The organism is Luteimonas terrae, assembly GCF_004358165.1.
GTDB classification, from domain to species: domain Bacteria; phylum Pseudomonadota; class Gammaproteobacteria; order Xanthomonadales; family Xanthomonadaceae; genus Luteimonas; species Luteimonas terrae.
In genome coordinates this window covers 1-54,070 of the sequence record NZ_SMTG01000010.1, presented here as the reverse complement: position 1 = coordinate 54,070, position 54,070 = coordinate 1, and the positions used below count along the sequence as shown (strand labels likewise).

The 54,070-nt window shown below is 69.8% G+C and carries 50 protein-coding genes, 3 tRNA genes, 2 rRNA genes and 1 pseudogene; 21 read left to right on the top strand and 35 right to left on the bottom strand.

What is annotated here, in order from left to right:
* The 6 genes from E2F49_RS16845 to birA form a co-directional block, all read right to left on the bottom strand.
* On the bottom strand, positions 1–89 hold an 89-nt coding region (locus E2F49_RS16845), incomplete at its 3' end, for an entericidin A/B family lipoprotein (protein ID WP_425481410.1).
* 228 nt (positions 90–317) lie between these two features.
* Positions 318–1,241, bottom strand: a complete 924-nt coding sequence (rocF, locus tag E2F49_RS16145) for an arginase (protein ID WP_133394838.1) — start codon at positions 1,239–1,241, stop codon at positions 318–320.
* 112 nt (positions 1,242–1,353) lie between these two features.
* Positions 1,354–1,429, bottom strand: a tRNA-Thr gene (locus E2F49_RS16140).
* A 31-nt stretch (positions 1,430–1,460) separates the two neighbouring features.
* Entirely contained in the window at positions 1,461–2,195 is a 735-nt protein-coding gene (locus E2F49_RS16135) for an SPOR domain-containing protein (RefSeq protein ID WP_133394837.1), read from the bottom strand.
* 9 nt (positions 2,196–2,204) lie between these two features.
* Positions 2,205–2,957: a type III pantothenate kinase gene (locus E2F49_RS16130; protein ID WP_133394836.1), complete on the bottom strand. Its 753-nt coding sequence runs from the start codon at positions 2,955–2,957 to the stop codon at positions 2,205–2,207.
* Positions 2,954–3,982 carry a bifunctional biotin--[acetyl-CoA-carboxylase] ligase/biotin operon repressor BirA gene (gene birA, locus E2F49_RS16125; RefSeq protein WP_133394835.1) on the bottom strand — a complete coding sequence of 343 codons (1,029 nt, stop codon included), beginning with the start codon at positions 3,980–3,982 and terminating at the stop codon, positions 2,954–2,956. Before birA ends, E2F49_RS16130 begins: the two co-directional genes overlap by 4 nt.
* A 120-nt stretch (positions 3,983–4,102) precedes the next feature.
* On the opposite strand from birA, the gene E2F49_RS16120 reads away from it, so the two are divergent.
* Together E2F49_RS16120 and E2F49_RS16115 are read left to right on the top strand one after the other, a co-directional pair.
* Positions 4,103–4,378 (top strand): hypothetical protein, encoded by a 276-nt coding sequence (locus tag E2F49_RS16120; RefSeq protein WP_133394834.1) that lies wholly within the window; start codon positions 4,103–4,105, stop codon positions 4,376–4,378.
* A gap of 16 nt (positions 4,379–4,394) precedes the next feature.
* Complete coding sequence (locus E2F49_RS16115) at positions 4,395–5,162, top strand: M90 family metallopeptidase (RefSeq protein WP_425481409.1); 768 nt, start codon at positions 4,395–4,397, stop codon at positions 5,160–5,162.
* A 529-nt stretch (positions 5,163–5,691) separates the two neighbouring features.
* Here the strand turns inward: E2F49_RS16115 and E2F49_RS16110 are convergent.
* From E2F49_RS16110 to dusA, 4 genes are all read right to left on the bottom strand, one after another.
* Positions 5,692–7,113, bottom strand: a complete 1,422-nt coding sequence (locus E2F49_RS16110) for an ATP-binding protein (protein WP_133394833.1) — start codon at positions 7,111–7,113, stop codon at positions 5,692–5,694.
* Between the two features lie 89 nt (positions 7,114–7,202).
* A complete protein-coding gene (locus E2F49_RS16105; RefSeq protein WP_055246303.1) occupies positions 7,203–7,889 on the bottom strand; it encodes a response regulator transcription factor in 687 nt (228 codons plus the stop codon).
* Between the two features lie 56 nt (positions 7,890–7,945).
* Positions 7,946–8,269 carry a hypothetical protein gene (locus tag E2F49_RS16100; protein WP_243713636.1) on the bottom strand — a complete coding sequence of 108 codons (324 nt, stop codon included), beginning with the start codon at positions 8,267–8,269 and terminating at the stop codon, positions 7,946–7,948.
* Between the two features lie 191 nt (positions 8,270–8,460).
* Complete coding sequence (dusA, locus tag E2F49_RS16095; protein WP_133394832.1) at positions 8,461–9,489, bottom strand: tRNA dihydrouridine(20/20a) synthase DusA; 1,029 nt, start codon at positions 9,487–9,489, stop codon at positions 8,461–8,463.
* A 165-nt stretch (positions 9,490–9,654) separates the two neighbouring features.
* Between dusA and E2F49_RS16090 the strand changes: the two genes are divergently transcribed.
* Positions 9,655–10,059 (top strand): hypothetical protein, encoded by a 405-nt coding sequence (locus tag E2F49_RS16090; protein WP_133394831.1) that lies wholly within the window; start codon positions 9,655–9,657, stop codon positions 10,057–10,059.
* Positions 10,060–10,068: 9 nt separating this feature from the next.
* Here the strand turns inward: E2F49_RS16090 and E2F49_RS16085 are convergent, their stop codons facing one another.
* Both E2F49_RS16085 and E2F49_RS16080 read right to left on the bottom strand, forming a co-directional pair.
* Positions 10,069–10,503 carry a hypothetical protein gene (locus E2F49_RS16085; protein ID WP_425481408.1) on the bottom strand — a complete coding sequence of 145 codons (435 nt, stop codon included), beginning with the start codon at positions 10,501–10,503 and terminating at the stop codon, positions 10,069–10,071.
* Complete coding sequence (locus E2F49_RS16080; RefSeq protein ID WP_243713635.1) at positions 10,500–11,471, bottom strand: hypothetical protein; 972 nt, start codon at positions 11,469–11,471, stop codon at positions 10,500–10,502. Before E2F49_RS16080 ends, E2F49_RS16085 begins: the two co-directional genes overlap by 4 nt.
* Before the next feature lie 283 nt (positions 11,472–11,754).
* On the opposite strand from E2F49_RS16080, the gene prmA reads away from it, so the two are divergent.
* The 5 genes from prmA to E2F49_RS16055 all read left to right on the top strand — a co-directional run bounded on the left by prmA (position 11,755) and on the right by E2F49_RS16055 (position 16,688).
* Positions 11,755–12,675 (top strand): 50S ribosomal protein L11 methyltransferase, encoded by a 921-nt coding sequence (gene prmA / locus E2F49_RS16075; protein ID WP_133394830.1) that lies wholly within the window; start codon positions 11,755–11,757, stop codon positions 12,673–12,675.
* 42 nt (positions 12,676–12,717) lie between these two features.
* A complete protein-coding gene (locus E2F49_RS16070; protein ID WP_133394829.1) occupies positions 12,718–13,632 on the top strand; it encodes a DUF3426 domain-containing protein in 915 nt (304 codons plus the stop codon).
* Positions 13,633–13,758: 126 nt separating this feature from the next.
* Entirely contained in the window at positions 13,759–14,028 is a 270-nt protein-coding gene (fis, locus tag E2F49_RS16065; protein ID WP_055246298.1) for a DNA-binding transcriptional regulator Fis, read from the top strand.
* 71 nt (positions 14,029–14,099) lie between these two features.
* Positions 14,100–15,701 (top strand): bifunctional phosphoribosylaminoimidazolecarboxamide formyltransferase/IMP cyclohydrolase, encoded by a 1,602-nt coding sequence (gene purH / locus E2F49_RS16060; RefSeq protein WP_133394828.1) that lies wholly within the window; start codon positions 14,100–14,102, stop codon positions 15,699–15,701.
* A gap of 90 nt (positions 15,702–15,791) precedes the next feature.
* Complete coding sequence (locus E2F49_RS16055) at positions 15,792–16,688, top strand: hypothetical protein (protein WP_133394827.1); 897 nt, start codon at positions 15,792–15,794, stop codon at positions 16,686–16,688.
* Positions 16,689–16,731: 43 nt separating this feature from the next.
* Here E2F49_RS16055 and E2F49_RS16050 read toward each other — a convergent pair whose 3' ends face one another.
* Positions 16,732–18,204, bottom strand: coding sequence for an alanine/glycine:cation symporter family protein (locus E2F49_RS16050; RefSeq protein WP_208004934.1), 1,473 nt, complete (start codon positions 18,202–18,204; stop codon positions 16,732–16,734).
* Positions 18,205–18,346: 142 nt separating this feature from the next.
* Between E2F49_RS16050 and purD the strand changes: the two genes are divergently transcribed.
* The 5 genes from purD (at position 18,347) to E2F49_RS16025 (ending at position 23,120) form a co-directional block, all read left to right on the top strand.
* Positions 18,347–19,645 carry a phosphoribosylamine--glycine ligase gene (gene purD / locus E2F49_RS16045; RefSeq protein ID WP_133394826.1) on the top strand — a complete coding sequence of 433 codons (1,299 nt, stop codon included), beginning with the start codon at positions 18,347–18,349 and terminating at the stop codon, positions 19,643–19,645.
* A gap of 55 nt (positions 19,646–19,700) precedes the next feature.
* Entirely contained in the window at positions 19,701–20,171 is a 471-nt protein-coding gene (locus E2F49_RS16040; RefSeq protein ID WP_055246293.1) for an acyl-CoA thioesterase, read from the top strand.
* Positions 20,172–20,229: 58 nt separating this feature from the next.
* Positions 20,230–22,179 (top strand): MFS transporter, encoded by a 1,950-nt coding sequence (locus tag E2F49_RS16035; protein ID WP_133394825.1) that lies wholly within the window; start codon positions 20,230–20,232, stop codon positions 22,177–22,179.
* Between the two features lie 111 nt (positions 22,180–22,290).
* The gene (locus E2F49_RS16030; protein WP_133394824.1) at positions 22,291–22,683 is read left to right on the top strand and encodes a CD225/dispanin family protein; all 393 of its coding nucleotides are present in this window, start codon (positions 22,291–22,293) and stop codon (positions 22,681–22,683) included.
* On the top strand, positions 22,683–23,120 hold the full coding sequence (locus tag E2F49_RS16025) for a DUF2752 domain-containing protein (protein WP_133394823.1): 438 nt from the start codon (positions 22,683–22,685) through the stop codon (positions 23,118–23,120). Before E2F49_RS16030 ends, E2F49_RS16025 begins: the two co-directional genes overlap by 1 nt.
* Before the next feature lie 13 nt (positions 23,121–23,133).
* Here the strand turns inward: E2F49_RS16025 and nudC are convergent, their stop codons facing one another.
* The 3 genes from nudC to E2F49_RS16010 all read right to left on the bottom strand — a co-directional run bounded on the left by nudC (position 23,134) and on the right by E2F49_RS16010 (position 25,201).
* Positions 23,134–24,006 carry an NAD(+) diphosphatase gene (gene nudC, locus E2F49_RS16020; RefSeq protein WP_133394822.1) on the bottom strand — a complete coding sequence of 291 codons (873 nt, stop codon included), beginning with the start codon at positions 24,004–24,006 and terminating at the stop codon, positions 23,134–23,136.
* Positions 24,007–24,071: 65 nt separating this feature from the next.
* Entirely contained in the window at positions 24,072–24,446 is a 375-nt protein-coding gene (gene erpA / locus E2F49_RS16015) for an iron-sulfur cluster insertion protein ErpA (protein ID WP_055246289.1), read from the bottom strand.
* 32 nt (positions 24,447–24,478) lie between these two features.
* Positions 24,479–25,201 (bottom strand): DUF6776 family protein, encoded by a 723-nt coding sequence (locus E2F49_RS16010; RefSeq protein ID WP_243713634.1) that lies wholly within the window; start codon positions 25,199–25,201, stop codon positions 24,479–24,481.
* Between the two features lie 100 nt (positions 25,202–25,301).
* On the opposite strand from E2F49_RS16010, the pseudogene E2F49_RS16005 reads away from it, so the two are divergent.
* The 3 genes and pseudogenes from E2F49_RS16005 to E2F49_RS15995 form a co-directional block, all read left to right on the top strand.
* Positions 25,302–25,856 (top strand): annotated as a pseudogene (locus E2F49_RS16005) (DUF4126 domain-containing protein); the annotation flags it as partial.
* A 122-nt stretch (positions 25,857–25,978) separates the two neighbouring features.
* Positions 25,979–27,793, top strand: a complete 1,815-nt coding sequence (locus tag E2F49_RS16000) for an EAL domain-containing protein (protein WP_133394820.1) — start codon at positions 25,979–25,981, stop codon at positions 27,791–27,793.
* 10 nt (positions 27,794–27,803) lie between these two features.
* Positions 27,804–30,302 carry a hybrid sensor histidine kinase/response regulator gene (locus E2F49_RS15995; RefSeq protein WP_133394819.1) on the top strand — a complete coding sequence of 833 codons (2,499 nt, stop codon included), beginning with the start codon at positions 27,804–27,806 and terminating at the stop codon, positions 30,300–30,302.
* A gap of 154 nt (positions 30,303–30,456) precedes the next feature.
* On the opposite strand, the gene bfr is transcribed toward E2F49_RS15995, so the two are convergent.
* The 4 genes from bfr to E2F49_RS15975 all read right to left on the bottom strand — a co-directional run bounded on the left by bfr (position 30,457) and on the right by E2F49_RS15975 (position 32,141).
* On the bottom strand, positions 30,457–30,930 hold the full coding sequence (gene bfr, locus E2F49_RS15990) for a bacterioferritin (protein WP_133394818.1): 474 nt from the start codon (positions 30,928–30,930) through the stop codon (positions 30,457–30,459).
* Between the two features lie 118 nt (positions 30,931–31,048).
* Positions 31,049–31,264 carry a (2Fe-2S)-binding protein gene (locus E2F49_RS15985; RefSeq protein ID WP_055246284.1) on the bottom strand — a complete coding sequence of 72 codons (216 nt, stop codon included), beginning with the start codon at positions 31,262–31,264 and terminating at the stop codon, positions 31,049–31,051.
* A gap of 74 nt (positions 31,265–31,338) precedes the next feature.
* The gene (locus E2F49_RS15980; RefSeq protein WP_133394817.1) at positions 31,339–31,932 is read right to left on the bottom strand and encodes an RNA pyrophosphohydrolase; all 594 of its coding nucleotides are present in this window, start codon (positions 31,930–31,932) and stop codon (positions 31,339–31,341) included.
* A gap of 132 nt (positions 31,933–32,064) precedes the next feature.
* Positions 32,065–32,141: transfer RNA gene (locus E2F49_RS15975), tRNA-Met, on the bottom strand.
* A gap of 103 nt (positions 32,142–32,244) precedes the next feature.
* Between E2F49_RS15975 and E2F49_RS15970 the strand changes: the two genes are divergently transcribed.
* Entirely contained in the window at positions 32,245–33,510 is a 1,266-nt protein-coding gene (locus tag E2F49_RS15970; protein WP_208004933.1) for a serine hydrolase domain-containing protein, read from the top strand.
* Between the two features lie 63 nt (positions 33,511–33,573).
* On the opposite strand, the gene E2F49_RS15965 is transcribed toward E2F49_RS15970, so the two are convergent.
* The 5 genes from E2F49_RS15965 to E2F49_RS15945 form a co-directional block, all read right to left on the bottom strand.
* Complete coding sequence (locus E2F49_RS15965; protein ID WP_165971274.1) at positions 33,574–35,736, bottom strand: S9 family peptidase; 2,163 nt, start codon at positions 35,734–35,736, stop codon at positions 33,574–33,576.
* A 109-nt stretch (positions 35,737–35,845) separates the two neighbouring features.
* Entirely contained in the window at positions 35,846–37,954 is a 2,109-nt protein-coding gene (locus E2F49_RS15960; RefSeq protein ID WP_133394816.1) for a prolyl oligopeptidase family serine peptidase, read from the bottom strand.
* Positions 37,955–38,084: 130 nt separating this feature from the next.
* Positions 38,085–38,447 carry a hypothetical protein gene (locus tag E2F49_RS15955; RefSeq protein ID WP_133394815.1) on the bottom strand — a complete coding sequence of 121 codons (363 nt, stop codon included), beginning with the start codon at positions 38,445–38,447 and terminating at the stop codon, positions 38,085–38,087.
* Between the two features lie 358 nt (positions 38,448–38,805).
* Positions 38,806–39,627, bottom strand: a complete 822-nt coding sequence (locus tag E2F49_RS15950) for a patatin-like phospholipase family protein (RefSeq protein WP_133394814.1) — start codon at positions 39,625–39,627, stop codon at positions 38,806–38,808.
* Positions 39,628–39,709: 82 nt separating this feature from the next.
* Positions 39,710–40,678: a helix-turn-helix transcriptional regulator gene (locus tag E2F49_RS15945; RefSeq protein WP_133394813.1), complete on the bottom strand. Its 969-nt coding sequence runs from the start codon at positions 40,676–40,678 to the stop codon at positions 39,710–39,712.
* 139 nt (positions 40,679–40,817) lie between these two features.
* Between E2F49_RS15945 and E2F49_RS15940 the strand changes: the two genes are divergently transcribed.
* Positions 40,818–41,399 carry a hypothetical protein gene (locus E2F49_RS15940; RefSeq protein ID WP_133394812.1) on the top strand — a complete coding sequence of 194 codons (582 nt, stop codon included), beginning with the start codon at positions 40,818–40,820 and terminating at the stop codon, positions 41,397–41,399.
* Between the two features lie 9 nt (positions 41,400–41,408).
* Here the strand turns inward: E2F49_RS15940 and E2F49_RS15935 are convergent, their stop codons facing one another.
* On the bottom strand, positions 41,409–42,779 hold the full coding sequence (locus E2F49_RS15935; protein ID WP_133394811.1) for an FAD/NAD(P)-binding protein: 1,371 nt from the start codon (positions 42,777–42,779) through the stop codon (positions 41,409–41,411).
* A 152-nt stretch (positions 42,780–42,931) separates the two neighbouring features.
* Here E2F49_RS15935 and E2F49_RS15930 point away from each other — a divergent pair, with 152 nt between their 5' ends.
* The 3 genes from E2F49_RS15930 to E2F49_RS15920 all read left to right on the top strand — a co-directional run bounded on the left by E2F49_RS15930 (position 42,932) and on the right by E2F49_RS15920 (position 46,340).
* Entirely contained in the window at positions 42,932–44,686 is a 1,755-nt protein-coding gene (locus E2F49_RS15930) for an SLC13 family permease (RefSeq protein ID WP_165971272.1), read from the top strand.
* 59 nt (positions 44,687–44,745) lie between these two features.
* A complete protein-coding gene (locus E2F49_RS15925; protein ID WP_133394809.1) occupies positions 44,746–45,555 on the top strand; it encodes a hypothetical protein in 810 nt (269 codons plus the stop codon).
* An 80-nt stretch (positions 45,556–45,635) separates the two neighbouring features.
* The gene (locus tag E2F49_RS15920) at positions 45,636–46,340 is read left to right on the top strand and encodes a DUF481 domain-containing protein (protein WP_133394808.1); all 705 of its coding nucleotides are present in this window, start codon (positions 45,636–45,638) and stop codon (positions 46,338–46,340) included.
* A 56-nt stretch (positions 46,341–46,396) separates the two neighbouring features.
* Here E2F49_RS15920 and hemC read toward each other — a convergent pair whose 3' ends face one another.
* The 9 genes from hemC to E2F49_RS15875 form a co-directional block, all read right to left on the bottom strand.
* Complete coding sequence (gene hemC, locus E2F49_RS15915; protein WP_133394807.1) at positions 46,397–47,308, bottom strand: hydroxymethylbilane synthase; 912 nt, start codon at positions 47,306–47,308, stop codon at positions 46,397–46,399.
* 44 nt (positions 47,309–47,352) lie between these two features.
* Positions 47,353–48,081, bottom strand: a complete 729-nt coding sequence (locus E2F49_RS15910; RefSeq protein ID WP_133394806.1) for a LytR/AlgR family response regulator transcription factor — start codon at positions 48,079–48,081, stop codon at positions 47,353–47,355.
* Positions 48,078–49,151 carry a sensor histidine kinase gene (locus tag E2F49_RS15905; RefSeq protein WP_133394805.1) on the bottom strand — a complete coding sequence of 358 codons (1,074 nt, stop codon included), beginning with the start codon at positions 49,149–49,151 and terminating at the stop codon, positions 48,078–48,080. The genes E2F49_RS15910 and E2F49_RS15905 overlap by 4 nt, the downstream gene beginning before the upstream one ends.
* A gap of 2 nt (positions 49,152–49,153) precedes the next feature.
* Entirely contained in the window at positions 49,154–49,840 is a 687-nt protein-coding gene (locus E2F49_RS15900) for an alpha/beta hydrolase (protein ID WP_133394804.1), read from the bottom strand.
* Between the two features lie 52 nt (positions 49,841–49,892).
* A complete protein-coding gene (gene mdoH, locus E2F49_RS15895) occupies positions 49,893–51,782 on the bottom strand; it encodes a glucans biosynthesis glucosyltransferase MdoH (RefSeq protein ID WP_133394803.1) in 1,890 nt (629 codons plus the stop codon).
* Positions 51,779–53,263, bottom strand: coding sequence for an OpgD/OpgG family glucan biosynthesis protein (locus E2F49_RS15890; RefSeq protein WP_133394802.1), 1,485 nt, complete (start codon positions 53,261–53,263; stop codon positions 51,779–51,781). Before E2F49_RS15890 ends, mdoH begins: the two co-directional genes overlap by 4 nt.
* Positions 53,264–53,430: 167 nt before the next feature.
* Positions 53,431–53,506, bottom strand: a tRNA-Ile gene (locus tag E2F49_RS15885).
* Between the two features lie 186 nt (positions 53,507–53,692).
* A 5S ribosomal RNA gene (rrf, locus tag E2F49_RS15880) occupies positions 53,693–53,806 on the bottom strand.
* A gap of 165 nt (positions 53,807–53,971) precedes the next feature.
* Positions 53,972–54,070, bottom strand: a 23S ribosomal RNA gene (locus E2F49_RS15875); the annotation flags it as partial.

Sequence of the window (54,070 nt, the reverse complement as noted above, 5' to 3'; positions counted from 1 at the left end):
CAGGGACGCGTGGTCGTGCCGCCGGTGCGGTTGGCGCTGTCTTCGACCTTCTCGCCGACCTTCTGCACGTCCTGACCCGCACCCTTCATGGTGTTGCAGGCGGACAGGGTGCCGACGGTGAACATGGCGAGCAGCAGCAGTGCGGTCATACGCTTCATGGGATTCTCCGGGTCGTTGCGAACGGCTGCGACATCGCAACCATGGCGCGGATATTAGGAACCGCCGACGTGAAGCCGGCGTGGACCCGAAACCCCATCCGGTGACGCGTTCAACGATGCGCGTGCGGCGTGAAGACGTCGCCCGCTCATGCGCATCGATCAGTCGCGCATGAGCGTCGACTTGCCGAACAGGCTCTCGACCAGATCGACCGCCAGCTCGGCGGTCGTGTTGCCCTGGTCGAGCGCCGTGTTGACCTCGACGATGTCCAGCGAGCCCAGACAGCCGGTGTCGGCGATCATCTCCATGATCAGCTGGGCCTCGCGGTAGTTGATGCCGCCGGGCACCGGCGTGCCCGTGCCCGGCGCGATGGTCGGGTCGAGCACGTCGACATCGAAGCTCACGTGCAGGTGGGTGTCGGCATCGAGTCCTTCCAGCGCTTCTTCCACGACGCGGCGCATGCCGACCTCGTCGATGTAGCGCATGTCGTAGATGTCGAGGCCATGCTCCTTGACCATGCGCTTCTCGTCCGGATCGACCGAACGGATGCCGATCTGCCGGAACTGCGCGACCTGCATCGACGGCGACTCGCCACCCAGGCGCGTCAGCACGTCGGGGCCGATGCCGCACAGACACGCGACCGGCATGCCGTGCACGTTGCCGGACGGCGTGATCTGCGAGGTGTTGAAGTCGGTATGCGCGTCCAGCCACAGCACGCGCAGCTTGCGGCCGTTCGCGCGGCAGTGGTTCGCCACGGCGGCGATCGAGCCGATCGCCAGGCAGTGATCGCCGCCGAGCATGATGGGCATGCGCCCGCGCGCGAGTTCGGCGGACGACGCGTCGAGGACCGCGCGATTCCATGCGACCACTTCGTCGAGGTGCCGGTAACCCGCTTCCGGGCCGGTCCACGGATTCTTCGGCCCCTTGAGGTCGCCCAGATCGGCGACGTCGACGCCGCGTGCGATCAGCGCTTCGACCAGACCGGCGACGCGCAGGCCTTCTGGACCCATCGAGGCACCGCGACGACCGGCCCCCACATCGGTGGGCACGCCGAAGATCGAGACCGGGGGATACGTCTGCTGCATGCGAGCTCCTGTGCGAGGACCGGGCCGGCGCGCGGGGCGCGACGGAGGCATCGATGCCGGAGCGGCCGTGGGGAGGCGCCAGGGGCGCGGGCGCGGGACGGCATCGCGAAACTGGTGCCGGCACCCGGATTCGAACTGGGGACCTACCGCTTACAAGGCGGTTGCTCTACCAACTGAGCTATGCCGGCATGGCATGCGGCGCGAGGCCGCGGCGGGATTCTAACCTGCAACCCATTGCGCGTTGCAGTCGCGCGTCTCCACGCGCGTCGCGCCAGCCCGTACGCGCAGCGATTCGGCGGTGACGCCCTCGGCGGCCATCGCGTCGATCCAGTAGCGCGTCAGCGTGCTGCCGAGCGGCGCGGCCTCGGCCGCGAAGCCCGCGGCGCGCAGGGCCTCGGCACGGTTGCGCGCCGGCGCTTCGCTGCCGAAACGACCGAGCGCGATGCCGTTGGCGTCCGCGCCGTCGGCGATCACGTAGTAGTCGTTGAAGCCGGCGTCGAGCAGACGCGCAACGGTGGCATCGGCGGTCGCGCGGTCCGGCAGTGGCGCCATCCACACCCGCCAGCCGCGTGGCGTCTCGCCGACCTCGCGCGTGGCGATGCGTGCGACCGAAGACACCAGCTGTGCCAGCGCCGCATCGCGGCTGGCCGCGTCGGGGAATGGACCGAGGGCGACGCACCGCGCATCGCCTGCGGGCGGCGCAGGGGTCTCGGTCGCAAGGGGCGCCTCGGCGTCCGCTGCAGCCTCGGGCGCTTCAAGCGCGACGACTTGCGTCGCGACGGCGTCGACTGCACGCGCCGGCGCCGGCGCGGACGGCTCGCCGACCAGCTGCAGCGTCGATGGTCCGGGGTCGGCGAACGCGGCGGGGTCGCCCGGATCGCCACGCAGGGCCCACCACACGGCGACGCCGAAGTTGAGGATCACCAGCAGGACGACGAGTGCGCGCAGCAGCATGGCGCGAGTCTAGCCTTCCGGCGCGGCGAGGCCGGCACTGGCGCGCTGCCAGCGCGCGAGCCCGTGCAGCACGAGATCGGCGCGCCAATGCGCCTCGGGCAGATGCGCGCGCAGCGCATCGGCGCCCCCGCCATGCACCAGCAGCCGCGGCCTCGCGCCGAGCTGCGCAACCGCTTCGCGCAGACTGCGTTCGATCAGGCCCACTGCGGCGCCTTCGCAGCCCGAGGCCAGTGCATCCTCGGTGTCGTCGGCGAACTCCGCGTAGACGCCGCCGGTCGGCGCGAGCTGGGCGACGCGACGGTGCAGGGCCTCGCGCATCAGCGTCGGCGACGGGGCGATGCGCCCGCCGCGGTGCCGGCCGTGTGCATCGACCAGATCGACCGTCAGCGCGGTGCCGACGCCGACCACCAGCGCGGCGCCGCCCTCGGCGTGCGCGGACAGCAATGCGAGGAACCGGTCGACGCCGAAGCGCGCCGGCTCGGCGTAGGCGATCGTCAGGCCGTCGAGCGTGGGCAGCGTCTGCGCCAGCTGGACCTGCGCGCCGCGCGCGGCCAGCGCGTCGAGCAGGATCATCCGCAGCGCCGGCGCCGCGACGCTCGCGACGATCGCGGTGTCGATGCGCGCCGGCAACCGTTCCAGCCAGTCGGGGTCGAAGCCGCCTTCTACGTGCGAGGTGCCCTGCACCGCGCCGACGCGGCCGTCGCCGTTGAGCGGCGCGAATTTCAGCCGGGTATTGCCGAGGTCGAACAGCCAGGTACTCATGGCGTGGGCGCCCGACGCACGCTGACTTCGCCGGCATGGAATGCGCGCACGGCACCGTCCACGATCACGCGCAACGCGCCGTCGTCCGCGATGCCGGCCGCGGTGCCGTGCAGCGTCTCGTTGCCGTTGTGCAGCGCGACCGGTGCGCCGTCCAGCGCGTCGATCGCGGCGAAGCGCGCGCGGAACGGCGCCAGGCCTTCGCGATCGAACAGGTCCAGCGCCGGCAGCCACGCCGCGAGCAGGGCCGCGGCGACGGCGTCGCGCGTCGGCGGCGTGCCGGCGCAGCATTGCGACAGGTCGGTCCAGGGCTGGTCGATCGTCGCCGCCTGCGCGTCGGGCATGCGCACGTTGACGCCGATGCCGAGCACCGCGCGCACCGGCCCCGCATGCTCGCCCCCGCCTTCGACGAGGATGCCGCCGAGCTTGCGCAGGCCCGCCGCGTCGACGACGACCAGATCGTTGGGCCATTTCAGGCGTACCGCCTCGATGCCCAACCCGCGGATCGCTTCGACCGCGGCGACGCCGGCCACCAGGCTCAGCCCGCCCAGCCGCGCGAGCCCGCCCTCGAAGCCGCGCTGCAGCGACAGGTACAGATGCGCGGCCAGCGGCGACTGCCAGCTGCGTCCACGCCGGCCGCGTCCGCCGGTCTGGCGTTCGGCCAGCAGGACTTCGGCGTTCGCGCCGGGCATCGGGCGGCGCATCAGTTCGGCGTTGGTCGAATCGAGGGTCCAGGCGATGTCCAGCGCCGCCATCCGCGTGCGTGCGGCCACCGGCAGGGCATCGAGAATCGCGTCGGCATCGAGCAGTGACAGCGGCTGCGCCAGCACATATCCGGTGCCGGGTCGCGCGACGATCGGCACGCCGGCCTCGCGCAGCCCTTCGATGCGCTTCCAGACCGCGGCCCGGGTCAGGCCGGCCTCGCGCGCCAGCGCATCCCCGGACACGGGACCGGCGATCAGGCGCTGCAGCAGCGCGCGTTCGGGCGCGGCATCGGCCACGGGCGAGGAAGCTCTGGACACGGACATCGCCCGATTATCGGCGAGCGCGGCACCGGGTGTCGCCCGCTGCTGCGACGCAGCGTCGCGCGGGCGGCACCTGCGCTATGATCGACGGGCTGTGCGTCCGCTTCCCGCCGGGGTCCTCCGATGTCCGCACGTCTGATCGTCTGCTTGCTGCTGCTGGGCGCCTGCCTGCCGGCCGTCGCCCGTACCGCGACCGCCGAGGCCGGCACGGACGCACCGTGCCCGCCCGCCGCCAGCACGCCGCAGTCCGAAACGCTGCTCGACACCCCGGCCGTGCGCCGCGCCCCCGCTGCGGGCAGCGCGTCGAAGACCCGCGCGGCCGCAACCGGCGGCGGCGAGGTCGACAGCCCGGTGCGTGGCCCGCGCTGGCACAGCTTCCTGCCGGGCATGTTCCGCTGACGGATTCCACCGGCACGTGCGAGCGCTGATCCGCCGCCTGTTCGCAGGCGCGCCCCCTCCGATTTCCGATACCGACTGGTCCGCGATCGCAGACCGGTTGCCGTGGGTGCGTCGGCTGGATGCCGACCGCCGCGATCGCCTGCGCGCGTTGGCCGCGCTGTTCCTGCACCGCAAGTCGATCACGCCCGTCGCCGGCCTGCAGCTCGACGCGCGTGCGCGCCTGACGCTCGCCGCGCTGTGCTGCCTGCCGCTGCTCGAGTTCGGCGAAGAAGGCCTGCACGGCTGGTCGCAGCTGATCGTCTATCCCGACGCGTTCCGCGTGAACCGCAGCCACGTCGACGCCGCCGGCGTGATGCACGAGTGGGACGACGAACTGATCGGCGAGGCCTGGGAAAGCGGCCCGCTGGTGCTGTCCTGGGCCGATGTCGAAGCCGACATCGCCGAACCCGATGCCGGCTTCTGCGTCGCGGTGCACGAGATGGCGCACAAGATCGATGCCCTCGACGGCGTGCTCGACGGCACCCCGCCCCTGCCACGCGACTGGCAGCGCGCCTGGGCCCGGGATTTCCAGCGCAGCTTCGATGCCTTCGTCGCACGCGTGGATGGCGGCGAAGACCTGCCGATCGATCCTTACGCCGCCGAGGCCCCCGAGGAATTCTTCGCCGTCTGCAGCGAGTACCACTTCAGTGCGCCCGCGCTGCTGCGTGAAGTCCTGCCCGACGTTGCTGCGCACTTGGTGCGCCTCTATGGCACATCGCCGATGGACGCCGCATCGCAGGTGTGATCGTCCGACGGCGGGTACGGACCTCTTTCCTGCTTTCGCACAATCAGGTCAAAGGCACGCGTCCTGGGCCGCTGCTTCTGTTGCTGCCGCTTCGGCTTCAGCCTTTGACCTTGATCTGCGAGCCGTAAAGCGAGCCGAGCACTGGAGCCTGACGCGGTCGTAGAGCAGCCCATGTCTGAGCGCAGCGAGTTTGGGCTGCGTGCCGCGGCAGGCGAAGCGCGCAGGGAACCGCCGCAGCTCTACCGCGGCGGATCGCGTCCGGCGAAGGGACCTTTTGGTTTCTTTTGGGTCCCGCCAAAAGAAACTCGCACGCGCAGCGGGCGAAAGCCCTGCACTGGCCGTTCGCTTCGGCATTTTTCCCGCAACACGCACACGGGTTACAGCAACCGAAGAGTCGCGCTCGCGCCTGATCCAAAGGTCCAGCCGCGGAAGCACTGTCGGAATCGCGCGCAAGCGCGCTCCCACATCAAGGCGCGCCAGCGAGCGCGTCGTGCATGCGCCCACAGACGAACGCCGCCGCAACCGCCGATCAGAACCCCGGCGGCAAGCGCACCGAGAAACAGGCGCCACCCAGCTCCTCGGACCGGCCCACATTGAGCTCGCCGCGATAGCTGTGCACCAGGTCCTGCACGATCGACAGACCGATGCCATGCCCCTGCACGCGCTCGTCGCCGCGCACGCCACGCTGCAGCACCGCCGCCACGCGATCGGGCGGAATGCCCGGGCCGTCGTCCTCGACCACCAGCACAAGTCCAGGCCTGCGGTTCGGCGCCGTCTCGCCCGGACGTACGGTCAGCAGCACGCGCGACTTCGCCCACTTGAATGCATTTTCGAGCAGGTTGCCGAGCAGCTCCTGCAGGTCGCCCGGCTCGCCGTGGAAGCGCGCGCTCGGCTCGATCTCGAATTCGCAGACCGCGCCCTTGGCCGCATAGATCTTTTCCAGGCCGCGCACGATCTGTTCGGCATGCGGTTCGATCTCGATCGCCGCCGAGAACAGCTGGTGACCGCTCGAAGCGGCGCGCGCGAGCTGGTAGGTCACCAGATCGTTCATACGCTGCAGCTGGGTTTCGACTTCCTCGCGCAGCTCGGCATCGCCGCTGCCGGCGTCGAGCCGCGAGCGCAGCACCGCGAGCGGCGTCTTCAGGCTGTGGGCGAGATCGGACATCGTGTTGCGCTGACGCACGAGATGCTCGCGCTCGCTTTCGATCAGCGCGTTGATGCTTTCGGTCAGCGGCTGCAGCTCGCGCGGATGCTGCATGCCCATGCGCTCGGACTGGCCGCGCTGCACGCGCACCAGCTCGTGTTCGACACGGCGCAGCGGCCACAGGCTCCAGCGCACGATCAGGCCCTGCAGCAGCAACAGGATCAGGCCCGCCACGCCCAGGTTGACCCACAGCGCGGCGCGGAACACGCGCACCTGGCGCGGGATGATGCCCGCGTCTTCCATCACGTAGATCGTGTAGGCGAACTCGTTGTCGCTGCGCCCGTCGGGCGCCCAGACCAGCCCCAGCCCGTAGCGGTACACCTCGCCGGGCGTGCCGTTGCTCTGCACCATCGGCAGCGGCCCTTCGAACTTCTCCTCGCGCGCGGACAGCATGGCCGCGTCCGGCAACTGCGGGCCAGACGCCGAGCGCGAGGTCCACGAATCGCCGGACGGCAACACGACCTCGGCGTAAAGCCCGCTGCCGGGCCGCTGGAAACGCTCGTCGGGCGGCGATTCGGAGGGATACAGCTCGCCACCGCGCAGGAACTCGATGTCGCCCGCGTAGGAGTAGACGTAGTTGCGCAGACGTTCGCGCTGGCCTTCGCTGGCGACGTCGATGAAGGCGCGATCCAACGCGTAGCCGGCCAGCGCAAGAAACGCGAGCAGGCCGAGACTTGCCGCCAGCAACTGGCGTGCTCGCAGCGAACGCGGTCGCAACCGCGCGGAGATGCGGTTATCGCCCGCCATCGTTCAGACCGGTGCAACCGTCCGCCGGCGCACCCGCGCGGCGGACGCACGCGGCGCCAGTGCGGAAATCCGCGCCTGGCGTCGCCGGATCATCCTTCGCCGTTGCGCGGAATCGCGAAGCGATAGCCACGACCACGGACGGTTTCGATCGGCTTGAGCGTGCCTTCCGGATCGAGCTTCTTGCGCAGGCGGCCGATGAAGACTTCCAGCACGTTCGAATCGCGATCGAAATCCTGCTGGTAGATGTGCTCGGTGAGATCCGCTTTCGACACCAGTTCGCCGGCGTGCATCATCAGATACTCGAGCACCTTGTATTCGTAACTGGTCAGATCGACGTTCTTGCCGTCGACGCTGACGGTCTGCGCGGCCAGATCGAGCGTGACCGTGCCGCACTCGAGCGTCGGCTTGCTCCAGCCGGCGGCGCGACGCACCAGCGCGTTGATGCGCGCCAGCAGTTCCTCGACGTGGAAGGGCTTGACCAGGTAGTCGTCGGCGCCCTGCTTGAGGCCGTCGACCTTGTCCTGCCAGCTCGAACGCGCGGTCAGGATCAGTACCGGAAACTGCTTGCCTTCCTCGCGCAGGGCCTTGATCAGCTCCATGCCCGACATCTTCGGCAGACCCAGATCGATGATGCCGACGTCGAACGGCACCTCGCGTCCCATGTACAGGCCTTCCTCGCCGTCCTGTGCGGCGTCGACGGCGAAGCCTTCGCGCTTCAGGCGCGCGGCGAGGGTCTCACGCAGGGGAGCTTCGTCTTCGACGAGCAGGATTCGCATGGGTCAACTCCGGACTGACGGCCGGACCGGCCGTGAATGGGGGCGAGGATGCAGGATCAATCGTCGTCGCCGCGTGCACGGGCGGCACGGTTCGGATCGTCGACGTAGATCCGCACGCGGCCGCTCTCGTCCATGACCTTCACGCGGTTGAGGTCGCGCCCGTCCGAATGCATCGGCTCGATGTTGAGCACGCGACCGCGGGTGGTGCGTTCGATCCGGCGGACCGATTCGGTCATCGAGTCACGGACCCGCTGGCGACCCGACATCTCCGGCCGGGTCATCGACGCACGCATCTCCGGCCCGCGCTGGGCCGGGCCCTTCGGCGGCGGCTCCTGTGCCACGACCGCACTCGTCGCGACGCACAGCAGCGTCACGATCACGGTTCGGGGCAGTCGGCGGGACGACGGGACAGGCACGGCCGCTCCTTGGAGACGGGTCGATGATCGGGCTTGAGATGGTCGGGCGAAGGCGGTGAATCCGTCCTTAACTTTTCGTTGACAAGGCTGTCTGCGTTCAGCTTCGGACGGCCGCCGATCATGGCCCGATCGGCACGGCGCCGCAAACCTTCCGGTCAGGCGGCGCTGCGCGCACCTGCGTGTTCGGTCGCCGACAAGGCCTGCTCGACCAGCTGCCAGTCCGCGCCCGGGCGATGGGCGCCCTCGCTGAGCACCTGCCGGAACAGGCGTCCGCCGGGCTGGCCGTGGAACAGCCCCAGCACGTGGCGGACGATGTGCTTGAGCGCAACGCCATCGGCCATCCGCGCTTCGACATAGGGACGCAGCGCGCGCAGCAGGTCCGCGCGCGGCTGCAGCGGCCCGCCCGACAGCGCCGCATCCAGCGCGTGCAGCACGTAGGGGTCGTGATACGCCGCGCGGCCGAGCATCACGCCGTCGACGTGGTCAAGCTGCGCCAGCGCCGCCTCCCGCGTCGCGATGCCGCCGTTGATCACCACCGGCAGACCGGGACGCTCGCGCTTGAGCCGGTACGCCCAGTCGTAGCGCAGCGGCGGAATGTCGCGGTTCTCCTTCGGCGAGAGCCCCTGCAACCAGGCATTGCGCGCGTGCACGACGACCATCGCGGCACCGGCTGCGACGACGCCATCGACGAAGTCCGCAAACACGTCGTAATCGGCATCGTCGTCGACGCCGAGCCGGCATTTCACCGTCACCGGCACGTCGCTGGCGGCTGACATCGCAGCCACGCACTCGGCGACCAGCGCCGGCTCGCGCATCAGGCAGGCACCGAACCGCCCGGCCTGCACGCGGTCGGACGGGCAGCCGCAGTTGAGATTGACCTCGTCGAAGCCGTGGTCGGCGGCGATGTGCGTGGCCTGGGCCAGTGCGGCCGGTTCGCTGCCGCCCAGCTGCAGGGCCAATGGCGCCTGCTCGGGCGTCAACGCCAGCAGCCGCGTGCGATCGCCGTGGATGACCGCCTTGGCGTGCACCATTTCGGTGTACAGCCGCGCGCCCGGCGCCAGCAGCCTGTGGAACTGCCGGCAGTGCACGTCGGTCCAGTCCATCATCGGCGCGACCGACAGGCGCAACGATGCCGCGTACGTATCGGCACGCGTGCCGCTGGACGGATTGGAAGCGCCGGTCATCGTGTCTGCAGGTCTAGAAGGCGCGAAGCGCGTGGGGGCGGACGCGTGGGTCCGCGATCGCGCGGCCCGCGCGAGGGGCGTCAGGATACACGCCCGCTGCGGCCTTCATGCCGCGACGGGCGGCGGCCGGTCATCCTGCGGCGCCCTGCCGCGAGGCTCCGATCGATGGTGTTCCTGCAACTGGCCCTGCTGCTGACGCTGGCGTGGTCGACCGGCGCGGTGCAGCTGTCGCCGCGCATCCGCGCCGTGCATGGCATCTCGATGTGGCTGGCCGTGGGCTGGGCGCTGGCCGTGGTGGCCTGTCTGGGCTACGGCGCCTGGGGCCTGCTGCGCGAGGGCGGCTGGACGTCGCTGTCGACCGGCCAGGCGCTGCACGCGCTGCTCGGTGAAGGCAGCCTGGCGATGCGGCGCTCGACGTGGCAGGGCCTCAACCGCGCGGCCGGTGCGTATCTGACGCTCGATCTGGCATGGACGCTGCTGGCGCTGAGCCTGCTGCAGTTCCACGGCCATGTGTTCTGGGCCGGCGTGGCCGAACGCCGACGGCGCGCACGCGTGCGGCGCGCCGGTTGAACGAAGCGCTCAGTCCGCGGCGGACTGCGTCTGTGGCGGCGCGACCGAAACCGGCACGACCTGCAGTTCGGCCTGTGCGCGGTCGAGCACGGGCGCGGCTTCGATCTGGCTGCCGTCCACCGGCACCGCGCCGTGCGGACTGGACTGGCTGACGATCCGCACCAGTTCGGTGGACCCGTCGGGCCACACGACCCGGAACGTGCTGCCGGGCGGCAGCGCGAGGAACGGCGTGGCGCTCTGCGCGCGGTAGAGCGCGGCGATCTGCGCGGCGCCGAGCTGGCGCTGCTCGACCGGCGCCGCAGTCGTGGTGCGCGCGACATCCGACAGGCGCCGGTAGTTTTCGCCGACCGCATCGACGACGACACCGGCGACGGCCACCGAGTAGCCGACGAACAGCGCGGCCCAGAGCCAGAAGCGGAGCTTGCGGGGGAGCATGCGTTTCATGGTGTCACCATTCCGAGCAGTTGCCGGGATGCGGGGGCATCCTCGACCAGGGCGTTCTTCATCCGATCGATCTCTTCCGCGCCCTGCCGCGGCACCGCCGCGTCGCGCACGAACGAGGAAAAGTCCTGCCGCGCATCACGCGCGCAGACGCCACCATTGGCGCAGTACTGGGTCATCAGCGCGCCGTCGGCGCTGCAGTCCAGGCCCAGGTCGCAGGCGGCCAGTTGCCAGGCGAATTCGCTGGCCTGTGTGCCGGAGACGGTATCGGCCAGGGCGACGTCGCCGCTGGCGGCCACGCCCATCGCCGGCGCCAGCGCGACGAAGGCCTCCGGGTCGCGCGAGGCCTGCACGCGACCGACCAGATCGCGGCGGTAATCCATGTCGTCGTGCAGCGGCGCGCCCATCGCCAGCAGCGCAGCCTCGGCGGCAAGGCTGCCGGCCTCGGCGGCGTCCTGACGCTGCTCGACCAGTTGCACGAAGGTCGCCGCGTCGTCGGGCACGAACCGGCCGCAGCGCGTGCCGATGCGGTCGCGCGCCGCGCCCAGCGCGCGTGCCGCGTCCAGTTGCAGGCCCCGGATCAGCGCACTGTCTCGGTCGAAACCGGCCGGATCACGCGCGAACCCCGCGCAGTACTCGTCGACCCGGCTCAGCAGCCAGCGCGCGTCGGCATCGCCGGCGGTCGCCAGCGGTTGCAGGCGCTGGCGGAACGCGAACAGATCGGGCGCCTGTTCGAACTCGCGCGGCAGCGGACGCGTCGTCTGCGGCCAGGCCGATGCCGATTCGCGGCGGATCGGGTCCGCCGTGTCCGGCAGGCCCGCACGGAACGGCAGCGACCGCGTGTCCGCGTCGTCGAAGCGGACCGGATCGAAACCGGCGTCCGCCACACCGGGCGCAGCCGGGCGCCACATCGCCAGAGCGGCGACGAGGACTCCCAGCAGCGCGATGGTGGCGAACACTCGAAGCGTCACGGCGGATCCTGCGACATCCGGCCACCCCCGCGGCGGCCGTCCCGGCGTCGCGATGGCGACCGCGCGGGGTTCGGAGGCGGATTCTAGCGGACCGGCGCGGCGACAATGCCGGCCAGAGGCGTGCGATCCGGGACTGTGGCGGCCGACGCGTCGCCGGCGCGATGGCGCGCACATCCCGGGCCCCGACGGGCGGGGCGCGCCACGGATACGGTCTGCGCGACTCTTTACGCGCCCCCGCCGGGGCACCAAGATGCCCGGCCCCCTGCCCCACCCCGGATTCCCGATGCCCTTCCTCGAACTGAGCCTGCGCTGCACCGAAGCCGAGCAGCCGCGCTACGCCCATGCCCTGGAAGACGTCGGCGCGCTGGCGGTGACGATGCTCGACGCCGATGCCGATACCTCGGACGAGCAGCAGATCCTCGAGCCGGGCGTGGGCGAGACGCCGCTGTGGCATTCCATCGTGCTGACCGCGCTGTTCGAGGCCGACACCGATGCGCTGGCGGTGCTGGCTGCGCTCGAATCCTTCGACGCGGGTCTGGACTGGACCCGCGCCGGTTTCCGCAGCGTCGAGGACCAGGACTGGGAACGCGCGTGGATGGACCAGTACGCGCCGCTGCAGTTCGGCGCGCGCACCTGGATCGTGCCGTGGAACGCCGAACTGCCGGAAGGCGCAGGCGACGATGCGGTGGTGATCCGGCTCGACCCGGGCCTGGCCTTCGGCTCGGGCACGCATCCGACCACCTCGCTGTGCCTGCAGTGGCTGGACACGCTGGCGGCCGAGGGTGCGCTGGCCGGGACCGAGGTGCTCGACTACGGCTGCGGCAGCGGCATCCTCGCGCTGGCCGCGCTCAAGCTCGGCGCCGCGCGTGCGATCGGTGTCGACAATGATCCGCAGGCACTGGTCGCCTCGCACGACAATGCCGAGCGCAACGGCGTGGGCGACGCGCTCGAGGTGTTCCTGCCGGCCGAAGCGCCGCAGGCCACCTATCCGATCGTCGTCGCCAACATCCTCGCCACCGCGCTCGACGCGCTGGCCGAGACGCTGGCCGACCGTGTCGCGGTCGGCGGGCGCATCGCGCTGTCGGGCATTCTCGACGGGCAGGAGGAGGAACTGCTGCGTCGCTATCGCCCGTGGTTCGAGCAGCTGGCGGTCGCGCGCGAAGGCGACTGGGTGCGCATCGACGGCGTGCGCAAGGCCGGCTAACCGTCCGCATTCCGCGTCGCGGCCGCATGCTTCAATAGCCGCATGTTCATCAACTGCAAGCACTGCGGTTCACTGGTCGCAACCGACCCCGCGACCGACCAGCCGCCGGAGCGCTGCCCGCGCTGCCGCGGCGTGCTGCGCAGTGCCTCGCAACCGCAGGTGTCCGTTGCGTCCCTGTTGAAGGCGCCGGTCGCGGAAGACGCGCCAGTCGTCGCCGAAGCGAAGCCCGGGGCGCCGCTCGACTCCGATGCGCCGGCGACGCCACGCCCTGCGTCGACGCCTCCATCCGAGGCAGTCGTCGAACCACCGGCTCCGCGGCCGGGCGACGCAGTCGCTGCGCCGGCCGCACCCGCGACTGCGGAAGACACCATCGTCGACGAGGTGCGGCCCCCGGTGCCCGCGGCCGCTGCGGCACAGAAGCCGGCCGCGCTCCGGACATCGCCGAGCTTCGCGCGCCGCGGCGCCGCCGTCCCGCGCGACGCGCGCGCGCGACGCCAGCAGCGGCGCCTGTCCGTCGCCGTGGTCGTGCTTACGGCAGTGCTCGGCCTGCAGATCCTGCTTGCCGACCGGGCACGGCTGGCAGCCGACCCCGCATGGCGACCGACGCTCGTCCGCCTGTGCGGTGCACTGCGCTGCAGCCTGCCGGCGTGGCGCGAGCCGACCGCATTGACCGTGCTCGCGCGCGACGTGCGCCCCGACCGCACACGGCCCGGCCAGCTGTCGGCCAGCGCGACCTTCCGCAACGACGCGCGCTGGGCGCAGGCCTGGCCACGACTGCGGCTCACGCTGTCGGACATCGACGGCCGCGCGGTCGGCAGTCGCGTGTTCACCGTCGAAGAATATCTGGGCGGACCGCCGCCGGCGCCGACGCTCGCCGCCGGCCACAGTGCCGACGTGCGGATGCAGCTCGTCGAAGCGGACACGCGCGCGGTGTCTTTCGCTTTCGATTTCCTCTGAGTCGCGCACGCCCTCTCGCGCTGGCGAGGGCCTGTGGCCCGCGATAGACTGGCCGGCCGCTCCGTCGTCCGGACTGCGCACTGCGTGCCGGCGGCGACGTCGACGCTGCCATTCCCGAGAGCCGCCTTGAACGCAGATCGCACCGACAGCAGTTCGCGCGAAGCGCCGCGCACGCCCCTGCGCGAGCACGTCGCGACCTCGATCCAGCGTTACCTCGGTGATCTCAACGGCAACGACACCGACAACCTCTACGAGGTCGCGCTGCGCGAACTCGAGATTCCGTTGTTCGTCGAAGTGCTGAACTTCTGCGAAGGCAACCAGAGCCGTGCTGCGGCGATGCTGGGCATCCACCGTGCGACGCTGCGCAAGAAGTTGCGCGAGTACGGCCTGACCTGAGCCGCAGCCCCGGCGGCGTCGGTCACGCCGTCGCTATAATCGCGGGCTTCCCCGCTCCGCAGTCGACTCCCATGACCGTCTCCGTTCCGTCCGGCGCGCCCGTCGCGATCCGCCGTGCCCTGCTGTCGGTGTCCGACAAGACCGGCCTGCTCGAACTGGCCCGCGCACTCGCCGCGCGCAACGTCGAACTGCTGTCGACCGGCGGCACCGCCAAGGCGCTGCGCGAGGCCGGCCTCACCGTGCGCGATGTCAGCGACGTGACCGGATTTCCGGAGATCATGGACGGACGGGTCAAGACCCTGCATCCGAAGGTCCATGGTGGCCTGCTCGGGCGCCGCGGTACCGACGACGCGGTGATGGCCGAACACGGCATCGACGCGATCGACCTGCTGGTGCTCAACCTCTATCCCTTCGAGCGCGTCGCCTATGCGCCCGACGCGAAGTTCGACGACATCGTCGAGAACATCGACATCGGCGGCCCGGCGATGCTGCGTGCGGCGGCGAAGAATTTCGCGCACGTCGCGGTCGCGACCGATCCAGCGCAGTACGACGCGCTGCTGGCCGAACTCGACGCCCACGACGGCGCACTGTCGGCGCAGACGCGCTTCGCGCTGTCGGTCGCCGCGTTCAACCGCGTGGCCCAGTACGACGCGCGCATCAGCGACGTGCTGTCGGCGATCGCCGAGCCGTCGGATGCCGGCGCGGCCGCACGCGCGCCCTTCCCGGCGCAGACCAACGGCAACTTCGTCAAGATCATGGACCTGCGCTACGGCGAGAACCCGCACCAGCAGGCCGCGTTCTATCGCGACCTGTTTCCGGTGGCCGGCACGCTGGCCACGTTCACCCAGCTGCAGGGCAAGGAACTCTCGTACAACAACATCGCCGACAGCGATGCGGCCTGGGAATGCGTGCGCCAGTTCGACGCCCCGGCCTGCGTGATCGTCAAGCACGCCAACCCCTGCGGCGTGGCCGTCGGCGCGGCCTGTGGCGATGCCTACGAACTCGCCTACGCCACCGATCCGACCTCGGCCTTCGGCGGCATCATCGCCTTCAACCGCAAGCTCGACGCGGCGACCGCGAAGGTCATCCTCGACCGCCAGTTCGTCGAGGTGCTCATCGCACCCGACTACGACGACGCGGCGCTCGAGTACGCGACGAAGAAGGCCAATGTGCGCGTACTGCGCATCCCGCATGGCGAGGGTCGCAACAACATCGACGTCAAGCGCGTCGGCTCGGGACTGCTGATGCAGACCGCCGACATCCGCGAAGTCACCGCCGACGAGCTGAAGGTCGTGACGAAGCTCGCGCCGACCGACGCGCAGCTGCGCGACCTGCTGTTCGCCTGGCAGGTGGCGAAGTTCGTGAAGTCGAACGCGATCGTCTATGCGAAGGACCAGCGCACGATCGGCGTCGGCGCCGGCCAGATGAGCCGCGTGTATTCGGCGCGCATCGCAGGCATCAAGGCCGGTGATGCGGGCCTGGTCGTGCCAGGTTCGGTGATGGCGTCCGACGCGTTCTTCCCGTTCCGCGATGGCATCGACGCCGCGGCCGAAGCCGGCATCCAGGCCGTCATCCAGCCGGGCGGCTCGATGCGCGACCACGAGACCATCGCCGCGGCCGACGAGCATGGCATCGCGATGGTGTTCACCGGCGTGCGTCACTTCCGACACTGATCGCAAGGTCTCCGCGCGCCACGTGCGCGTGAACGGATCGCGCGACGGCCGCTGCTAGAGTCCGGCGCATCTTCTCCGCAGGATGCGCCGATGCCGTCGTCTTCGCCGAAACCCGTGCGGTGCTTGCTCGTCGCAGCGCTGTCGTGCGTGCTGGCGGCCTGCGGCGAGACGCCTGCGCCGCCTGCAGCCGCCGCGATGCCGGCGTCCACACCGGAGGTGCTCGCCACGCGCGATGCACTGCCGGCGCGCGACGCGGCGCAGACGCCGGTCGGCCTCGATGGCGGCGCGGTCCGCGACTATCTCGTCAGCCAGTACGGCGAGCTGGCCCAGCTGCAGGGCGACTGGCCCGGCACGCCGGTCGCCGACGGTCTCGGCAACGCGCCGGCCTCGCGCGAGATCTGCGCGCGCGAGGCGATCGGCAGCGCCGATGCGCCGGCCGAACTCGTGGCGGTCTGCGGCGTGCCCGACGGCGCCGGGCACGTGACCACGGCGCTGACGGATTTCTTCCAGCTGCGCATCGTCGACGGCGCGGTCGTCGCCGATGCGCGCCAGCACATGGACAGCTTCGGCAGCATCGGTGACGTTGCCGATGTCGAGGTGCGGCGCTTCGGCCCGCGCCTGTACGGTTTCGTCGTCGAGGACGGCTTCACCGGCCAGGGCATCACCGTCGGTAATGCCTCGATCGTGCTGCCCGACGCAGGCGCGTTCCATCAGGCCGGCAGCCTGCGCACCAGCCTCGACAATCTCGGTGCGATGGAAGGCTGCGCGGAACGCGACGACTGCGCACCCGACGCCGGCTACGACCTCGCGTTCGAACTGACCGTCGACATGCGCGATGCGACCGCGGCGGTGTGGCCGCTGCGCGTGCACGAGCGCGGCGAGGCCTGCGGCCGGCGTGTGGATCGCAGCCACGCCGTGCCTTTCGACGGCGCCGCCGGCGCCTGGCGCGTGCCGCCGGCGTTGCAGCGCGATTCGGGCTGCGACTGACGGAAAGCGCAGGCGCGGCACGGGGCCGCGCGTCCGGCTTCGATCAGGGGTTGCCCGGGATCGGCGGCCTGGTCGGGGTCTTCGTCCAGATGCTGCGATCGATCGAGTCGCCCAGTTCCGGAAAATCCGCCGCATCCAGTCGCGGCGAGGGATCGCCGGCGCGCAGTTTGCGGTCGTAGTCGCGCGTGAGCTTGATCGCGACGCCGGACAGCAGCATCACCGCAGCCAGGTTGACCACCGCCATCAGGCCCATCGCCGCATCGGCGGTCTCCCAGACGATGTCGAGCTTCGCGAAGGCGCCCCACGCGACCATGCCCAGGCATCCGATGCGCAGCAGCAGCAGACCGGTCGCGCCGCCGCGCAGGAACAGCACCGCGCTCTCGGCGTACGCGTAGTTGCCCAGAATCGACGTGAGCGCGAACAGCGTCAGTGCGACCGCGATGAACACCGGCCCCCAACTGCCGAAGTGCACCGCCATCGCCTGTTGCGTGAGCACGGCGCCCTCGCTCCCCACCGGCAGCACGCCCGAGAGCAGGATCATCAGCGCGGTGGCGGTGCAGACCAGCAAGGTGTCGACGAATACGCCGAAGGCCTGGATCAGGCCCTGACTGGCCGGGTGATGCGGCACCGGCGTGGCCGAGGCAGCGATGTTCGGCGCGCTGCCCATGCCGGCCTCGTTGGAGAACAGGCCGCGTTTGACGCCATTGAGCAATGCGACCGCGAGTCCGCCCAGCACGCCGCCAGCCGCCTGGTCGAGACCGAACGCGCTGCGCACGATCAGCGCGAGCATCGCAGGCACCTCGCCCAGATGCGTCAGCACCACCCAGCCCGCCAGCGCCAGATAGCCCAGAGCCATCACCGGCACGACCACCTCCGACATCCGTGCCACGCGGCGCAGCCCGCCGAAGATCACCGGCGCGGCGACCAGCACCAGCGCGCCGGCCGTCCATGCCGGCCCGATGCCCCAGGCTTCCGACACGGCGCCGGAAATCGAATTGGCCTGGACCGCGCTGAACACCAGGCCGAAGGCCAGCACCAGGCATACCGAGAAGATCGCGCCGAGCCACGGCGCGCGCAGGCCGCGCGCCATGTAGAACGCGGGGCCGCCGCGGTAATGGCCTTCCGCGTCGCGCTGCTTGTAGAGCTGCGCCAGCGCGCTCTCGACGTACGCGGTCGCCATGCCGAAGAACGCGACGAGCCACATCCAGAAGATCGCGCCGGGGCCACCGACGCCGAGCGCGATCGCCACGCCCACCAGATTACCCGTGCCCACGCGCGAGGCCAGCGACGTGCACAAGGACTGCAACGGCGAGATCCCCGCGCGATCGTCGTCGGTGCCGCGCCGCAGGTTGCGCAACATCTGTGGGAACCGTCGCAGCTGCACGAAGCCCAGGCGCAGACTGAACCAGATGCCGACCAGCGGCAGCACGCCCACCAGGACGTAGTTCCACAGTACGCCGTTGACGGCGCCGACGACGGGCGACAGGGCGTTCTCGATCAGCTGGACCACATCCATCAGCGGCCGGTACTCCGGTATGCGAAGCGACCGAGCCTAGCATCGCGCCCTGCGCGGCCCGGTGCACAGCCGGACGCCGAGCGCGCGGCCACAGCGCGCAGCTGGCTTAAACTGGCGGCTTTCCGGTTCCAGGCAGTCGCGCATGAAAAAGGTCCTCGTCATCGGTTCGGGCGGTCGCGAGCACGCGCTGGCGTGGAAGCTCGCGCAGTCGTCGCAGGTCGGCGAGGTGCTGGTCGCGCCGGGCAATGCGGGCACGGCGAAGGAAGCCGGTTGCCGCAACGTCGACGTGGCGGCGACCGACATCGATGCGCTGCTGGCGCTCGCGCAGTCCGAAGGAGTGGCCGTAACCGTCGTCGGCCCCGAGGCGCCGCTGGTCGCCGGTGTCGTCGATCGCTTCCGCGCGGCCGGCCTGCGCATCTTCGGCCCCACCGCGGCCGCCGCGCAGCTCGAGGGCAGCAAGGCCTTCGCCAAGGACTTCCTCGCCCGGCACGCGATTCCGACCGCGGGCTATTCGGTGTTCACCGATGCCGATACCGCGATCGAATACGTGCGCCAGCACGGCGCGCCGATCGTCATCAAGGCCGACGGCCTGGCCGCCGGCAAGGGCGTGATCGTGGCGATGTCGCTGGACGAGGCCGAAGCCGCGATCACTGACATGCTCTCGGGCAACGCCTTCGGCGCGGCCGGTGCGCGCGTGGTGATCGAGGAATTCCTCGACGGCGAGGAAGCCAGCTTCATCTCGATCGTCGACGGGACGACCGCGCTGCCGATGGCGACCAGCCAGGACCACAAGCGCGTCGGCGACGGCGACACCGGCCCCAACACCGGCGGCATGGGTGCGTACTCGCCGGCGCCGGTCGTGACGCCGGAAGTCCATGCGCGCGTGATGCGCGAGGTCGTCGAGCCCACCGTGCGCGGCATGATCGAAGACGGTGTGCCGTTCACCGGCTTCCTCTACGCCGGTCTGATGATCGATGCGAGCGGCGCGCCGAAGGTCATCGAGTTCAACGTGCGCTTCGGCGATCCGGAGACCCAGCCGGTGATGTTGCGCCTGCAATCGGATCTGCTGGATCTGGTCGAAGCCGCAATCGACGGCCGCCTCGACGGCGTCGAGGCAAAGTGGGACCCGCGACCATCGCTGGGCGTGGTGATGGCCGCCGAGCATTACCCGGACACGCCGCGCACCGGCGACGTCATCAATACCTGGGACACGCCACCGCTGGCCGACACCAAGGTCTTCCACGCCGGCACCAAGCTCGACGCGCACGGCCAGGCCGTGACGGCCGGCGGTCGCGTGCTGTGCGTGGCCGCGCTGGGCGAGACCGTCGCCGATGCGCAGGCGCGTGCCTACGGCGAGATCGCCGGCATTTCCTGGCCGGGCGAGTTCCACCGCCACGACATCGGCTGGCGCGCGATCGCGCGCGAGCGCGGCGACGCCTGATCTGTTCGAATGCGACGAGGGCACGACCGTGATTCCAGGCAACGCGCAGCTGAGCATGACCGTGCTGATGACGCCGGACATGGCGAACTTCTCCGGCAACGTGCATGGCGGCACGTTGCTCAAGTATCTCGACGAAGTGGCCTACGCATGCGCCAGCCGCTATGCGGGCCGCTACGTCGTGACGCTGTCGGTGGATCAGGTGACGTTCCGCGAGCCGATTCACGTCGGCGAGCTGGTGACGTTTCTCGCGTCGGTGAACTACACCGGCCGCACGTCGATGGAAGTCGGCATCAAGGTGATCACCGAGGACATCCGCAACCGCGCGGTGCGCCATACCAACAGCTGCTTCTTCACGATGGTGGCGATGGACGAGAACGGCCGCAGCACGCCGGTGCCGCCGCGCGATCCGCAGACGCCCGAGGAACACCGCCGCTTCGAGCAGGGCCGCCAGCGTCGCGAGATCCGCCAGGAGCTCGAGGCGCGCTATCGCGCGGTGCGCGAAGCCTTCCCCGATACGCCGGGCTGAGCGCCGCGCGCAACGCCATGCGGCTTTGCTAGGCTCCGCGCATCGTCGAGGAGCCCGCATGTCCGGCCAGTCCCAGTTCGCGCTGCTCCGCCAGCGCCGCTTCCTGCCCTACTTCACGGTCCAGGCGCTGGGCGCCTTCAACGACAACGTCTACCGGCAGTCGATCATCGCGCTGCTGTTCTTTCTCGGCGTCAGCGGCAGCGAGCGCACGCTCTACACCAATCTCGCGCCGGCGCTCTTCATCCTGCCCTACTTCCTGTTCTCGGCGATCGCCGGGCAGATCGCGGAGAAGGTCGAGAAGCAGAAGCTCATCGTCATCACCACGACGATGGAGATCGTGATCATGTCGGTCGCGGCGGCAGGCTTCCTGCTCGAGAGCATGCCGGTGCTGCTGGTCGCGCTGTTCCTCACGGGCACGCAGTCCACGCTGTTCGGCCCGGTGAAGTATTCGATCCTGCCGTCGGTGCTGCGACCCGAGGAGCTCACCGGCGGCAACGGCCTGGTCGAGATGGGCACATCGATCTCGATCCTCGTCGGCATGATCTACGGCGGCCTGGTGTTCAAGCTCGCCGGCAGCTACGGGCCGGAGGCCGCGGCCGTGTCGGTCGTCGTGCTGGCGGTGGCCGGCAATCTCGTCGCGCGGCTGATTCCCAAGGTCGATGCCGGTGCGCCGGAGCTCAAGGTGAACTGGAATCCGATTCCCGAATCGCGCGCGATCATGCGTCTGGCCAAGCGCCAGCTCGCGGTGCGCAACGCGATTCTCGGCGTGTCGTGGTTCTGGTTCGTCGGCACGGTGCTGACCGCGCAGCTGCCGACCTACGCCGAGCTGCATCTGGGCGGCGTGGCCAACGACACCGCACTCTACATTTTCGCGCTGGCGCTGTTCTCGATCGGCGTCGGCGTCGGCTCGCTGCTGTGCGAGAAGCTGTCGGGGCGTTCGGTCGAAATCGGCCTGGTGCCGGTCGGCGCGATCGGCATCACCGCATTCCTGCTGGATCTGTACTTCGCGCGTCCCGGCGCGCCGCCGGCGACCGGGCTGACGATCGCGCAGTTCCTCGGCGACTGGGCCGGCTGGCGCATCGTCATCGACCTGACCGGCATCGGCATGTGTACCGGCTTCTTTGTCGTGCCGCTGTTCGCCTTGATCCAGAGCCGCACGCCGAAGTCGGAACTCTCGCGCGTGATCGCCGGCCTCAATATCCAGAACTCGCTCTTCATCGTCAGCGCCGCGGTGCTCGGCGTGCTGCTGCAGATGGACGGGTTCACCGTCGCCGGTGTCCGGGTGCCCCTGCCGGGGCTGAGCATCCCGCAGGTGTTCCTCGCGCTCGCGATCGCCAACGGCCTGGTCGCGCTGTGGATCTTCACCATCGTGCCCGAGTTCCTGATGCGCTTTGCCAGCATGCTGTTGGTGCGCGTGCTCTACCGGCTGCGCCCGCGCGACGTGGAATCGGCGGTGCCGGCCGACGGCGCGGCGCTGATCGTCTGCAACCACGTCAGCTACATGGATGCGTTGATCCTGTCGGCGGCGATCCCGCGCCCGGTGCGCTTCGTCATGTACTACCGCATCTTCAACGTACCCGGCCTGTCGTGGATCTTCCGGCACGCGAAGGCGATTCCGATCGCCGGTGCGAAGGAGGACCCCGACCTGATGCAGCGCGCGTTCGACGCGATCGACGCCGCGCTGGCAGAAGGCGAACTGGTCGGCATCTTTCCCGAGGGCAAGCTGACGCGCGACGGCGAAATCTCCGCCTTCAAGTCGGGCGTCGAGCGCATCCTCGAACGCGCCGCCGAACGGGGCCAGCGCGTGCCGGTGGTGCCGATGGCCTTGCGCGGCATGTGGTCGAGCATGTGGAGCCACCGCGACTCGCGCCTTGGCCGCATGCGCGTGCCCAGGCGCGCGCGCGCGCGGATCGACGTCGTCGCGGGTCCGCGCATCGAGGATGGCGCATCGATCGACGCCGGCGCCCTGGAGGCGCAGGTGCGCGTGCTGCGTGGCGATGCCGCCTGATCCGCGTCCTGACGTCGCAATGCACAAGTGTGGCGCTACAGTACGGCGTCCCCGTCGCCTGACGGCGGTCATCGACAGTTCCCAACCGTTGCAGCACAAGGAGTTTTCTCGATGAGTTCGATTCCGCCGCCACCCGGCTCCTACGGCACCCCGGAACCACCGCCGTACGGCGCACCGCCGCCGGGCGCCCCGCTCGCACCGGGCACCGTGCCCAACCATCTCGCCTGGTCGATCGTCGCCACGGTGCTGTCGCTGTGCCTGTGCTGCATCATCGGCACCATCCCGGGCATCGTCGCGATCGTGTTCGCCGCCAAGGTCAACACCTTGCTGGGCCAGGGCGATCTGGCAGGTGCGCAGCGCGCATCGAGCACCGCCAAGACCTGGTGCTGGGTCACGACCGGTCTGTGCATCGTCGGCCTGCTGTGGACGATCTACTCGTTCACCCTCGGCGGCGGCATGGCGCAGTACCAGATGATGATGGACCAGATCCAGTCGGGCGTCTGATGTCCACTGCCGGCAGCCACGTGCCGCGTCGCCTGCGTGCCTTGACCATCGCACTCGCGGGCGGTGGCGTGACGCTGGCGGCCACCGGCGCGTGGTTGCTGCGCAGTTTCGATCCCAACGCACCCGGCAGTCCGTTTCCGCCTTGCATGTTCTACAGCGCCACCGGCTGGCATTGCCCGGCCTGCGGCCTGACCCGCTGCCTGCACGCGCTGGTCCATGGCGACCTGCCGCGTGCGGTCTCGATGAATCCCCTGCTGTTCGTGCTGCTGGCGCTGGTGCCGCTGTTCGCGGGCTGGCATCTGGGCTGGCGGCCGCCGTGGCTGCAGCGGCTTGCGCGCGTGGCGTCCGACTGGAGGCCCTGGGTCGCGCTGGTACTGATGTACTGGGTCGCGCGCAATCTGCCCTGGATGCCTTTCACCTTGCTCGCGCCGGGCTGATTCCCCCGGGCCTTTACGCCTGCGCGGCGTGCCAGGCCGAGATGAGCCAGCGCGAGATTGACGATTTCGGCGACAGCTTCAACCACGGATGCGCATCACGCAGCGCCAGGCCGATGTCCTGCGCCTCGAACCAGCGCGCGTCTTCCAGTTCGTCGTTGACCTGTGGCGCATCGGGCTGCGCCTGCGCGGTGAAGCCGAGCATCAGCGATGCCGGAAACGGCCAGGGCTGCGAGGCGAGATAGCGGCAGCCGGTGACACGGATCGCGCTCTCTTCGAAGACTTCGCGCATCACGGTCTGCTCCAGCGTCTCGCCCGGCTCGACGAATCCGGCCAGCGTGGAATAACGCCCTTCCGGCCATGCGGCCTGGCGACCGAGCAGCAGGCGCGCGCCGTCGGTCACGGCGACGATCACCGCAGGATCGGTGCGCGGATAGTGTTCGATGCCGCAGCCGGTGCACCGCCCCAGCCAGCCCGCGCGCGCGTATTCGAGCGGCGCGCCACAGGCGCCGCAGAAGCGATGCCGGTCGCGCCAGTGCAGCACCGCGCGCGCCTGCGCGAATGCGGTGGCTTCGCGCACCGGCCACTGCGCGGCGGCGCTGCGCAGATCGATGGTCGCGGGGATGTCGAGCGTCGTCGGTGCGTCGTTCGCCGGCAATGCGAACCAGCCCTGGTCCGCGTGCAGTCCGAGGAACACCGCCGATGCCGGACGCATGCCGACCGCAGTGCCGTCGAGCGCCGGGGGCATGCCCTGCGCATCGACACCGGCATCGCCCCTGGCATCGAGCACCAGCACGCGCGCCTCCGGCCACAGGCGGGCCAGGGCGTCGGAATCGGTACGCAGGTGTTCCGCGCGATCGAGCGGAGCGTCGACGAAGCTGAAGTCCATCACCCGATTATGGCGCCACGTCGTGTCGCGGCAAGGACAGCGCGCGATCCCGCGCGCAGATGTCGTCAGACGTTGAAGCTGCTGCCGCAACCGCAGGTCGACTTCGCGTTCGGATTGCGGATCGTGAACTGCGCGCCGTGCAGGCTCTCGACGTAATCGACCGAGGCGCCCATCAGGTACTGCAGGCTCAGCGGATCGACCACCAGGGTCACGTCGTCGGTGACCACGGCCAGATCGTCCTCGGCCCGCTGCTCGTCGAACTCGAAGCCGTACTGGAAGCCCGAGCAGCCGCCGCCCTGGATGTAGACGCGCAGGTTCAGCGCCGGATTGCCCTCGCCTTCGATCAGCTCGCGCACCTTCGCCGCAGCGGCCGGGGTGAAGTCCAGCGGCCGGTCCAGCGACTGGTAACCGGGACTCTCAAGGGTGAAAAGCTCGCTCATGTCGCACAGGATGGGGCTGGGCCCCGGCCGCTTCAAGCATCCGGCGCGGAACGCGGCGTCACGTCGGCCCAGCTGAATGGCCGTTCCACGGCGCTGCCGCGCTCGGGCTCCAGCCGCACGGTCACGCGCAGCGGCTGGAAGCCGGCCGGCAGCACGATGTCGCCCTCGATCTGCTGGAAATACTTGAACGAATACGCCACGCCGGCTGCATCGTCGCTCTGGCGCAGCGTCGTCCAGTCCAGGGTTTCGAGACGGCCGTCGCGCGTGCCTTCGATCGACAGGCGCATCGTGCCGACGCTCGCGGCGTCGCGGCTGAGGCTCTGGGTCAGCGTGGCGGTGTAGTGCCAGCCCTGGTCGGTGCGCGGCTGCACGCGCAGTTCGTGCACGGTCAGACCACGCCGCTGCGCGGTGGAGCCGACGAAGCGTTCGTAGAAGGCGACGTCGGCGCGCAGCGCGGCGATTTCCTCGTCGCGTTCGGCCAGCGTGCCCTGCAGTTCGCGGTTGGCGTCGCGGCTGATCTGGTCGGAGCGAGTCAGCGTGGACACCTGCTGGCGCAGGCCGTCGAGCTCGGACTGCTGGTCAGCGAGCTGGCGCTGCGGATTGCCGGACGTCGGCGCGAAGGCCTGCCAGGCGCCCCAGAGTCCGAACAGCAGGGCCAGCGCCACGATGCCGGCCAGAAGCAGCGGGCCGCGGCGCAGCGGCGTCTTCGGCGTCGCCGGTGTCGGCGTTTCGGGAGGGGGAGCGGCTGCGGTCATCGCGACGGTATAGCCAGCGCCACGAAGCCGCGTCAAGAAAAGCGCGGCCCTATACTCGCCGGCGTTGTGCACCCGTTGTCGTTCGCAAGGAGCCTCGACGATGTCCGAAGCCCATCTGTTCGCGGTGGGCGTGCTGCTCGCCTGGCTGGCCGGCGTGCGCGCCTACCTCACCGTGTTCGGCGTCGGTATCGCCGGTGCATTCGGTTGGCTGGACCTGCCGCCCGCGCTGGACGCGGCGACGTCGCCCTGGGTGCTCGGGGTCTCGGGCGCGTTGGCCCTGGTGGAGTTCTTCGCCGACAAGATTCCCGGGGTCGATTCGGGCTGGGACCTGCTGCAGACCCTGGCGCGCGTGCCGGCGGGCGCGTTCCTGGCCGCGGCCACGCTGTCGCCCGACGGCGATCTGGGCGCCGGCATGCTCGCCGCCGGCGCCGGCGTCGCACTGACCAGTCATGCGCTCAAGGCCGGCAGCCGGCTGCTGCTCAACGCCTCGCCCGAACCGGTCAGCAATCTCGCCGCGTCCACCACCGAAGACGTGGTGACGCTGGGCGCGCTGTCGATCGCCTTCGTCTGGCCATGGCTGGCGCTGGCGCTGGTGCTGCTAATCGCGGTGCCTGCTGCGTGCGTCGTGTGGTGGCTGTGGCGACGCCTGCTGCGACGCGTGCCGAAGGCCGCGCGCGCCTGATCCCGCACGCGTCCGCGTGACCCGCTTGCCGCGCGTCTCCAGGCACACCGGTTAAAGTTGCCTGCTCCCCCACATCGCGTCACAGTGCCGCACCTATGTCCGATGCCGACAGCAAACAACGCGCCGAATTTCCGCCTGCCGCCTATTGGCGACGCTGGGCGGCCGATGCCGGTCAGCCCACCCTGCCCGGCGATCCGGCCGATGCGAGCCGCGAGGACGCGCCCACCGGTGTCGCGACGCCGGTCGACGCCACCGAGGCGCCCCACCGTGTCCTGATCGTCGAGGACGACCCGAGCCAGGCGCTGTTCGCCGAGAGCGTGCTCAATGGCGCCGGCCTGCAGGCGCGCGTGGTCGCGGTGGCCGGCGAGTTCATGGGCGCGCTGTCCGAATTCCAGCCCGACCTGGTGTTGATGGACCTGCACATGCCCGGCATGGACGGCGCGGAACTGACCGCGCAACTGCGCCAGCAGGCCGCGTTCTCGCACATTCCGGTGGTGTTCTTGACCGGCGATGCGGATCCCGAGCGCCAGTTCGAAATGCTCGAGGTCGGCGCCGACGATTTCCTGACCAAGCCGGTCCGCCCGCGGCACCTGATCGCCGCCGTGCAGAACCGTATCCGCCGCGCGCGTGCGTTGCAGCAGATGCCCGATCCGGGCCGTAATCCGCTGACCGGGCTCAACAGTCGCCTGCAACTGCTGCAGCACCTGGCCGATGCGATTCCCGCCGACGCGCGCGGCGCACTCGGCTTCGTCGAGATCGAAGGCATCACCGCGTTGCGCGACCGCTACGGCTACGCCGGTCTGGAAACCATCCTGACCGACGCAGGCCGCTACATCCGCACGCTGGTGGGCGACGCCTCGGCAACGCGGCTCAACGACAACACCTTCCTGGTGTTCGCGCCGGACGTGGCCCGGGTCGACCTCGACAGCTGGGCGCGCAGCCTGCGCGACGGCATCGGCAGCCATCCCTTCCCGCTCGCCGACCAGACCATCCGTCTGCGCGCACTGGTCGGTTACGCCGATCTCGCCCACGGCTACGACGATCCGGGCAGCGCGCTGGCGGCCGCCGAACAGGCGCTGCGCGAATCGCGCGGCACGCCGGTCGGCATCGCGGTGCACATGCCCGCGCCCAGCGCCGCGCCCGGCGAAGCCCAGGGCGGCCTGGGCGACGACCTGCACGATGCGCTCGCCGAGAACCGCATCGAACTCGCCTTCCAGCCCATCGTCGCGGTCGCCGGCGGCGACGAAGCGCAGTACCAGACGCTGCTGCGCCTGCGTGGCCGCGACGGCGAACTGCATTCGGCGGCGCGCGTGTTGCCGGCCGCGGAACTGGCCGGCCTGCTGCACGAGATCGACCGCCGGGTCATCGAACTGGCGATCGCCACGCTGGTCGAACGCCAGCGCGTCGGCAGCACGATGCGCCTGTTCGTCTCGCAGTCCTCGCGCAGCCTGATCCAGGCCGGCTACGCCGACTGGCTGCTGCAGCAGATCGCCGACGCCGGCGTGCCGGGCACCTCGCTCGTCATCGACGTGCGCCAGGACGATGCGCTGATCCACGCACTGTCGCTGCAGGATTTCTGCGCGCGCATGGTGCCGGCCGCGGTGCAGCTGTGTCTGGGCCAGTACAGCGCCAGCGAGGAAGCCGATGCGCTGCTGGCGCAGCTGCCGCTGGGCTTCGTGCGGCTGGCCGCACGCTACTCGCGCCAGCTCGACGAGCCGCGGGTGCGCGACGAGATGCGCGTGGCCGTGGAGCGCGCGCATCGGCTCGGACTGCAGGTGATCGGTCAGCAGGTCGAAGACCCGCAGGCCGCCGCGACGCTCTGGATGAGCGGCATCGATTTCATCCAGGGCAATCTCGTCCAGCGCGTGGCCAACGTGCTCGACTTCGACTTCCACCACTCCGTCCTCTAGGCCACGCCGCATGATCGCGCGCCGACGCCCCTCCGCCCTGGTGTTGCGCTGGCTCGCGCTCGGGGCGGCGGCGGGCGCCGCGCTGACGATGGTGCTGGCGGCGCTGGCGCTGCCCGGCCCCTGGCAGATCCTGGCGCTGGTGCTGGCACTGGTGGCGGTGATCGCCTCGATCGGCGTCAGCGTGCACATGCACCAGGGCGTGCGCGATCTCGAAGCCGCCGACGAGCGCCTGCGTCAGGACGAACTCGCGCTGGGCGAACTGCAGCGCGAACTCGAGGAGCGCACCCGGCTCGAGCAGGATCTGCGCCAGGCCAAGAACGCGGCCGAATCGGCGGTCATGGCCAAGGGCGAATTCCTCGCCACGATGAGCCACGAGATCCGCACGCCGCTCAACGGCATCACGCCGATGCTCGACCTGCTGATGCACGCGCGTCTGGCGCCCGACCACGCGGAGCTGGTGCGCACCGCGTACCTCTCGGCGCAGCAGATGCAGCGCATCGTCGACGACATCCTCGACTACTCCAAGCTGGAGTCGGAGAAGCTCGAACTCGAAGCCACCGGCTTCAACCTGCGCGAGCTGATGGACGGCGTGATCCAGGTGATGGAGCGCGCCGCGCAGACCAAGGGTCTGCGGCTGGGCCTGCAGATCGATCCGGCCGTGCGTCTGCCGGTGCGGGGCGACCCGGTGCGTCTGCGCCAGGTGCTGGGCAATCTGATCAGCAACGCGGTCAAGTTCACCGAGCGCGGCAGTGTCGCCGTGCACGTGCGCCGGCTCGGCGAAACCGCCGCGCAGCACCAGTTGCGCTTCGAAGTGCGCGACACCGGCATCGGCATCAGTGCCGAAGGCCGCACGCGCCTGTTCCAGGCCTTCAGCCAGGCCGATGCTTCGACCACGCGGCTGTACGGCGGCACCGGTCTGGGCCTGGCGATCTCCCGCCGCATCGTCGAACTGATGGGCGGCCGCATCGGCGTGGATTCCGAACCCGGCGCCGGTTCGACGTTCTGGTTCGAGGCGCCCCTGCTCAAGGCGCAGGGCGACATGCCGGTCGAAGACACCACGCCGCGCGACGGTCGCGTGCTGCTGCTCAGCGCCGACCCGCGCCTGCGCCTGCGCCTGAGCATGCTGATGCCCAACTGGGGCCTGCGCGTGAGTTCGGTGGAGACCACGCAGGAAGCGCTGGACCGGCTGCGCACCGCCGCCAACCAGGGCACGCCTTGGGCCTACTCGGTCGTGGTCGCCGACCTGGCCGGCATGCGCAACACAGCCGTCGCGCTGTATCGCAACGTCACCCGTCAGGCGGCCTACGGCGAGCTGCGGCTGGTCTGTCTCTACGGTGACGAGAGCGTGTCGGAAGAGCTGCGCCAGGGCGCGACGCTGCTGAGCCGGCAATCGCCCGATGCCGATCTGCGCGAGGCCGTACTCGGCGTCAGCGCACCGGCGCCGCAAGTGTCGGACCTGCCCGAGACCGTGCACGTGCCACCGGTGGTCGAGCCACCGGCCGCACCGGTCTACGCGGCGCCGCCGGTCGTGCCGGCACCGGCCCTCGTCCCACAGCCACCCGCGCCGGCCGTCGAGGCGACGGCCGAGGCTGCGCGTGGCACCGGTACCCGCAAGCCGCGCGTACTGCTGGTCGAGGACAACCCCGTCAATCTGATGGTCGGCCAGCGTCTGCTCGGCGTGCTGGGCATCACCTGCGACACGGCCAGCAACGGCGAGGCCGCGTTGCTGCGCATCGCCGCGTCGCGCTACGACATCGTGCTGATGGACTGCCAGATGCCGGTGATGGACGGCTATACCGCCACCCGCCGCTGGCGCGAGCACGAGGCCGCCGAGGGCAGCGCGCGTCGCCTGCCGATCATCGCGATGACCGCCAACGCGATGGCCGGCGATCGCCAGAAGTGCCTCGATGCCGGCATGGACGACTATCTCGCCAAGCCGGTCACGCGCAGCGAGCTCGACCGCTGCATCCACCGCTGGTGGGATCCCGACGCTGCGCCGGTCGCGGTCGCCGAACGCGTCGTGGCGCCGGTCTCCGTCGAACCCGTTGCCGATGCTGCGCCGTCCGCGCCCGCGCCGGACGCACCCCTCACCCCACCGGACGCGATCGATCCCGCCATGCACATTCCGATGCCGGTCCCGCCCGTCGACCGCGGGCCGTTGCCACCGGTCATCGATCACGAGGTGCTCGACGATCTGCGCAGCGTGCTCGGCGACGAGGTCGACCGCCTGGTCGATGTGTTCCTCGACGACACGCCGCGCCTGCTGTCGGCGCTGGAGAACGCCGTCGATGGTCCGGACTACGACGGCCTGCGCGAGGCCGCGCACTCGCTGAAGTCCTCGAGCGCGAACCTCGGCGCGATGTCGCTGTCGGCCGCCGCCAAACGGATCGAGACCGGCGCACGCGAACGCAACCTCGAACGCCCCGCGGTCGCGGTGGCGCTGGTGTCCAACGAATTCGCACGCGCGCGGCGCATGTTGCGCGAAGGGCGCACCTCGAACGCCGGCTGAGACGCCGGCGTCGTTACAACGCTGGGAACCTCATCGAGGCCCGTCGCGGGCGGTCAGATGGCGCGTGGCGGAGCGCAGAAAGCGCAGCCTACGTGCATCTTCGGGCACCGCACGCGCGCCAGATGGCAAGCGCAGCAGGGCCTCGACCGGGTCGTCAGTCGTCGTCGAGCTGGCTCTGCAGGTAGTTCTCGAGGCCGAGGCGCGAGACCAGATCGAGCTGGGTTTCCAGCCAGTCCACGCGCTCCTCCTCCTTCTCCAGGATGTCGGCCAGCAACTTGCGGCTGACGAAGTCGCCGACGTTCTCGGCATGGGTGATCGCTTCGCGCAGGTTGGGCAGTCCGTCCATGTGCAGGGCGAGATCGCACTCGATGGTTTCGATCGGCGCCTCGCCGACGCGCAACTTGCCCAGCGCCTGGAAGTTCGGCAGTCCTTCGAGAAACAGGATGCGCTCCGAAAGCGCGTCGGCCTGCTTCATCTCTTCGATCGACGCCTTGTACGCATGCTTGCCGAGCTCGTTGAAGCCCCAATGCTTGAGCATCTTGGCGTGCAGGAAGTACTGGTTGATCGCCGTCAGCTCGTCGTACAGCACCTTGTTGAGAAAACGGATGACCTGCGCGTCGCCCTTCATCGCGGGAAGCTCCACAAACGGAATGCGCACACTCTAGCGACCCGCGGATTCCGGTGACGGAACGCGAATCGTGCTCAACACAGGTGTCGTTCGGCCTTCGGGGCGGCCGGTGTCGCGATCAGGCCGCGGATGCGATCAGCGGCAGGTCGATCACCGGCGCGCGGCGTGCGGCGGCGTGATAGTCGTCGAGCAGGCCGGCGGCCATATCGAGGCAGCTGCCGCAGGTCGCGCCGGCACCGGTGCGCATCGTCAGCTCACTGACTTCGCGGCAGCCGTTGGCGGCCGCCTGGCGGATCTGGGAGTCGGTGACGCCGTTGCAGATGCACACGTACACGGATTGCGTTCCTGGCCGACGGGCTGGGGATGCCATTCGGCCACAAACGAGAATCAGTGTCAAACAAGAACGATTCAGCCGGCGCTGCCGTCGTCCCGGCCGCGCGCGGCCTCAGCACTGCGTCGCCGGTGCTGCGGCCGTCGCCCGCGCGAGCGCGATTCCAGCGCGACCTGCGGGATCGCCTGCGTCCCCGCCACCTGGCGCGCGTACTTGGCCAGATGCCCCAACGCGCTCGTGTAGACGCCGCGCTTGAACATCACCACGTGCTCGAGCGGGTACCAGAAATCGACCCAGCGCCAGTGGTCGAACTCGGGCTTGTCGGTCAGATCGAGGCGCAGATGGGTCTCGTCGCCTGTGAACTGCAGCAGGAACCAGACCTGCTTCTGGCCCACGCAGACGATGCGGTCGTTGCGGCGGATCGCCCGCTGCGGCAGCCGGTAACGCAGCCAGCCGGGCGTCGCGCCGAGCACGGCGACGTGTTCGGGCAGCAGCCCGGTCTCCTCGCGCAGCTCGCGGTACATGGCCTCGAGCGGCGTCTCGTCGGTGTTCATCCCGCCTTGCGGGAACTGCCAGCCGTCACGCCGGACCCGGCGCGCCCAGAAGACGCGCCCGTCCGGGTGCATCAGCACGATGCCGACATTGGGTCTGAACCCGTCCGGATCGATCACGATGCGGACTCCTAATGCGATTGACTTGCGTCACTGGCATCGACTCTGCCACGCGTCGCGTGACGGGACAAGCCGGACCTGAACGCAATGACGCGCCCACAAAAAACCCGCCATCGCGGCGGGTTTCCGGTGTGGTGGCTATGGGTGGACTCGAACCACCGACCCCAGCATTATGAGTGCTGTGCTCTAACCGGCTGAGCTACATAGCCATCGGTCGCGCGGGAGTTCCCGCAACGAGCCGCGCATTCTGCCCAAGCCCTGCGCGCGCGTCAATCGGGCGCAGTCCTGCCCCGCTTCGATGGACGCCGTCCGATGCCGGTGATGCCTGGTTTTCCGCACCGCGGCCGCCGCCGCTTTCTCGGCCTCGCGGGCACGGTCGGTCTGCTGCCGTGGCAGACGGCGCTGGCGACGATGTGCGCCGATCGCAGGCGCAGCTGGCAGCCGTGCCGGGTACTGCTCGACGATCTGCCGCGTGCGATGGCGGCATTTGCGGTGCCCGGCGTGGCGATCGCCGTGGTCGAGGACGGCGCCGTCGCATGGCAGCAGGGTTTCGGCGTGCTGCACGCCGAGCGCAGGACGCCGGTGACCGAGGACACGCTGTTCGAGGTCGCGTCGCTGAGCAAGCCGGTCTTCGCCTATCTGGTGCTGCAACTGTCGGATGCCGGTGTGCTCGATCTCGATCGCCCGCTGGTGGCCTACCGGCGCCCGGACTATCTGGGCGAGAGCCCGTGGCTCGCGCGCATCACCGCCCGCGATGTGCTGCGCCACACGACCGGGCTGCCGAACTGGCGCGCGCAGCCTGCGACCGAAACGCTGGAGCCGAAGGTCGAACCCGGCACGCGCATCGATTATTCGGGCGAAGCCTTCGTCTGGCTGCAGCTGGTGATCGAAACGCTGACCGGCGAGAGCCTCGATCGCACCGCGCGGACACGCCTGTTCGCGCCGGCCGGCATGCGCGACAGCAGCTACGCTTGGAACGAGGCGATGGCCGCGCGTTCGGTGTACGGCCACCGTGCGCACGACGCCGGGGAAGCCGGGATGCCACCGCAGATGCTGCGCGAACAGTGGAGCGCCGCGCAGACAATCGCCGATCGCGACGGCATTCCGCTGTCGGACTGGACCTGGGCCGAGGCCGCGCGCGCCCTGCCCGCCGTGCAGGCGGCCACGCCGCCGGGACTGGCCAACTGGCCCGGCGACATCCTCGCCAACGCGGCGGCGAGCCTGCGCTGCACGGTCGGCGACTACGCGCGGTTCCTGGCGCTGTCGATGACGCGCGGCGCGCAGCGCGCGCCCTGGGAGATCGCCGAAGCCACGCGGCAGGCGATGCTGACCCCGCAGACGATCGGGGCGACGCCGTGGAGCGCGAAAGGCCTGGGCTGGAACATCGAGCCGACCGCCGACGGGCCGGTCTTCCATCACGCCGGCAGCAACGGCGGCATCTTCAAGAACTTCGCGCTGGGCGATGCCGCCCGGCGCCGCGGCTTCGTCGTCCTGACCAACGGCGGCAGCGGCCAGTACCTGTACCGGCGCATCGTGCGTGCGGCGACCGGACTCGACCTGCTGGCCTTCGATCGTTGATGCCTCCGATAAGGAAACGCCCGCGTGGCCGCGGGCGTTTCGTGTGCTGCATGCGTTGCGGGATCAGCGCGCCGCGGCGTCCTTCAGACCCAGCTGGTCGAGCATGAAGGCGTACATCTCCGCCGACTCGCGGTAGCGACGGAAGCGGCCCGACTTGCCGCCGTGACCGGCTTCCATGTTGGTGCGGAACACCACCGGGTATTCGCCGGTGTTGAGGTCACGCAGCTTGGCCACGTACTTTGCCGGCTCCCAGTACTGGACCTGCGAATCCCACAGACCGGTGCCGACGAACATCGCCGGATAGGCCTTGGCTTCGAGGTTGTCGTAGGGCGAGTACTGCACGATGTAGTCGTAGTAGGTCTTGTCTTCCGGGTTGCCCCACTCGTCGTACTCGTTGGTGGTCAGCGGAATGCTCGGGTCGAGCATCGTCGTGACCACGTCGACGAAGGGCACCTGCGACAGGATGGCGCGGTACTTCTCCGGCGCCATGTTCGAGATCGCGCCCATCAGCAGGCCACCGGCACTGCCGCCGTAGGCCGCGACGCGGTCCGGCGCCGCGTACCCCTGGCGGACCAGATCGTCGGTGACATCGATGAAGTCGTTGAAGGTGTTGACCTTGTGCAGCAGCTTGCCGTCGTCGTACCAGGCGCGGCCCATTTCCTCGCCGCCGCGGATGTGCGCGATGGCGTAGACCATGCCGCGGTCGAGCAGGCTGACGTTGGTGACCGAGAAGCCCGGATCCATCGACGCGCCATAGCTGCCGTAGCCGTACTGCAGCAGCGCGGCGGTGCCGTTCTTCTCGAAGCCCTTGCGGTAGACCAGCGAGACCGGGATGCGCTTGCCGTCGCGCGACGTCGTCCAGACGCGCTCGGTGACGTAGTTCGACGGGTCGTAGCCGATCACCGCCTGCTGCTTGAGCTGGCGACGCTCGCCGGTCTGCGTATTGACCTCGAAGGTCGTCGACGGCGTGGTCAGCGAGGTGTAGCCGTAGCGCAGCCACGCAGTGTCGGGCTCGGAATTCACCGACAGGCCCATCGCATACGCCGGCTCGTCGGCCTGCACGAACTCGTCGCTGCCATCACGCTTGAGCACGCGCACGCGGGTCAGCGCTTCGGCACGTTCCTCGATGGCGGTGAAGCCGTCGAACAGTTCGTAACCTTCGACGTAGACGTCGTCGCGGTGCGGCACCAGATCGGTCCACTGCTTGCGCGACGTGGCATTGCTGGGCGCGGTGACGAGCTTGAAGTTGGTCGCCTTGTCCGCGTTGGTGCGGATGACCCAGCGATCGCCGAGATGGTCGGCGTCGTACTCGACATCGCGCGCGCGCGGCGCGAGCACGGTGAAGGTCTCCGGATTGTCGGCCGGCGCGTAGCGCGTCTCGCTCGACACGGTGCTGCCGACGCCGATGACGATGTACTTGTCGTCGCGCGTGCGGTCGATGCCCATGTAGAAGCTGTCGTCCTTCTCCTCGTAGACCAGTACGTCGTCGGCAACCGGCGTGCCCAGCGCGTGCTTCTTCACGCGCACGGTCAGCAGGGTCTCGGGATCGTTCTCGACGTAGAACAGGGTCCTGTTGTCGTCGGCCCAGACGAGGTTCGCCGACACACCGGTGATGACGTCGGGATAGACCTCGCCGGTCTCGAGATTCTTGAAGCGCACCGTGTACTGGCGTCGGCCATTGGTGTCGTCGGCGTAGGCGAGGATGCGATTGTCGCGGGTGATGTCCCAGTCGCCGACCGCGTAGTAGTCCTTGCCGGCGGCGAGCTGGTTGACGTCGAGCAGGACCTCTTCGCCGCCGAAATCACCCCTGGCGTTCGCGGCCTGGATCGACAGCGCATCGACGCCGGCGCCATCGGCGCGGCGCGCGTGCACCGGGTAGTCCTTGCCGGTCTCGAAGCGCGAGTAGTACCAGAAGCCGCGGTCGCGGTACGGCACCGAGCTGTCGTCCTGCTGGATGCGGCCGACGATCTCGTCGTACAGGCGATCCTCGATGGACTTCAGCGGCGCCAGCATCGCGTCGGCGTAGGCGTTCTCGGCATTGAGATAGGCCAGCATGGCCGAGTCTTCGCGCTTGTCGTCGCGCAGCCAGTAGTAGACGTCCTCGCGCTTGGCGCCGTGCGGCGCCTCGACGGTGTGGGGACGCTGCTCGGCGTCGGGCGGAACCGGCGTGGCCGCTGCGGCGGCGGGGGAAACACTCATCAGGCTCAGGCTCGTCAGGATCGGCATCGCCAGCAGGGCGATGCGGGGGAAAGAGGTCTTCATAGGTGGGTCCACTCGCTGCGGATGCAACGCCAGAAAGAACACCGGCCGCTTGCGCGGCCGGTGCGGGATGGAATCACTTGCCCAGTTGCTGCCACAGGAACGTCAGGTAGAGCGCGTCCATGTGCGCCTGCTGGCGGTTGTTCGCCGCGCCGCCGTGGCCGCCTTCGATGTTCTCGTAGTAGCGCACGTCCTTACCGGCCTCGGACATCTTCGCCATCATCTTGCGGGCGTGGCCGGGGTGCACGCGGTCGTCGCGCGTGGAGGTGAGGATCAGCGTCGGCGGATAGTCCTTCGCCGCATCGAACAGGTGGTAGGGCGAGAAGGTGCGGATGAATTCCCACTCTTCGGGCTTGTCGGGGTTGCCGTACTCGGCCATCCACGACGCGCCGGCCAGCAGCTTGTGGTAGCGCTGCATGTCGAGCAGCGGCACCTGGATCACGACCGCGCCGAACAGCTCCGGGTACTGCGTGAGCATGTTGCCGGTCAGCAGACCGCCGTTGCTGCCGCCGCGGATGCCCAGGTGCGCAGGCGACGTGATCTTGCGGTCGATCATGTCCTGCGCGACCGCAGCGAAGTCCTCGTAGGCCTTGTGGCGGTTCTGCTTGAGCGCCGCCTGATGCCAGCGCGGGCCGTACTCGCCGCCGCCGCGGATGTTGGCGACCGCATACACGCCACCCTTCTCCAGCCAGCCCTTGCCCACGCCACCCGAATAGCCCGGGGTCAGCGAGATCTCGAAGCCGCCGTAGCCGTAGAGCAGGGTCGGGTTGCTGCCGTCGAGCTGCATGTCCTTCGGACGCACCAGGAAGTACGGCACGCGGGTGCCGTCCTTGGACGTGGCGAAGTGCTGTTCGACCTCGTGCGTGCTGGCATCGAAGAACGCCGGCATGGTCTTGAGCGTTTCGGGCGCCTTGTCGCTGCCGACCTCGGCCAGCATCAGCGTGCTCGGCGTGAGGTAATCGGTGACGGTCATCCACACAGCGTCGGACTCGTCGCTGTCCACGGCACTGACGGCGACGGTGCCGAGCTCCGGCACGCCGGCCAGCGCGCTGCGCGCCCAGCCGTCCGCGCCCGGCGTCAGCACGGTGAGCTTGTTCTTGACGTCCTCGAGGACGTTGAGCACCAGGTGGTTCTTGGTCCAGGTCGCACCGGCGAGCGACGTGGTCTCGGTCGGCTCGAACAGCGCTTCGAACTCGCGCTTGCCGGCCATGAAGTCGTCGAACTTCGTCACCAGCAGCGAGCCCGCAGGGTAGTCGCGGCCGCCGACGTTCCAGGCTTCGCGCAGTTCCAGCATCAGCCAGTCGTGGTGCACGGACTTGTTCGCCGAATTCGGCGCGTCGACCTTGGTCAGCTGGCCGTCGGCACCGCGCAGGTAGAGCTCGTCGTTGTAGAAGGCCAGCGTGCGGCTGACGAAGTCACGCTCGAAACCCGGCGTGTCGTCGTGCATCGCGGCGATGTACATGTCGTCCGGCTGGCCTTCGTACACCAGCTTGGCCTGGTCCATCGACTGGCCGCGCGCGAGCTGCTTGACGATGCGCGGGTAGCCCGACGAGGTCAGCGAGCCGTCGCCGAAATCGGTGTAGACGTAGACGTTGTCCTGGTCGATCCAGCCCAGCGCACCCTTGGCTTCCTCGCGGAAGAAACCGCCATCGACCCAGGACTTCGACGCGACGTCGAACTCGCGGGTGACGTCGGCGTCGGCGCCGCCGCGCGACAGCGCGATCAGGCAGCGCGTGTAGGCCGGACGCAGACAGTTGGCGCCGTGCCACACCCAGTTCTCGCCCTCGGCCTTGTTGAGCGCGTCGAGATCGAGCACGGTTTCCCACTTCGGCTGCGGCTTGCGGTATTCCTCGAGCGTGGTGCGGCGCCAGATGCCGCGCTCGTGGTTCCTGTCGCGCCAGAAGTTGTAGTACCACTCGCCCTGCTTGTAGACGGCCGGAATCTTGTCGTCGGAGTCGTAGATGCCCAGCAGGTCGGATTCGAGCTGCTTGAACTCGGGCGTCGCCGCCAGTTCGGCCTCGGCCTTGGCGTTCTGCGCACGGACCCAGTCCAGCGCCTTCTCGTCGGTGACGGCTTCGAGCCACTGGTGGGGATCGGACACGGCGGCCTCCTGGGCAGATGCGGTGCCCATCGACAGGCCGGCGGCGATACCGGCGGCGAGGCAGAGCTTGGACAGTTGGGACATGGCGACTCCGGTGAGACCTGGACGGATAACCGCCCAACGCTAGCACGCGGCCCGGTCGCGGGCCGCATGACCAAAGTCACGGCGTCGCAATCGCCGGCGCTCCCACACGACGCGGACGACTGCCGCTCGATCAGCGCAGCAGCGGCAGCAGACCGGCGGCGGCGAGCGCCGCGCGCACCGAGATCCGCGGGCGACGGCGCGGGGCCGGCTTGCGCCGTGCCTGGACAAGGCCTGGCCGACGCCGCCGCAAGACCGCTGACGAGGCCAGCTTGCGGCGGCGCGGCAGGCGACGCAGAACGAGGGTGAGCCAGGCGACCGCCGGCAGGCCGATCAGCCACAGCGGTGCCCAGCCGATCGCGGTTGCCCCGGCGCGCAGGCCGGGAAACGACGACAGGGCCACGGCACCGAGACACAGCAGGCCGAGCAGCCCGGCGTGCAGCAGACGGTCGGGACCGGAATCGGCAGCGGATGCAGCGTGGGCGATACGGGACATGTCGGCAGCTCCTGTGAACGCGGTGATCGGCGGCCCGGCTGGGCATGGCCGCAGTCTCCGCGGCCGGCATCTCACAGGCTGCGACCGTCCACGATGGCGTGACCGACGGAGGCACCGCGCCGTACCGGGGCAAGGCGGATCGACGCGCGACGACCGATTCGCAGGATGGGGAGCGCGCAGCGGAACCCGTGCCGTTGCACATATGCGCGAGGGGTGCGCGAATCACCTGCCCGCCGTCCGATGGTTCAGGCGAATGCGCTGTCCCATCTTGCCGAGCCACGGCGCAGCGAGCTGACAGGCAGATTGCGCACGCGGCGTCGGGCGTCGAACCGCGCTCACGGCCATCCCGGCCGAAGACTCAGTACCCCGCCTCGTCCAGCGCGCGCGTGGCCTGGTGCCGGCCGATGTCGATCAGTTCGGCCGCGCGCCAGAACTCGTAGAACAGGCAGACGTCGCGCGGGATGCGGATCACCAGTTCCGGCGGATCGAGGGCCAGCTGCACGCGGGAAATCTGCGCCTGCATGGTGTCGAGCGAACGCGCCATCAGTTCGATCAGGCCACTGGGCGCGGCATCGGTCGCGCGTTGCGCCTCGCCGTGTCCGGCCGGCGTCCCCGGCGGCTGCGTGGGCCAGCCGTGCATGTCGACGGCGATCAGCCGCGTGGCATCGGACAGCCGCGTCGCGGCGATGGGCAGCGGGGCGAGCAGGCCGCCGTCGACCAGCGCGCGGCCGTTGACCACGTGCGGCGTGAACACACCGGGGATCGCGAACGATGCGCGCAGGGCGTCCCACAGCAGGCCGTCCTGGATCCACACCTCGCGCTGGCGCTGCAGGTCCACCGCGACGGCCGTGAACTGGATCGGCAGGTCCTCGATGCGCGGATCACCGACGACCTCGCGCATCGCTTCCACCATTCGCGTCCCGGCGATCAGGCCCGCGCGGCGGAAGCCCGGATCGAGCAGGCGGACGAAATCGCGTCGCGACATCGCGCGCAGCCGGTCGTCGAATTCGCGCAGGCGACCCGCGGCGTGGATGCCGCCGACCAGCGCGCCGCTGGAGGCGCCGGAAATCGCGACGATCGGAAATCCGCGCTCCTCGAGCACCTCGATCACGCCGATCTGGGTCAACCCGCGCGCCCCGCCCGCGCCGAGTGCAAGCGCAACCGGTTCGCGCGTGCTCATCGCGGGCGCCTCGCGCCACGCGCGCACGGCGCCCGCGCATCGAGCATCGGCAATGCGGCGCAGCCGTGCACCGGCGGCGTACTCAGCCTTCGTACTTCGACAGCGCCATCATCAGCAGCGACCGCGCCTGCTCGCGCAGCGCGACCGGCTCGACAACCTCGGCATCGGCGCCGTAATGCAGCACGTCCATCAGCAGCTCGCGCGCGCCGCTGTAGGGCACCTTGAGTTCGTAGCGACCGTCCGGCAGGAAGCGGCCCTGCTGCTGCGAGTGCCAGTGCTCGTCGGCCACCCAGCGCGCTGCCTTGGCACTGAAGACGATGGTCGCGATGCCCTTGGGCGGGCCGGAGAAGATGCCGTAGCTGCCGGCCAGATGCCCGTCGAGTTCACCCTCGTCGATGTCGCGCGCATCCGCGGCCAGCACGCGCGCGTTGGTGATGCGGTCGACCGAGAAGCTGCGCAGCGCGTCGCGCTCGTGATCCCAGGCGTCGAGATACCAGTTGTCGCGATAGTGGGTGATGCGCTGCGGCGACACGATGCGCTTGGTGCGCTCGTCGGTCGAACGCGCGCGGTACTCGAACGCGAGCTGCTTGCGCTGCAGCACCGCCGAGCACACGTTGCGGAAGGCGTGCTCGTCCATGCGCCGGCCGCGGTGCGGAATCACGCGCACGCGCTGCACCGGCCACTGCTTGCCGGCCGAATGCTCGTCGAGCAGCTTCTCGATGCGCGACTGCAACGGCGCCAGCGCGCTCGACAGCACGCCGCCGCCGCTGCGCGACAGCAGCTGCTGCGCGGCGAGCAAGGCGTGCAGTTCCTCGGAATTGAGCCACAGCCCGGGCAGTTCGAAACGCCCGCCCTCGTCGCTGTCGTAGCGGAAGCCGGCATCGCCATCGCCGACGATCGGGGCCATCAGTGCGTCGCGCAGGAAGGCCAGATCGCGGTAGACCGTCGCGCGCGAGCATTCCAGCTCGTCCTGCAGCTTGGCCACGGTCACCGGATAGCGCGAGGTCTTGAGGATGCGGTGCAGCGAGAGGATGCGTTCGTATCGGTCCATGGGCCGATTATGGCGTCACCGGGCGGCAACGGCGTGACCGCGGCGCGGATAACCGGCGGTTAACGCAGCCCGGCCGTGCGCGGGCCAGACTCCGCCAACCGACCGGGATGGAGCCCCGATGACGCAAGGACTGCGCACCATGACGACGGGCATCGCGCTCGCCCTGACCATCCTGGTGCATGCCGGCCTTGCCTGGTGGCTCCTGGGCCTGGGCGAAACCGGATCGAAAGCGGAGTCCAGGGCGCTGGCGGTGGTCTGGATCGAGCGGCCGGCACCGACGCCGCCCGCCGCAATGGACGTGCCCGACGTCGCGATTGCGCGTCCCGACGCGCCGCCGCCCGCACCCGCGCCGCCACGCCGCGATGCACTGCAGGCGGTCGAGATCGACGCCGCACCGGTCGACGCCGAGACACGCCTGCCCACCGCCACCGATCTGCTGGCGCAGGCCGGGCAATGGGCGCGCGACCAGGCGCCAGCGGCGGATTTCGCGCACGATCCCTTGCGCCGCAGTGTCGCGCCGCGGACCGACGGCCGCTTCGCGATGCGCCGGTCGATCTCGCCCGAGGATGTCGTCAAGGGAATCGGTCAACTGCTCGGTGGCGCCGGCTACACCGAAACGCCGTGCCCGCAGATCCGCCGCAACATCGCCAATCTGGGCATCGGCGGTGATGCGGAACTCGCGGCCGAGGAAATCCGCCGACTGCAGCAGCACTGCCTCTAGCGCTGCGTTTCAGCGCGCGTCGAGTGCCGTCGCGACCCCCCTGGCGACGCGCGCGGCCTGCACGCGCAGCTCCGGCATCGCGATGGTTTCCCACAGGTCGCCGATGCGGTTGGCGCCCAGCGTCCACAGCCCGGCGACCGGTACGCCGTGCGCGTCGAGCACTTCACCGTCGCCCGCGGTGGCGAGGCCCAGACCCAGGGGCCCGGGTGCGACGAGGCCGCGGGCGTACATTGCAGGCAACAAGGCGCCCGGCGCGCGCGACAGGCGTTTTTCCATGCCGGTGGCATTGACGATCACGTCGGCGGTCATCGTCTCCGGGCGGCCAGCGCGCGGCGTCCAGTCCACCTGCAGACGGCCGTCGTGCGCCGCGATCCGCGACACGCGGCCGGCGTGCAGCACGAAGCGGCCGTCGGCGCGCATGCCCTCGACGATCGCTGCGACGCCGGGCGCGATGCGATGGCGGTGGATGTCCCACTGCCGCACGGCGTGGCGCAGGAAGCGCCGCTGCTCGGTCTCCGGCCAGGCCTGCCACAGCGCACGCACATGCGGCCGCAGACGTTCGAGCGCGTCCTGCCAGGGACGCCCTTGCGCAACGGCATCCGCCGCCCATCGTCGCAGCAGACGCATCCGCGCCCGCACGCCCAACGGCATCAGCGCATCGACGCCGCCTGCCTGCGGCACGGTGCCCGGGGCATGCGCCAGCGGCATCAGCCCGTTGCGCGAGATCGCATGGACCTGCCCGCGATGTCCATTGGCGTGCAGCGTCAGCAGCACATCGACCATGCTCAGGCCGGCGCCGACGATGCAGACCGCCGCATCCGGCGCGATCGCGGCGACCGCGTCGTAATCCCATGCCTCGACGACAGCGGCGATCGACACCTCACCCGGCAGCGCCGCCGGCAGGTTACCGGTCGCCAGCACCACCGCGCGCGCCCGCACCGATGCCCCGGACGCGAACACGGCGCGGAATGCCGCGCCGTCGCGCGCGATGTCGACGACCGTGTCGACATGCAGCGTCAGTGCATCGCGCGCGGGGTGCGCATCGAGACGATCCTGCAGATAGCGGCCGTACGCGCGCCGCGGCGCGAACAACGCGTCCAGCGCGGCGGCGTCCTGTGCCGCGAAGTCCGGCTGCGTGCGCAGCCACGCGACGAAGTCGCCGGCCTGTGTCGGAAACGCGCTCATGCGCCCGGCATTGACGTTGAGCACGTGTTCGCCGCGCGGCGTCGAGTACGCCACGCCGCGCGCCGTCTGCGCGCGCGGATCGGCGAGCGCGACGCGCAGCCCCGCATGGTCGAGCAGATGCAGGGCGACCAGCGCGCCGCAGGCGCCGCCGCCGACCACGAGCACGTCCACGGCGTCGGAAGAAACTGCTGGCATGGGGCGTCCTGTCGCGGCGAAGCACGCAGTATCCCATCCGCGTCCGTACCATGACGTCCGGATGCGGATCACCGCACTTACGCAATCGCGCGGGCACCATGATGCGGCGGCCGGTGGCGGCACACGGGGACGAGGATGAGACGGGAGACGATGTGGAACTCTGGCTGACGCTGGCGGTGATGGCCGGCGCGGTCGTCCTGTTCGTGACCGAGAAGCTGCGCGTCGATGTGGTCGCGCTGCTGGTCGCCGTCGCCCTGCTGGTGCTGGGCGTGGTGACGCTGCCTGAAGCGCTGTCGGGCTTCAGCGACCAGGCGACGGTCATGGTCGCGGCGATGTTCGTGCTCAGCGGCGCCCTGCAGCGCAACGGCGCGCTGGTCGCGGTGGGCGATCTGCTCGCGCGCATCCGCTGGCCGTGGCTCTTCCTGCTGGTGATGATGGCGCTGGTGACCTGCGTGGCCGCGTTCGTCAACAACACCGCGACGGTTGCGGTGTTCCTGCCGCTGGTGCTCGCGGCGACCACAGCGAACCGCTGGGCGCCGTCGAAGTTCCTGATTCCGCTGTCCTACATGTCGCAGACCGCCGGCGTCTGCACCCTGATAGGCACGTCGACCAACCTGCTGGTCGATTCGATGGCGCGCGAAACCGCGGGCGTCGGCTTCACCCTGTTCGAGTTCGCACCACTGGGCATCGTGTTCGTCGGCATATGCGTGCTGTATCTGACGACGGTGGGGCGCGTACTGCTGCCCGACCGCGGCATACCCGGCAGCGAGACCGCCGATCCCATCGGCGTCTACGTCGCCGAACTGCTGGTGCCAGAAGGCGCGGCGGTCATCGGCCGCACGCGCGAGGCGGTGCCGGGCGACGCGCATGCAGACGTGGCGCTGCTCGGCATCCTGCGCAATGGCGTCGCGGTGCGCGGTGGCGATGCCGTGGTCGAAGCCGGCGACCGACTGCTGCTGCGCGGGCTGTGGCCGGACATCGACGCCGCGCGCAAGGCGCTCAAGCTCAGGTTCGACCACGTGGCGCGCGATCTCGATGGCGACATCAGCGCCGAGCGTCTGCATGTCGAGGCGATGGTCGCGCCGGGCTCGCACCTGATCGGTCACACGCTGTCGGGGATGCGCTTCGGCCACACCTACCGCGCGCGCGTGCACGGTCTGCACCGACGCCAGCTGGGCATCGCGCGCCCGCTCGACCAGGTGCCGCTGACCGTCGGCGACGTGCTGCTGCTCGACGCGCCGGCGAAGGCGATCGACGAGCTGCGCGTGGATCGCGGCCTGATCGTCATGGGCGCCCGCGCGCAACGCAAGGTCGATACGACGAAGGCGACGCTGTCGGCGATCGTCATGGCCGCGGCGATCGCGGCGGCGGCGCTGGGCTGGATGTCGATCGTCGCCTCGGCGCTGCTGGGCTGCATCGCGCTGGTCGTGCTGCGCCTGCTCGACCCCGACGAAGCCTACGAGGCCATCGACTGGCGGGTGATCCTGCTGCTGGCCGGCATCATTCCGCTGGGCATCGCATTGCAGAAGACCGGCGGCGCGGCGCTGGCGGCCAACCAGCTGATCAATCTCGTCGGCCACTACGGCCCGACGGCGACACTGGCCGCGGTGTATCTGATGACCTCGACGCTGACCGAGTTCATGAGCAACAACGCGTCCGCGGTGCTGGTGGTGCCGATCGCGCTGGCGACCGCCGACTCGCTGGGCGTGGATCCCAAGCCGTTTCTCATCGCGGTGGCATTCGCCGCCTCGACCAGCTTCGCCACGCCGATCAGCTACCAGACCAACACGATGGTCTACACCGCCGGCAACTACCGCTTCAGCGATTTCGTGAAGATCGGCATGCCGCTGAACATCATCTTCCTGATCACCGCGACCCTGCTGATCCCGCGCTTCTTCCCGTTCTGACTTTGCAGCGTCCGGCGTGCGTGGCACCCTGCCCGGCGACCAGGGGACGGGACATGCGGATGCGCCAGATGCTCGGGATCGTCGCGGTGCCGGCGGCCAACACCGGCCTCGGCCTGCTGATGTGGAGCGGCATGACGACCGCGCTGCTGCAGCTGCGGCCCGATGGCGCCTCGACCCTGCACCAGTTGCAGCTGTTGGGTCTGCTGGCGGGCGGATCGCTGCTCGGCGCCGGGCTGCTGATGCAGCGATCCGCGCGCCGCGCCGCGCCGCGGTGGCCACGCCGCGTCTGGCTGCTGGCCACGGGCACGCTCGCGATCGCGCTGGTGCTGGGCGTGCTGCTGGCGACGGGCGCATGGATGACGGCCGGGCCGGCGCTGGTCGCTGCAGGCTTGCTGGTGCTGCTGGCTGCGTTCGCGACGGTGGCCGCCATCGCCAGTGGTTTCGCGACGCCCGCCGCGCCGGCACCGTGGCGCCAACCGCTGGTGCTGCCGGTGCAGCTGCTGTTCGCCATGGCCACGGGGCTGGCCCTGCTCTACCTGCTGATGGATCGCCTGTTCGTCTCGGGCAACGACGGCCGCACGATGCTCGCCACGCTGACCGGTTTGGGGGCCTGCCTCGCGGTGTGCAAGCTCGTGTACTGGCGTGCGGTGGGGCGCCCGCCCGATGCCGCCGTGCGGCGCGCGCGGTTCGTCGTCATCGCCCTGGTCGCCGGGGCGCCCTTGCTGGCGTGGCTGCTGGCGCTGTGGGGCCGGGCGCCGGGCGTGGTCTTGCTGCTGGGGTCCGCCCTCGCGCTGCTGGGCGCCGCGCTGCTGGAGCATCGTCTGTTCCTCGACGAGGGCAACGCGCGCGATGCCGGTCACGAATCCTGAAGCCTGCTTCGACGGGCGACGTGCGTGATGCCAACCGCCACATGCGCTTGGGCATAATGGGGCTGTAACCGCTTACATGAATGGCTGAAATGCTTGCTGGCTGGTGGCTGGCCATTGCGGGCCTGCCGATCTACACCCACCCGCTCCCGGCCGCACCGGAGCAACCTGCGATCGCCGCCGTCGCCGCACGGCAGGTGCCGATGCGCCGTCCCTGCTACCGGCTCAACTGCCGCGACCAGGAATGGACCGCGAGCGCGAATGCCGCCGCAGGCCGTCAGCGCATCTGGGCGCCGAAAGCGCCGGGCGTGCGCCCGCGGACCGTTTCTCTTCCGCTGGTCAAACTGCCCGACCGCCGGTTCGTCTCCCTGCACTCGCCGTTTTCCAGCCGCGAGTCGATCCATTCGAGCGGCAACCACGTGAAGTGGGACACGCGCTATGGCCTCGAAGCGATCCGCAGCCCCGAAACCTCGCTGAAGATCGAATTCGGCACCGGCGTGCGCATCGAGCCCTACACCGACTTCGGCACCGCGGCGATGGGGCCGATCGCCACCGGCCAGCTGCAGCTGTGGCAGGAACTGGGCAAGCGCGCGACCTTCACCCAGCAGGTGCAGGTGGAGACCGGACGCGAGAACACCTTTGTGCGCCAGACGATGGCGTTCGACTACGAACTGTTTCCGCAGTGGACGCTGCGCTCGGATTTCGAACTGCGCCACGACACGCTGGGCAACGGCGGACGCGGCAGCACCGACACCGAAGGCTCGCTCAAGATCCGCCGGACGTTCTGAGGCGCTGTCGCATCCCACGCGTGCTCGCGGGACAGATCACCGAATCGAACGCGCGCTTATCCCGGCAGGAACGCGCCCGCTCCCGCCTCGAGCAACAGCGACGCGACACGTGCACCGAGCGCATCGCCTTCGGCATGTGCCGATTCGCCACCGGCGCGCACGGCGCGCCCGTCCTGCGCCGAGCCGACCAGGCCTTCGAGCCGCAGCCGGTCCCCGTCGAGCCACGCGAACGCCGCGACCGGCACATGGCAGCTGCCGTGCAGTGCCCGGTTCATCGCCCGCTCGGCCTCGACGCAGCGGCGCGTCGGCGCGTCGTCGAGCGTCGCCAGCAACCGCTGCAGCTGCGGCGCATCGTCGCGACACTCGATCGCGATCGCCCCCTGCGCCGGCGCAGGCAACCAGTCGGGCGCGTCGAGCCGTGCGCGGATGCGGGTGTCGAGTCCCAGGCGCTGCAGCCCGGCGCAGGCGAGCACGATCGCGTCGTAGTCGCCGGCATCGAGCTTCGCCAGACGCGTGTTGACGTTGCCGCGCAGGTCGCGGAGTTCGAGATCGGGACGGCGCGCCCGCAGCTGCGCCTGCCGCCGCAACGAGGACGTGCCCACCCGCGCACCTGCGGGCAGCGCATCGATTCCGTCGAAGGCGTTGCTGACAAAGCCGTCGGCATGATCGGCGCGGGCGAGGATCGCCGGCAGCACGAAGCCCGGTTCCAGTTCCATCGGCACGTCCTTGAGCGAATGCACGGCGCAATCGGCCTCACCGGCCTGCATGGCGATTTCCAGTTCCTTGAGGAACAGGCCCTTGCCGCCGATGGCCGCGAGCGAGCGATCCAGCACTTCGTCGCCGCGCGTGCTCAGCGGCACCAGTTCCACCTCGAGTGACGGGTGGCGCGCGCGCAGGGCGGCGGCCACGTGCTCGCTCTGCCACAGGGCGAGCGGACTCTTGCGGGTGGCGATGCGCAGTCGATCCATCCGCGCATTATCGACGATCGCCGCCGACCTCGCGCGGCGCCGCCCTACAGCGTGCGGACGGCGTCGCGCAGCTGCGGCACGCAGCGACGGCTGACTTCCAGCGGCCTGTCGCCGTGGCGCAGCACCGCATGCACGTGGCCGTCGAGATCGCGGCGCAGTTCGACCAGCTCGTGCCGTGCGACCAGGCAGTTGCGATGGATGCGCAGGAAGCGGTCGCCGAATTCGTCCTCGAGCGATTTCAGCGATTCCTCGACGAGATCCTCGCCACGCGCGTGGTGCACGACGACGTACTTCTCCTCGGCCTGCAGGTAGCGGATGTCCTCGACCGGAATCAGACGCAGGCTGCCGCGCAGTCGCGCGCACAGATGCGTGCGGCGCTTGTCGCCGTGTCCGTCGTCGCCGTGTTCGCGCCCGGCGGTGAAGGTGCGCGCGCGTTCGACGGCGGCCTGCAAGCGTTCGGGGCGCACCGGCTTGACCAGATAATCGACGGCGGCGGCTTCGAAGGCCTTGAGCGCATGCGCATCGTATGCGGTGCAGAACACCACCGCCGGACGCGGCTCGAAGGCGCTCAGATGGCGCGCGACTTCCAGCCCGTCGATGCCGGGCATCGCGATGTCCAGCAGCACCAGCGCGGGATCATGCGCGGCGCAGGCTTCCAGCGCGCTGCGCCCGTCGCCGACCTCGGCCACGATCTCGATGCCGGACTCCTGCGCCAGCAACATGCGCAGGCGCTCGCGCGCGAGCGGTTCGTCGTCGGCGATCACCACCTTCATGGCGTGCGTCCTCCCGGGACCGGCGTGGCGCCTTCCGTCGGCACCGGCACCTGGATGGTGCACGCATAGCGGCCGTCGTTCCACCCGTAGCGCATCCGCGCACGCGGACCGAAGGCGAATCCGAGCCGATGGGCGATGCTGCGCTGCGCGTGGCCCGCGCCCTGGGCAGGCGCGTCGTCGGGCGGCAACGACGGGTTGGCGACTTCGATCTCCAGCAGCCCCGCCTCGAACGACAGCCGCACATCGATCGTGCCGCCCTCGGGCAGACGCGAGATGCCGTGCAGCACGGCGTTCTCCAGCACCGGCTGCAACACCAGCCGGGGCATCGGCAACTGCCAGGGCAGCGATTCATGCAGATCCCAGTGCACGCGCAGGCGCTCGCCCAGACGCAGCTGTTCGATCGAGAGATAGCGCTCGGCCAGCGATACTTCCTCGCGCAACGTCGAGGTGCCTTCACCGGCGCCGAGGGCCGCGCGGAACAGGTCGGACAGATCGAGCACCGCGCGTTCGGCGACCACCGGGTCGCGCCGCAGCAGGGTCGCGATCATGTTCATGCTGTTGAACAGAAAGTGCGGCCGTATGCGCGCCTGCAGCGCATCCGCTTCGGCGCGTGCATGCGCGGCGACCTGCGCCTGCCAGCGGTCGATGACGTAGAAGTAGCGCAGCGCGATCGCCGTCAGCAACGCGACCACGGCGCCGCTGCCGCCGACGAACCGGCCGAAGCCCGGCAGCGCGGACACGCTGCCGACGCTCGAGAACAGGCCGTGCACGATGGCCGAAGCGATCAGGGCGACCGCCATCGCGAGCGCGACGGCGATGATCGCGCCCAGACGCACCGGAAATTTCGACAGTGGCCGTCGGCAGGCGCACAGCAGCACGGACACCGACAGCGCCAGCCACAAGGCATACCCGCTCGCGGACACGAAGGCGGACACGTTCCACGGCGCCGCGGGATGCGGCACCAGCAACACCACCAGGACGGTCAGCTGGGCCAGGCCCAGCATCGCCAGCAGACGTGGCAGCCGGCACAGGTCCGGCAGCCAGAGACCGTCGGGCGCCGGCGCGGCCATCGTCAGCCGGCCGCGAAGCGCGCGTCGAACCAGTTGCCGAGATCGACGATCTCTTCGGCGCACACCGAATGCGGCATCGGATACTCGTGCCACGCAACGTCAAATCCGGCCTCTCGCAACCATGCCGCGCTCTGCCGGCCAGCGGCAAGCGGCACCACCGGATCCTGCGTGCCGTGCGCCATGAACACCGGTTGCCGCGCAGCGCCTTCGACCAGCGCAGCCGCTGCGTTGCGCGCAGCCGGCAGATAGGTCGACAGCCCGACCAGACCGGCGAGCGGCGTGCTCCGGCGGAGGCCGGCGGCCAGCGTCACCGCGCCGCCCTGCGAAAAGCCCGCGAGGATCACCCGCGATGCCGGCACGCCGCGCTCTGCCTCGCGCGCGATCAGCGCATCGATCTGCGCGATCGATTCGAGCACCCCGTCTTCGTCGGCGCGATTGGCCAGATCGAAGTCGACGATGTCGTACCAGGCGCGCATGCGCACCCCGTTGTTGATCGTCACCGCGCGCACCGGCGCGTTCGGAAACACGAAGCGGATTGCCGGCCAGTGCGGTCGCAGCACTTCGGGCACGACCGGTACGAAGTCGTGGCCGTCGGCGCCGAGGCCGTGGAGCCAGAGCACGCTCCAGGCCGGCGCGGGGCCGGTCTCGTGTTCGATGCAGTCGAGCAGTGCGGGGGTCGTCGTGGACATGTGCGGCCAGTGGATGACGGATGCGGCAGTGTAAGCGCTCGCCGCATCCGCCTCAGCCGTGCGCGGTCTCCACCTCGGGATCCGGCGTGCCCAGATGCAGATCGCCGCGCAGCTCGCCCGCCCGCACCAGCACGTCAGGCGGCGCGCGTTCCTCGGGCGTCGCGAACAGGCCGACGCGCTGCAGCGCGAGGCCCACCGTACGCGAGGACGTCAGTTTCACGATCGGAATCGAGCCGACCAGTCCGATGATCATCGGCGACATCCACAGCGCCAGGACCGGCGACATCAGCCAGGCGCCGATCCCCATGAGCACGCCGAGCAGCGTGGTGCCGCGATAGTTGCGCCACAGATCGCCCCAGGTCTGGCGACCGTCGTCGCGCTGCTGCGCATCCCAGCCCGAATCGCGGCCGGCCAGCACTTCCGCAACGCCGCGCGACTGCACGTACATCGTGATCGGGGCCATCAACGCGGCCAGCACGTTCTCGATCAGCAGGCTGATCGAGCCGCGCAGCGCACCGCCGCACCCGCGTCGCATGCGCCGGCTCGCCAGCGTGGCGATGAACCCAAAGATCTTCGGCGCGAACAGCAGCACCATCGTCAGCACGAACACGCCGAGGAAGCGACCGTCGTCGATCGCCATCCAGTAGCCGGCGGGCGTCATGCCTTCTGCGAATGCGCCGTGCTGCAGGGGAATCGCCAGACCGACCAGCACCAGCATCGCCCACAGCGGCGCGGTCAGGTAATGGCCGATGCCGATCAGCAGATGCCAGCGGCTCACCCAATGCAGACCGCGCGCAGGCAGCACACCGCCATGTTGCAGGTTGCCCTGGCACCAGCGCCGGTCGCGCACCAGCATGTCGGTCAGCGTCGGCGGCCCTTCCTCGTAGCTGCCCTCGAGCGTGGGAATCATGTGCAGTGCCCAGCCGCCGCGACGCAACAGCGCCGCTTCGACGAAATCGTGACTCAGCACCGTGCCGCGGAACGGCGTGGTGCCGCGCAGCTCCGGCAGGCCACCATGCGCGGCGAACGCCCGGGTGCGGATCAGCGCGTTGTGGCCCCAGTAGTTGCTCTCGGCGCCGTGCCACCACGCAACGCCATGCGCGATCACCGGCCCGTACATCCGGCCGGAGAACTGCTGCATGCGCGCGAACACCGTCGCGCCGTTGACGATGACCGGCAGCGTCTGCACCAGGGCGACGTCGTCGTTGGCCTCCATCGCCGCGGCCAGGCGCACCAGCGTGTCGCCGGTCATCAGGCTGTCGGCGTCGAGAATGAGGAACTGCGGATAGGCGCCGCCCCAACGGCGCACCCAGTCGGCGATGTTGCCGGCCTTGCGCTCGCGGTTGTCCGCGCGCAGGCGGTAGTACAGACGCGCTTGGGGCACGGTCGCGCGCAGCCGCTCGAACGCGACGAGCTCACGCTGCTGGATGTCCGGGTTGCGCGTGTCGCTGAGCACGAACAGATCGAAATGCGCCCCGCGACCGGTTGCCGCCAGCGATTCGACGATCGCCTGCAGACCCGCGAGCAGGCGCTCGGGATCCTCATTGTACGTCGGCATCAGCAGTGCGGTACGGCCGGCCAGCGACGGCAACGGTGCGCGCGGGTCGATGCCCAGCCGCGCCGGGCGCCGCTTCAGCACCAGCACGAAGCCGGCCAGCGAACTGGCGAAGGACTGCGCGATCCATGCGAACAGCGGCACGAAAACCGCGAGCATCAGGCCTTCCAGCACATCGATGCCGCCGATCCGCAGCAGCCACCAGATCTGGTAGGTCGCCAGCACGGTGAGCGCGGCGGTGAAGCAGAGGATGAAACCGCGGCGCCACGCCATGCCGACGGGCGCACTGCGCAATGGACGTGTGTCGAGCCGCCCGCTGCCCAGCGACTGGATCGGCATCGCCAGCGCGGCTTCCGGCGGCATGCGCGCGCCGTCGGGCGCGGTCATGCGCTCCACCGGTAGAGCCAGGTCTCCGACACCGGCGCACCGCCCCGCAACAGACGCATCCGCAGTTCGCTGGTCGCGCCCGCCTCGGGCAAGAACTCGAAGCCCGCGCGCCAGCCGCCGCCCGGGCGCGCATGCACGACGGGATTCGCGATGCGCCCCGTCGACGCGGCGACTTCGATCTGCGGCGCATCGCCGGCAGTGCCGCCCGCGAAATCGACCACGACCAGACGGCTGCTGCGATCGCCAGCCGGCTTGGCGCCGATGCGGGTCGCCTGCACCAGTGCGAGCGGCGCAAGCCAGCTGTGCGTGGCGGTCCAGTGCAGGCGGTAGCGCCATCGACTCTCCGCGCCCGCCGCAAGGGGCGTGGCGGGTCGCCAGAACGCGACGATGTTGTCGTGGTACTCGTCCGCGGTCGGAATCTCGACCAGATGCACCTCGCCCGCCCCCCAGTCGCCGAGCGGTTCGATCCAGGCTGAAGGACGCTTCTCGTAACCAGCCTCGGCATCCTGGAAATCGGTGAAGTCACGCTTACGCTGCATCAGCCCGAAGCCGCGTGGCGCGCGGTCCTGGAAGCCGCTGTGCTGGATCGCCGCGGGGTTGTGCAATGGCCGCCACACCTGCTCGCCAGTGCCGGTCAGCAACCCGAGCCCGTCCGAATCGTGGACCGCGGGGCGGTAGTCGTCGATCCCGGTGCGGTCCGACGCATCGAACTGGAACATGCTCGTCAATGGCGCGATGCCGGCATGCGCCAACTCGACCCGCGGGAATAGCCGCGCATCGACATCGAACACCGTGTCCTCGCCGGGCGTGATCCGGAACCGGTAGGCGCCGGCTACGCTCGGGCCATCGAGCAGCGCATCGACGACGATCTCCCGACTGCCCGGATCCGGCCGGTGCAGCCAGAAGGCGCGGAATACCGGGAATTCCTCCGGCGCGGGATCCCCAGTGCCGAGCGCCAGACCGCGCGCCGACAGTCCATACGCAAGGCCCTTGCCGACGGCGCGGAAGTAGCTCGCGCCGAGGAACACACACAGTTCGTCGAAATACGCCCGGTTGTTGAGCGGCGCATGCAGACGGAAGCCCGCGAAGCCAAGCGCATCGTCGAGCATCGGCGTCGGGTTGGGGCTGTAGTCGAACAGTGCGGTCGAGAACGGCAGGGTGCGCGCCTGCGCATCCTCGACGACATGGATCTCAACGCGCGGCTTGAACAGGAAGCCGCGATGGAAGAACTGCGCCTGGAAATCGACGCCGGGCAGGTCCCGCCAGAGCGCCTTGTCGGCGCGATAGCGGAAGTCCCGGTACTGGTCGTAATTCGCGCCTGCCAGCGCGGGCGGCAGCGTTGCATCGGGCGCGACATAGGCTTTCGCCGCAAGCGCGCGGGCAAGCTCGACAACCGTGCCGTCGCCGAACGGCGTTGGCGACGCGGTCCGCGCGGCAGCCGCCAGCATCGGCCACCAGCCGCCAAGCAACGGCGCCGCCATGGCGGTTCTCAGTACATCGCGTCGTCGCACACGGCCACCGGATCGTATTCAGGTAACGCGCAATGTAACGGTGCGGTTGTAAGCGCACTGCGAAACACAACGTCCGTTGAGGCGGTATCAACGACGCGCAGTCAGCGAAGGATGCCGGCGGCTTCAGGAGAGAAAGATGGTGGGCCCACCAGGACTCGAACCTGGAACCAAAGGATTATGAGTCCTCTGCTCTGACCATTGAGCTATAGGCCCGCGTGTGGATCGTAGCAAGCGGGCGGCACTGCGCGGGAATCGGGCGCGCGACTTTGCCGATCCTGGATTCGATCTCCACGCACCGCAGATTCTCATCGCGTCGGCGCGATATTCCCGCCGTTGCCGGACTTTCTCCGCACAAAGAAAAACCCCCGCCGGTATACCGGCGGGGGTTTTGGGTAAAGACCCTGGCGATGACCTACTCTCGCATGCTAGATGCACACTACCATCGGCGCATGTACGTTTCACTTCCGAGTTCGGAATGGGATCGGGTGGTTCCATACAGCTATTGTCACCAGGGAGAGGGTGGAGGGTCGCAGGTCGGCCCGGTTATCGACGGATTGATCCAGTCGAAAGTGGGACTGACAGCGCTCACGCTCTCGTCAGGTTGGGAAGTAGCGAACATTTGGGACACTCAACGTGTCGGGCCAAGGAGCTTCGATATACGAAGCAACTTGAGGTTATATGGTCAAGCCGCACGGATCATTAGTACTGGTTAGCTCAATACATTGCTGTACTTACACACCCAGCCTATCAACCACCTGGTCTTGATGGTTCCTTCAG

Excerpts from the sequence above, each read along its gene's own strand:
- rocF (WP_133394838.1), bottom strand. The coding sequence starts at position 1,241 with ATGCAGCAGACGTATCCCCCGGTCTCGATCTTCGGCGTGCCCACCGAT.
- E2F49_RS16135 (WP_133394837.1), bottom strand. The coding sequence starts at position 2,195 with ATGCTGCTGCGCGCACTCGTCGTCCTGCTGGTGATCCTCAACTTCGGC.
- E2F49_RS16130 (WP_133394836.1), bottom strand. The coding sequence starts at position 2,957 with ATGAGTACCTGGCTGTTCGACCTCGGCAATACCCGGCTGAAATTCGCG.
- birA (WP_133394835.1), bottom strand. The coding sequence starts at position 3,982 with ATGTCCGTGTCCAGAGCTTCCTCGCCCGTGGCCGATGCCGCGCCCGAA.
- E2F49_RS16120 (WP_133394834.1), top strand. The coding sequence starts at position 4,103 with ATGTCCGCACGTCTGATCGTCTGCTTGCTGCTGCTGGGCGCCTGCCTG.
- E2F49_RS16110 (WP_133394833.1), bottom strand. The coding sequence starts at position 7,113 with ATGGCGGGCGATAACCGCATCTCCGCGCGGTTGCGACCGCGTTCGCTG.
- E2F49_RS16105 (WP_055246303.1), bottom strand. The coding sequence starts at position 7,889 with ATGCGAATCCTGCTCGTCGAAGACGAAGCTCCCCTGCGTGAGACCCTC.
- dusA (WP_133394832.1), bottom strand. The coding sequence starts at position 9,489 with ATGACCGGCGCTTCCAATCCGTCCAGCGGCACGCGTGCCGATACGTAC.
- E2F49_RS16090 (WP_133394831.1), top strand. The coding sequence starts at position 9,655 with ATGGTGTTCCTGCAACTGGCCCTGCTGCTGACGCTGGCGTGGTCGACC.
- E2F49_RS16085 (WP_425481408.1), bottom strand. The coding sequence starts at position 10,503 with ATGAAACGCATGCTCCCCCGCAAGCTCCGCTTCTGGCTCTGGGCCGCG.
- prmA (WP_133394830.1), top strand. The coding sequence starts at position 11,755 with ATGCCCTTCCTCGAACTGAGCCTGCGCTGCACCGAAGCCGAGCAGCCG.
- E2F49_RS16070 (WP_133394829.1), top strand. The coding sequence starts at position 12,718 with ATGTTCATCAACTGCAAGCACTGCGGTTCACTGGTCGCAACCGACCCC.
- purH (WP_133394828.1), top strand. The coding sequence starts at position 14,100 with ATGACCGTCTCCGTTCCGTCCGGCGCGCCCGTCGCGATCCGCCGTGCC.
- E2F49_RS16055 (WP_133394827.1), top strand. The coding sequence starts at position 15,792 with ATGCCGTCGTCTTCGCCGAAACCCGTGCGGTGCTTGCTCGTCGCAGCG.
- E2F49_RS16050 (WP_208004934.1), bottom strand. The coding sequence starts at position 18,204 with ATGGATGTGGTCCAGCTGATCGAGAACGCCCTGTCGCCCGTCGTCGGC.
- purD (WP_133394826.1), top strand. The coding sequence starts at position 18,347 with ATGAAAAAGGTCCTCGTCATCGGTTCGGGCGGTCGCGAGCACGCGCTG.
- E2F49_RS16040 (WP_055246293.1), top strand. The coding sequence starts at position 19,701 with ATGACCGTGCTGATGACGCCGGACATGGCGAACTTCTCCGGCAACGTG.
- E2F49_RS16035 (WP_133394825.1), top strand. The coding sequence starts at position 20,230 with ATGTCCGGCCAGTCCCAGTTCGCGCTGCTCCGCCAGCGCCGCTTCCTG.
- E2F49_RS16030 (WP_133394824.1), top strand. The coding sequence starts at position 22,291 with ATGAGTTCGATTCCGCCGCCACCCGGCTCCTACGGCACCCCGGAACCA.
- E2F49_RS16025 (WP_133394823.1), top strand. The coding sequence starts at position 22,683 with ATGTCCACTGCCGGCAGCCACGTGCCGCGTCGCCTGCGTGCCTTGACC.
- nudC (WP_133394822.1), bottom strand. The coding sequence starts at position 24,006 with ATGGACTTCAGCTTCGTCGACGCTCCGCTCGATCGCGCGGAACACCTG.
- erpA (WP_055246289.1), bottom strand. The coding sequence starts at position 24,446 with ATGAGCGAGCTTTTCACCCTTGAGAGTCCCGGTTACCAGTCGCTGGAC.
- E2F49_RS16010 (WP_243713634.1), bottom strand. The coding sequence starts at position 25,201 with ATGACCGCAGCCGCTCCCCCTCCCGAAACGCCGACACCGGCGACGCCG.
- E2F49_RS16000 (WP_133394820.1), top strand. The coding sequence starts at position 25,979 with ATGTCCGATGCCGACAGCAAACAACGCGCCGAATTTCCGCCTGCCGCC.
- E2F49_RS15995 (WP_133394819.1), top strand. The coding sequence starts at position 27,804 with ATGATCGCGCGCCGACGCCCCTCCGCCCTGGTGTTGCGCTGGCTCGCG.
- bfr (WP_133394818.1), bottom strand. The coding sequence starts at position 30,930 with ATGAAGGGCGACGCGCAGGTCATCCGTTTTCTCAACAAGGTGCTGTAC.
- E2F49_RS15970 (WP_208004933.1), top strand. The coding sequence starts at position 32,245 with ATGCCGGTGATGCCTGGTTTTCCGCACCGCGGCCGCCGCCGCTTTCTC.
- E2F49_RS15965 (WP_165971274.1), bottom strand. The coding sequence starts at position 35,736 with ATGCCGATCCTGACGAGCCTGAGCCTGATGAGTGTTTCCCCCGCCGCC.
- E2F49_RS15960 (WP_133394816.1), bottom strand. The coding sequence starts at position 37,954 with ATGTCCCAACTGTCCAAGCTCTGCCTCGCCGCCGGTATCGCCGCCGGC.
- E2F49_RS15955 (WP_133394815.1), bottom strand. The coding sequence starts at position 38,447 with ATGTCCCGTATCGCCCACGCTGCATCCGCTGCCGATTCCGGTCCCGAC.
- E2F49_RS15950 (WP_133394814.1), bottom strand. The coding sequence starts at position 39,627 with ATGAGCACGCGCGAACCGGTTGCGCTTGCACTCGGCGCGGGCGGGGCG.
- E2F49_RS15945 (WP_133394813.1), bottom strand. The coding sequence starts at position 40,678 with ATGGACCGATACGAACGCATCCTCTCGCTGCACCGCATCCTCAAGACC.
- E2F49_RS15940 (WP_133394812.1), top strand. The coding sequence starts at position 40,818 with ATGACGACGGGCATCGCGCTCGCCCTGACCATCCTGGTGCATGCCGGC.
- E2F49_RS15935 (WP_133394811.1), bottom strand. The coding sequence starts at position 42,779 with ATGCCAGCAGTTTCTTCCGACGCCGTGGACGTGCTCGTGGTCGGCGGC.
- E2F49_RS15925 (WP_133394809.1), top strand. The coding sequence starts at position 44,746 with ATGCGCCAGATGCTCGGGATCGTCGCGGTGCCGGCGGCCAACACCGGC.
- E2F49_RS15920 (WP_133394808.1), top strand. The coding sequence starts at position 45,636 with ATGGCTGAAATGCTTGCTGGCTGGTGGCTGGCCATTGCGGGCCTGCCG.
- hemC (WP_133394807.1), bottom strand. The coding sequence starts at position 47,308 with ATGGATCGACTGCGCATCGCCACCCGCAAGAGTCCGCTCGCCCTGTGG.
- E2F49_RS15910 (WP_133394806.1), bottom strand. The coding sequence starts at position 48,081 with ATGAAGGTGGTGATCGCCGACGACGAACCGCTCGCGCGCGAGCGCCTG.
- E2F49_RS15905 (WP_133394805.1), bottom strand. The coding sequence starts at position 49,151 with ATGGCCGCGCCGGCGCCCGACGGTCTCTGGCTGCCGGACCTGTGCCGG.
- E2F49_RS15900 (WP_133394804.1), bottom strand. The coding sequence starts at position 49,840 with ATGTCCACGACGACCCCCGCACTGCTCGACTGCATCGAACACGAGACC.
- mdoH (WP_133394803.1), bottom strand. The coding sequence starts at position 51,782 with ATGACCGCGCCCGACGGCGCGCGCATGCCGCCGGAAGCCGCGCTGGCG.
- E2F49_RS15890 (WP_133394802.1), bottom strand. The coding sequence starts at position 53,263 with ATGGCGGCGCCGTTGCTTGGCGGCTGGTGGCCGATGCTGGCGGCTGCC.